Annotated in this window: 57 protein-coding genes, 1 other RNA gene, 1 pseudogene and 1 riboswitch (2 of these 60 only partly in view); of the genes and pseudogenes, 24 read left to right on the forward strand and 35 right to left on the reverse strand. The window is 64.8% G+C overall.

Translation table 11 applies throughout. The annotated features are described in order from the left end of the window. Window positions 1-155 carry the beginning of an SDR family NAD(P)-dependent oxidoreductase gene (locus tag BM374_RS24480; protein ID WP_092297803.1) on the reverse strand. 613 nt of this gene lie to the left of the window's left edge, so 155 of the gene's 768 nt are visible here — the first part of the coding sequence; the start codon lies at window positions 153-155; the stop codon falls past the left edge of the window. Window positions 156-266: 111 nt separating this feature from the next. Between BM374_RS24480 and BM374_RS24485 the strand changes: the two genes are divergently transcribed. Further along, window positions 267-752, forward strand: coding sequence for a molecular chaperone DnaJ (locus tag BM374_RS24485; RefSeq protein ID WP_092297806.1), 486 nt, complete (start codon window positions 267-269; stop codon window positions 750-752). Between the two features lie 6 nt (window positions 753-758). Here the strand turns inward: BM374_RS24485 and BM374_RS24490 are convergent, their stop codons facing one another. The 3 genes from BM374_RS24490 to BM374_RS24500 all read right to left on the reverse strand — a co-directional run bounded on the left by BM374_RS24490 (window position 759) and on the right by BM374_RS24500 (window position 2,200). After that, window positions 759-1,391: a hypothetical protein gene (locus BM374_RS24490; protein ID WP_092297809.1), complete on the reverse strand. Its 633-nt coding sequence runs from the start codon at window positions 1,389-1,391 to the stop codon at window positions 759-761. 93 nt (window positions 1,392-1,484) lie between these two features. Then, window positions 1,485-1,736 (reverse strand): hypothetical protein, encoded by a 252-nt coding sequence (locus BM374_RS24495; protein WP_092297812.1) that lies wholly within the window; start codon window positions 1,734-1,736, stop codon window positions 1,485-1,487. A gap of 203 nt (window positions 1,737-1,939) precedes the next feature. Then, a complete protein-coding gene (locus BM374_RS24500) occupies window positions 1,940-2,200 on the reverse strand; it encodes a hypothetical protein (RefSeq protein ID WP_092297816.1) in 261 nt (86 codons plus the stop codon). Window positions 2,201-2,813: 613 nt separating this feature from the next. Here BM374_RS24500 and BM374_RS24505 point away from each other — a divergent pair. Beyond that, window positions 2,814-3,248, forward strand: a complete 435-nt coding sequence (locus tag BM374_RS24505) for a hypothetical protein (RefSeq protein WP_092297819.1) — start codon at window positions 2,814-2,816, stop codon at window positions 3,246-3,248. A gap of 211 nt (window positions 3,249-3,459) precedes the next feature. Here BM374_RS24505 and BM374_RS24510 read toward each other — a convergent pair whose 3' ends face one another. Next, on the reverse strand, window positions 3,460-3,909 hold the full coding sequence (locus BM374_RS24510) for a hypothetical protein (RefSeq protein WP_244552684.1): 450 nt from the start codon (window positions 3,907-3,909) through the stop codon (window positions 3,460-3,462). A 125-nt stretch (window positions 3,910-4,034) separates the two neighbouring features. Between BM374_RS24510 and BM374_RS24515 the strand changes: the two genes are divergently transcribed. Beyond that, window positions 4,035-4,763, forward strand: a complete 729-nt coding sequence (locus tag BM374_RS24515; protein WP_092297822.1) for an SDR family oxidoreductase — start codon at window positions 4,035-4,037, stop codon at window positions 4,761-4,763. Window positions 4,764-4,876: 113 nt separating this feature from the next. On the opposite strand, the pseudogene BM374_RS24520 reads toward BM374_RS24515, so the two are convergent. Then, window positions 4,877-5,113 (reverse strand): annotated as a pseudogene (locus tag BM374_RS24520) (glutathione S-transferase N-terminal domain-containing protein); the annotation flags it as partial. A gap of 342 nt (window positions 5,114-5,455) precedes the next feature. On the opposite strand from BM374_RS24520, the gene BM374_RS24525 reads away from it, so the two are divergent. Both BM374_RS24525 and BM374_RS24530 read left to right on the forward strand, forming a co-directional pair. Next, on the forward strand, window positions 5,456-5,680 hold the full coding sequence (locus tag BM374_RS24525; protein ID WP_092297825.1) for a DUF6429 family protein: 225 nt from the start codon (window positions 5,456-5,458) through the stop codon (window positions 5,678-5,680). A 10-nt stretch (window positions 5,681-5,690) separates the two neighbouring features. Next, window positions 5,691-6,245: an HD domain-containing protein gene (locus BM374_RS24530; RefSeq protein ID WP_092297828.1), complete on the forward strand. Its 555-nt coding sequence runs from the start codon at window positions 5,691-5,693 to the stop codon at window positions 6,243-6,245. A gap of 141 nt (window positions 6,246-6,386) precedes the next feature. Here BM374_RS24530 and BM374_RS24535 read toward each other — a convergent pair whose 3' ends face one another. From BM374_RS24535 to BM374_RS24580, 9 genes are all read right to left on the reverse strand, one after another. Beyond that, entirely contained in the window at window positions 6,387-6,893 is a 507-nt protein-coding gene (locus BM374_RS24535; protein WP_092297831.1) for a mismatch-specific DNA-glycosylase, read from the reverse strand. After that, window positions 6,886-7,149 (reverse strand): type II toxin-antitoxin system RelE/ParE family toxin, encoded by a 264-nt coding sequence (locus BM374_RS39505; RefSeq protein ID WP_349509997.1) that lies wholly within the window; start codon window positions 7,147-7,149, stop codon window positions 6,886-6,888. Before BM374_RS39505 ends, BM374_RS24535 begins: the two co-directional genes overlap by 8 nt. Window positions 7,150-7,186: 37 nt before the next feature. Then, entirely contained in the window at window positions 7,187-7,474 is a 288-nt protein-coding gene (locus BM374_RS24545; RefSeq protein ID WP_092297834.1) for a hypothetical protein, read from the reverse strand. Between the two features lie 703 nt (window positions 7,475-8,177). Beyond that, window positions 8,178-10,076 (reverse strand): phosphomethylpyrimidine synthase ThiC, encoded by a 1,899-nt coding sequence (gene thiC / locus BM374_RS24555; RefSeq protein ID WP_092297841.1) that lies wholly within the window; start codon window positions 10,074-10,076, stop codon window positions 8,178-8,180. A 183-nt stretch (window positions 10,077-10,259) separates the two neighbouring features. Continuing rightward, complete coding sequence (locus BM374_RS24560; RefSeq protein ID WP_092297844.1) at window positions 10,260-10,886, reverse strand: thiamine phosphate synthase; 627 nt, start codon at window positions 10,884-10,886, stop codon at window positions 10,260-10,262. Further along, window positions 10,873-11,655, reverse strand: a complete 783-nt coding sequence (locus BM374_RS24565) for a thiazole synthase (protein WP_092297847.1) — start codon at window positions 11,653-11,655, stop codon at window positions 10,873-10,875. The genes BM374_RS24560 and BM374_RS24565 overlap by 14 nt, the downstream gene beginning before the upstream one ends. Before the next feature lie 166 nt (window positions 11,656-11,821). Continuing rightward, window positions 11,822-12,019 carry a sulfur carrier protein ThiS gene (gene thiS / locus BM374_RS24570; RefSeq protein WP_092297850.1) on the reverse strand — a complete coding sequence of 66 codons (198 nt, stop codon included), beginning with the start codon at window positions 12,017-12,019 and terminating at the stop codon, window positions 11,822-11,824. Next, window positions 12,010-13,035 (reverse strand): FAD-dependent oxidoreductase, encoded by a 1,026-nt coding sequence (locus tag BM374_RS24575; protein ID WP_092297853.1) that lies wholly within the window; start codon window positions 13,033-13,035, stop codon window positions 12,010-12,012. Before BM374_RS24575 ends, thiS begins: the two co-directional genes overlap by 10 nt. Further along, window positions 13,024-13,151, reverse strand: a riboswitch (TPP riboswitch). Its footprint overlaps the gene before it by 12 nt. A 194-nt stretch (window positions 13,152-13,345) precedes the next feature. After that, complete coding sequence (locus BM374_RS24580; protein WP_092297856.1) at window positions 13,346-13,876, reverse strand: lytic transglycosylase domain-containing protein; 531 nt, start codon at window positions 13,874-13,876, stop codon at window positions 13,346-13,348. Between the two features lie 224 nt (window positions 13,877-14,100). On the opposite strand from BM374_RS24580, the gene BM374_RS24585 reads away from it, so the two are divergent. After that, entirely contained in the window at window positions 14,101-14,301 is a 201-nt protein-coding gene (locus tag BM374_RS24585; protein WP_092297859.1) for a hypothetical protein, read from the forward strand. A gap of 2 nt (window positions 14,302-14,303) precedes the next feature. Here BM374_RS24585 and BM374_RS24590 read toward each other — a convergent pair whose 3' ends face one another. Next, window positions 14,304-15,620 carry an ATP-binding protein gene (locus tag BM374_RS24590; protein WP_092297862.1) on the reverse strand — a complete coding sequence of 439 codons (1,317 nt, stop codon included), beginning with the start codon at window positions 15,618-15,620 and terminating at the stop codon, window positions 14,304-14,306. 16 nt (window positions 15,621-15,636) lie between these two features. Then, window positions 15,637-16,377: a response regulator gene (locus BM374_RS24595; protein ID WP_092297865.1), complete on the reverse strand. Its 741-nt coding sequence runs from the start codon at window positions 16,375-16,377 to the stop codon at window positions 15,637-15,639. A gap of 443 nt (window positions 16,378-16,820) precedes the next feature. Between BM374_RS24595 and BM374_RS24605 the strand changes: the two genes are divergently transcribed. After that, window positions 16,821-17,354, forward strand: a complete 534-nt coding sequence (locus tag BM374_RS24605; protein ID WP_092297871.1) for a PRC-barrel domain-containing protein — start codon at window positions 16,821-16,823, stop codon at window positions 17,352-17,354. Window positions 17,355-17,481: 127 nt separating this feature from the next. Here the strand turns inward: BM374_RS24605 and BM374_RS24610 are convergent, their stop codons facing one another. From BM374_RS24610 to BM374_RS24645, 8 genes are all read right to left on the reverse strand, one after another. Then, window positions 17,482-18,690, reverse strand: coding sequence for an ABC transporter substrate-binding protein (locus BM374_RS24610; protein WP_092297874.1), 1,209 nt, complete (start codon window positions 18,688-18,690; stop codon window positions 17,482-17,484). 217 nt (window positions 18,691-18,907) lie between these two features. After that, the gene (locus BM374_RS24615) at window positions 18,908-19,738 is read right to left on the reverse strand and encodes an ABC transporter permease (RefSeq protein ID WP_177248503.1); all 831 of its coding nucleotides are present in this window, start codon (window positions 19,736-19,738) and stop codon (window positions 18,908-18,910) included. Next, window positions 19,735-20,997 (reverse strand): ABC transporter permease, encoded by a 1,263-nt coding sequence (locus BM374_RS24620; RefSeq protein WP_092297877.1) that lies wholly within the window; start codon window positions 20,995-20,997, stop codon window positions 19,735-19,737. The genes BM374_RS24615 and BM374_RS24620 overlap by 4 nt, the downstream gene beginning before the upstream one ends. Before the next feature lie 84 nt (window positions 20,998-21,081). Beyond that, a complete protein-coding gene (locus BM374_RS24625; RefSeq protein ID WP_092297880.1) occupies window positions 21,082-22,131 on the reverse strand; it encodes an ABC transporter substrate-binding protein in 1,050 nt (349 codons plus the stop codon). Between the two features lie 49 nt (window positions 22,132-22,180). Beyond that, window positions 22,181-23,290: an ABC transporter ATP-binding protein gene (locus BM374_RS24630; protein WP_092297883.1), complete on the reverse strand. Its 1,110-nt coding sequence runs from the start codon at window positions 23,288-23,290 to the stop codon at window positions 22,181-22,183. Between the two features lie 135 nt (window positions 23,291-23,425). After that, a complete protein-coding gene (locus tag BM374_RS24635) occupies window positions 23,426-24,991 on the reverse strand; it encodes a DUF4403 family protein (RefSeq protein ID WP_092297886.1) in 1,566 nt (521 codons plus the stop codon). A 110-nt stretch (window positions 24,992-25,101) separates the two neighbouring features. After that, entirely contained in the window at window positions 25,102-25,740 is a 639-nt protein-coding gene (locus tag BM374_RS24640; RefSeq protein ID WP_092297890.1) for a Vgb family protein, read from the reverse strand. A gap of 86 nt (window positions 25,741-25,826) precedes the next feature. Beyond that, on the reverse strand, window positions 25,827-27,047 hold the full coding sequence (locus BM374_RS24645; protein ID WP_092297893.1) for a winged helix-turn-helix domain-containing protein: 1,221 nt from the start codon (window positions 27,045-27,047) through the stop codon (window positions 25,827-25,829). A gap of 102 nt (window positions 27,048-27,149) precedes the next feature. On the opposite strand from BM374_RS24645, the gene BM374_RS24650 reads away from it, so the two are divergent. Continuing rightward, complete coding sequence (locus tag BM374_RS24650; protein ID WP_177248504.1) at window positions 27,150-27,932, forward strand: DUF899 domain-containing protein; 783 nt, start codon at window positions 27,150-27,152, stop codon at window positions 27,930-27,932. Further along, the gene (locus BM374_RS24655) at window positions 27,929-28,180 is read left to right on the forward strand and encodes a hypothetical protein (protein WP_092297896.1); all 252 of its coding nucleotides are present in this window, start codon (window positions 27,929-27,931) and stop codon (window positions 28,178-28,180) included. The genes BM374_RS24650 and BM374_RS24655 overlap by 4 nt, the downstream gene beginning before the upstream one ends. A gap of 36 nt (window positions 28,181-28,216) precedes the next feature. Here the strand turns inward: BM374_RS24655 and BM374_RS24660 are convergent, their stop codons facing one another. After that, window positions 28,217-28,750, reverse strand: a complete 534-nt coding sequence (locus BM374_RS24660) for a GNAT family N-acetyltransferase (RefSeq protein ID WP_092297899.1) — start codon at window positions 28,748-28,750, stop codon at window positions 28,217-28,219. 102 nt (window positions 28,751-28,852) lie between these two features. Here BM374_RS24660 and pcaB point away from each other — a divergent pair, with 102 nt between their 5' ends. Beyond that, a complete protein-coding gene (gene pcaB, locus BM374_RS24665) occupies window positions 28,853-30,193 on the forward strand; it encodes a 3-carboxy-cis,cis-muconate cycloisomerase (RefSeq protein ID WP_092298068.1) in 1,341 nt (446 codons plus the stop codon). Window positions 30,194-30,272: 79 nt separating this feature from the next. Here the strand turns inward: pcaB and BM374_RS24670 are convergent, their stop codons facing one another. Beyond that, entirely contained in the window at window positions 30,273-30,968 is a 696-nt protein-coding gene (locus tag BM374_RS24670) for a L,D-transpeptidase (RefSeq protein WP_092297902.1), read from the reverse strand. Between the two features lie 274 nt (window positions 30,969-31,242). Between BM374_RS24670 and BM374_RS24675 the strand changes: the two genes are divergently transcribed. The 3 genes from BM374_RS24675 (at window position 31,243) to BM374_RS24685 (ending at window position 33,828) form a co-directional block, all read left to right on the forward strand. Continuing rightward, entirely contained in the window at window positions 31,243-32,295 is a 1,053-nt protein-coding gene (locus BM374_RS24675) for a glycosyltransferase family 4 protein (RefSeq protein ID WP_092297905.1), read from the forward strand. Window positions 32,296-32,327: 32 nt separating this feature from the next. Continuing rightward, complete coding sequence (locus BM374_RS24680; protein WP_092297908.1) at window positions 32,328-33,017, forward strand: class I SAM-dependent methyltransferase; 690 nt, start codon at window positions 32,328-32,330, stop codon at window positions 33,015-33,017. Window positions 33,018-33,168: 151 nt separating this feature from the next. Continuing rightward, window positions 33,169-33,828, forward strand: coding sequence for a hypothetical protein (locus BM374_RS24685; RefSeq protein ID WP_092297911.1), 660 nt, complete (start codon window positions 33,169-33,171; stop codon window positions 33,826-33,828). Window positions 33,829-34,025: 197 nt separating this feature from the next. Here BM374_RS24685 and BM374_RS24690 read toward each other — a convergent pair whose 3' ends face one another. Continuing rightward, a complete protein-coding gene (locus BM374_RS24690) occupies window positions 34,026-35,690 on the reverse strand; it encodes an aminotransferase class III-fold pyridoxal phosphate-dependent enzyme (RefSeq protein ID WP_092297914.1) in 1,665 nt (554 codons plus the stop codon). A gap of 35 nt (window positions 35,691-35,725) precedes the next feature. On the opposite strand from BM374_RS24690, the gene asd reads away from it, so the two are divergent. Together asd and BM374_RS24700 are read left to right on the forward strand one after the other, a co-directional pair. Further along, window positions 35,726-36,589 (forward strand): archaetidylserine decarboxylase, encoded by an 864-nt coding sequence (gene asd, locus BM374_RS24695; RefSeq protein ID WP_092297916.1) that lies wholly within the window; start codon window positions 35,726-35,728, stop codon window positions 36,587-36,589. A gap of 68 nt (window positions 36,590-36,657) precedes the next feature. Further along, entirely contained in the window at window positions 36,658-37,227 is a 570-nt protein-coding gene (locus tag BM374_RS24700; RefSeq protein ID WP_092297920.1) for an NUDIX hydrolase, read from the forward strand. A 235-nt stretch (window positions 37,228-37,462) separates the two neighbouring features. Here BM374_RS24700 and BM374_RS24705 read toward each other — a convergent pair whose 3' ends face one another. Together BM374_RS24705 and BM374_RS24710 are read right to left on the reverse strand one after the other, a co-directional pair. After that, complete coding sequence (locus tag BM374_RS24705; protein ID WP_177248517.1) at window positions 37,463-38,929, reverse strand: FecR family protein; 1,467 nt, start codon at window positions 38,927-38,929, stop codon at window positions 37,463-37,465. Between the two features lie 275 nt (window positions 38,930-39,204). Further along, window positions 39,205-39,987, reverse strand: a complete 783-nt coding sequence (locus BM374_RS24710) for a DUF2147 domain-containing protein (protein ID WP_092297926.1) — start codon at window positions 39,985-39,987, stop codon at window positions 39,205-39,207. Between the two features lie 195 nt (window positions 39,988-40,182). Here BM374_RS24710 and BM374_RS24715 point away from each other — a divergent pair, with 195 nt between their 5' ends. Beyond that, window positions 40,183-41,388 carry an extensin family protein gene (locus BM374_RS24715; RefSeq protein ID WP_092297929.1) on the forward strand — a complete coding sequence of 402 codons (1,206 nt, stop codon included), beginning with the start codon at window positions 40,183-40,185 and terminating at the stop codon, window positions 41,386-41,388. A 31-nt stretch (window positions 41,389-41,419) separates the two neighbouring features. On the opposite strand, the gene BM374_RS24720 is transcribed toward BM374_RS24715, so the two are convergent. Next, window positions 41,420-41,761 carry a DUF6665 family protein gene (locus BM374_RS24720; protein ID WP_092298071.1) on the reverse strand — a complete coding sequence of 114 codons (342 nt, stop codon included), beginning with the start codon at window positions 41,759-41,761 and terminating at the stop codon, window positions 41,420-41,422. A 53-nt stretch (window positions 41,762-41,814) separates the two neighbouring features. Further along, on the reverse strand, window positions 41,815-42,450 hold the full coding sequence (locus BM374_RS24725) for a TetR/AcrR family transcriptional regulator (protein WP_092297933.1): 636 nt from the start codon (window positions 42,448-42,450) through the stop codon (window positions 41,815-41,817). Between the two features lie 196 nt (window positions 42,451-42,646). Here BM374_RS24725 and BM374_RS24730 point away from each other — a divergent pair, with 196 nt between their 5' ends. The 4 genes from BM374_RS24730 to BM374_RS24745 all read left to right on the forward strand — a co-directional run bounded on the left by BM374_RS24730 (window position 42,647) and on the right by BM374_RS24745 (window position 49,344). After that, entirely contained in the window at window positions 42,647-43,957 is a 1,311-nt protein-coding gene (locus tag BM374_RS24730; protein WP_092297936.1) for an HlyD family secretion protein, read from the forward strand. A 28-nt stretch (window positions 43,958-43,985) separates the two neighbouring features. Beyond that, window positions 43,986-45,572 (forward strand): DHA2 family efflux MFS transporter permease subunit, encoded by a 1,587-nt coding sequence (locus tag BM374_RS24735; protein WP_092297940.1) that lies wholly within the window; start codon window positions 43,986-43,988, stop codon window positions 45,570-45,572. A gap of 504 nt (window positions 45,573-46,076) precedes the next feature. Next, complete coding sequence (locus BM374_RS24740; protein ID WP_177248505.1) at window positions 46,077-47,876, forward strand: ABC transporter ATP-binding protein; 1,800 nt, start codon at window positions 46,077-46,079, stop codon at window positions 47,874-47,876. 61 nt (window positions 47,877-47,937) lie between these two features. Next, window positions 47,938-49,344, forward strand: coding sequence for an MATE family efflux transporter (locus BM374_RS24745; RefSeq protein WP_092297946.1), 1,407 nt, complete (start codon window positions 47,938-47,940; stop codon window positions 49,342-49,344). Window positions 49,345-49,412: 68 nt separating this feature from the next. Here the strand turns inward: BM374_RS24745 and BM374_RS24750 are convergent, their stop codons facing one another. Then, the gene (locus BM374_RS24750; protein ID WP_092297949.1) at window positions 49,413-50,156 is read right to left on the reverse strand and encodes a sulfite exporter TauE/SafE family protein; all 744 of its coding nucleotides are present in this window, start codon (window positions 50,154-50,156) and stop codon (window positions 49,413-49,415) included. Window positions 50,157-50,249: 93 nt separating this feature from the next. Further along, entirely contained in the window at window positions 50,250-51,620 is a 1,371-nt protein-coding gene (locus tag BM374_RS24755) for an aminotransferase-like domain-containing protein (RefSeq protein WP_092297953.1), read from the reverse strand. A 48-nt stretch (window positions 51,621-51,668) separates the two neighbouring features. Between BM374_RS24755 and BM374_RS24760 the strand changes: the two genes are divergently transcribed. Together BM374_RS24760 and BM374_RS24765 are read left to right on the forward strand one after the other, a co-directional pair. Further along, complete coding sequence (locus BM374_RS24760) at window positions 51,669-52,130, forward strand: DUF983 domain-containing protein (RefSeq protein WP_177248506.1); 462 nt, start codon at window positions 51,669-51,671, stop codon at window positions 52,128-52,130. Window positions 52,131-52,206: 76 nt separating this feature from the next. Beyond that, window positions 52,207-52,920, forward strand: a complete 714-nt coding sequence (locus BM374_RS24765; protein ID WP_177248507.1) for an alpha/beta fold hydrolase — start codon at window positions 52,207-52,209, stop codon at window positions 52,918-52,920. Window positions 52,921-53,082: 162 nt separating this feature from the next. Here BM374_RS24765 and rnpB read toward each other — a convergent pair. Next, window positions 53,083-53,500, reverse strand: an RNA gene (rnpB, locus tag BM374_RS24770) — RNase P RNA component class A. A gap of 149 nt (window positions 53,501-53,649) precedes the next feature. Between rnpB and BM374_RS24775 the strand changes: the two genes are divergently transcribed. Both BM374_RS24775 and BM374_RS24780 read left to right on the forward strand, forming a co-directional pair. After that, window positions 53,650-54,003 carry a YciI family protein gene (locus BM374_RS24775; protein WP_092298074.1) on the forward strand — a complete coding sequence of 118 codons (354 nt, stop codon included), beginning with the start codon at window positions 53,650-53,652 and terminating at the stop codon, window positions 54,001-54,003. Between the two features lie 22 nt (window positions 54,004-54,025). After that, window positions 54,026-54,567, forward strand: the beginning of a protein-coding gene (locus BM374_RS24780; protein WP_092297962.1) for an RNA polymerase sigma factor. 694 nt of this gene lie beyond the right edge of the window; only the first 542 of its 1,236 coding nucleotides appear in the window; the start codon lies at window positions 54,026-54,028; the stop codon falls past the right edge of the window.

Below are 54,567 nucleotides of genomic sequence, written 5' to 3' on the forward strand. Positions count from 1 at the left end.
TTTCGGATCTCCTGGGCGGCTTCCGCGACCGTGTCGGCGTTGACGTCGAGCAGCACGATTTGCGCGCCCTCGCGGGCGTAGCCGGCGGCGATCGCCCGGCCGATGCCGGAGCCTGCGCCCGTGACGACGGCGATGTGGTTTGCGAGCAATGCCATGACAGTTTCCTCCCGGATTCGTTTCTAAGTTTCATGAAAGGCTAACCCGAAATTAAGGGGTCGGAAACGGCGGCCTTGGCATACTCATCTTCATTGCTAAACGTTGCGCGCATGATGGAACGACTTGAATCCTGGAAACTGGCGCTGGAGCGCCTGCGGTCGGCGGACGAGGCCGATTGGGCCGAGGCCGGCCGGATCGTGGCCGAGATCATCAGGATGAGCACGGATGCCACGTTGCGGCAGGCTGCCGAGCAGGCGCTGCCCGTGCTGCGCCAGGCCGCGGGGAATGACGATCACGGCGTTACGCTGGCCGCCCGGCGTCGTGTCGGTGTGATCCTCGATGTCGTCCATGATCTGACCGCGCCGCGCTTCGGCCGCCGCAACGCCGCGCCGAAGAAGCTGTCCAGCGAGGATCGCGCCCGCAAGATGCTGGGTCTGCCGCTCGCGGTGCAGCTCACCTGCGAGGACATCAACCAAGCCTATCGCCGCGCCGCCAAGGGCATGCATCCCGACCAGGGCGGCAGCGCGCAGGCCTTCATCGACCTCTCCGCCGCGCGCGACGTGTTGATTCATCCCGGCGCGCACAAGGACGCCTGAGGGCGCTCAGCTCTTGTCGACGCAGCTCGGATAGGGCGCATCTTCGCCCGCGACGATCGGACAGAGATCGATCGGGCCGAGATAGCGCAGGCGCGCGTTCCAGCGTTCATCGTGGATGGGGGGCTCGTCGCTTTCAGGGCCGCGCTCGGCCCATTGGATGGTGTAATAGTCGGTGGTGCCCTTGAGCGTGATCAAGAGCGCGGTCTCGCTGTGCCGCGTCGGGCCGCTGTCGACGCGGCCGCAACCGATCACCGCGACGAAGCCCTCGAAGCGGCCGAATGTCGTCTCGCCCAAAGCCCTCGCCGCAAAACTGTCGGGGCAGGCCGACTTGAATCCGCCGGCGATCGTGCTCGCAAAAATCTGCGGCGAACTGCCTGGCGTCAGGGTCATGCCCTTTTCGCCGGTGACCGTGATCATCTGCGTCCAGCGCTCGGGCGTCTCGCCGTTCAGCACCGCTTCGCGGATGTAATGACCGCCCTTGGTGTTCTCGAACACCACAGTGAAATTCGACGGCATCGCGAAAGAGACGAGCTGGCTGAAGATCGGCGAAATCACGCGGAAGGATTGCGGGGCCTGCGCCTGCGCCGCCATCGCGAGAAGGAGCGAAGCCGCGAGGGCTGAGGCTGTGATCACGCGCATCGACCGGCTCCAATCCGCGAGGTGAAAAAAACGACCGGGCAAGGATGCTAGCACCGCATCCTTGCCCGGCCCTGTCGTCCGCCGATCGAATTCCTACCAGCTGCAGTGACCGGCCTTCAGCGCGTGATCCTTGAGCGCGAGCGCGTCGAGGAAGGTCGGCACCGAGGTGCTGGCGCGATGATAGCCGGCCGGCCACGGCGTGGTCGGGATGCTCTCGTCCCAGATCTGACACACGCCGCTGTCGTGCCAGCGGATCAAATGATAGCCGGCTTCGGCCGGGCTCGCTGCGACGAAGGCGGCAGCGGCAAGACCGGCGGCAGCGCAGAGCATGGAAATACGACGCATGGATCAGCTCCTCAAAATTGAAAGATGTGATGCACCTCCCGGCAATGCGGGGAGGAGTGCGGGACGCTTTGGCCTTGCGCCCCGGACAAGGGTGAGTAGTTCCGTGCGTCGATCAGGTTCAAAGCGCGCCTGCGGGCAGGTGCAAAGAAAAAGGCGGGCTGCTCGCGCAGGCCCGCCCTCAGACATTGGATCGAATTGACAGCTCAGAGCGTGCAGCGGTGCTCGGAGCGCATCTTGATCTGGAGGTCGGAGGCCTGGGTGAAAGTCGGTAATGGCTTGCTGACGACCTTGTAGGTCGATACGCCCCACTGGAACGGCTTGTACTTCAGGTCCTCGTTCCAGACCTGGCAGATCCCGGTGTTGTCCCAGCGGATCACGTAATAGCCGACCTTCGCGGACGCGGGCACGGCGAAAACGGAACTGGCGATGCCGGCAATGGCACAAAGGGCGAGAACGCGACGCATGAAATATCTCCTTGTGGGGACGGGTGAGGCGAAAATTCGTGCGGTAAAAAAAGCTCCTTTGCAAGCCGGCGAGCCGGCTTTCACGGACATGTCAGCCCGATGCGGCCACTTGGTTCGGCTGCGTGCCCCGCAGGACACACATGCTCACGTCGCCAACGACCCGGGTGCCGCGATGTCGATCGGCGACAGGAATCGCGAAAACAACCCCATGCACAGTAGAAATGATTGGAGAAATTGGAATTCGGGAAGACAGAAGTTCTGATTGACGCGTCGGGCAAAACAGGAGCAGGATGGCATGGTGGGTAAGGCTGGGTGCACTCGTGGATGTGCGCAGCTTGTTGCGCCACACTCCGCCGTCATGCCCCGGCTTGACCGGGCATCCAGTACGCCGCTCCGATTGTGGTGAGAGCGAGTGCTCAAGTGTTGGTCTCTGGGATCTGGATCGCCCGGTCCTGGCGCGCAATTGCGCACTGGCCGGGCGATGACAGTTGAATGCCGAGCTGCATCTTGCCCGCGTACCGGTACCCCATCATGTTGCCGCCGCGTTCGATCGGATAAATTGCGGCGTCTGATTCGTTTTCCTCCCTTGAAAAATAGCCCCCGGAGACGCCCCATGAAGATTGCTTCCACCTTGCGTGCCGCGCTCGTCGCCATTGCCGCGCTGGCCGGCCTTTCGACCGCAGCGCGGGCCGACGACGGCTCCGTGGTGCTGACGATCTACAAGGCGGGCTGGATCATCGGTGGCTCCGGCGGCTCGGGCGTCCTGAACTTTCATGGCCGCTCCTATGCGCTCTCGACCGGCGGGCTCGACTACGGCCTCGTCTTCGGCGGCTCCAAGACCGTGCTGCGCGGCCGCGTCTCAAACATCGTCAGACCCTCTGATGTCGCCGGCGTCTATGGCGCCGCCGGTGCGGGCCTCGCCGTCGGCCGCGGCGCCCGCGCCATCGTGCTGACCAACCAGAAGGGCGCGGTGCTGGAGTTGTCGGGCTACCAGACCGGCCTGATGGCGAATGCGGATCTCAGCGGGCTTGCCATCACGATGCGCTAACAGACGGTGCCGTAGGGTGGGTTAGCGTTGCGACTGCGCGAAGTGCGGTCGCAATGCGTAACCCACCTCTTTGGCTTCCGAAGTCATGGAAGTGGTGGGTTACGCCCAGCGCTCTGCGCTTCGCGCAGCCGCAGGGCTAACCCACCCTACGAAATCCCAACCGTGTCTACGCTCCCTTCGCCATCGCATGCCCCGGCCGCGAGGCGCGCGCTCAGCGTGTTGGCTGCTTGGCCCTGTCTTCCGTCGTGCTCGCCTGCGCACGCTTGCCCGAGCGGATCATCAGGAACGATCCTGACGTACCCGGCAGCCGCCAGCGCCCGTCGATTTCGGTGGCCTCTCCATTCATGATCCCGTCGTACTGCACGGTGTCGAAGCCGTAGCCCGGCGGCTCGTAGCGTTTGACGAACGACACGACGCTGCCGGCGCGGTGTCCCGATATCGAGGCGCTGTGGGTTCGCACCGGACAGCGCGGATTGCAGCACGGCTCGGTCACGCTGCCGCTCAGCGAGCCGCCGGCCTCGATCAGCGTCGCGGTGAACGTGACCATTCCCGTGCCAGGTTGGATGTAAGTGCCGTCCCAGACACCGGAGAGATCGTCGCTCACAATGGCGGCTTCCTCGACATGATGGGAGCCGGTTGAGGTCCGGCTATATCGTCTCACGTTCTTCCGCTCCAAGTCGTATCGCCGCCGTGACGCGCTGGCAACAGTCTCGCGGGGGCAGCGATCGACTTCGCGACCTCGCTTTCGATCGCTATACTGCCTGACATCAGCGAAATGGTGATCTCATGGGAAACGAACTGGAAGGCAAGGTTGCGGCCGTGACCGGGGCCGCGTCGGGCATCGGCTTGGCGAGCACTGAGGCGTTGCTGGCTGCGGGCGCGCGCGTGGTGATGGTCGACCGCGACGAGGCCGCGCTGCAGGCGCTCCGCAACAAGCATGGCGAGGCGACGATCCCGCTGGTCATTGATCTCCTGGATCCCAAAGATTGCGCAACGTTGCTGCCGCGCGTTCTGGAGAAGGCAGGGCAGCTCGACATCTTCCACGCAAACGCAGGCACCTATGTCGGTGGCGATCTGGTCGATGCCGACACGACAGCCATCGACCGGATGCTGAACCTGAATGTCAACGTCGTGATGAAGAACGTGCACGACGTGCTGCCGCACATGATCGCGCGTGGGAGCGGCGACATCATCGTCACGAGCTCGCTGGCGGCGCATTTTCCGACGCCATGGGAGCCGGTCTATGCCTCGTCCAAATGGGCGATCAACTGCTTCGTCCAGACCGTGCGGCGCCAGGTCTTCAAGCACGGCATTCGCGTCGGCTCGATCTCGCCCGGCCCTGTCGTCACTGCGCTGCTCGCCGACTGGCCGCCTGAGAAGCTGCAGGAGGCGAGGAGTTCGGGAAGCCTGCTGGAGGCCAGCGAAGTCGCCGAAGTCGTGATGTTCATGCTGACCCGCCCGCGCGGCATGACCATCCGCGACGTGGTGATGATGCCGACGAATTTCGATCTGTAGGACGCGATCTCGTAGGGTGGGGTTAGCCGAAGGCGTAACCCACCGCTCCTATAGCCGCGGTGAGGAAAGAGGCGGGTTACGCAGCGCTAACCCGCCCTACGAAGCTGCACTATCAGCCGGAGCACGATCGCGCCGGATTCGAACAGCGCGAGATCGCCGTCCTCATACGTCGGGCTCTGCCCGAACGGATGCAGCGCGAGATGCGGCGGCTGCTTCATCGCCTCGAACGAGACGAGGCGAACGTCATAGGGCACGCCTACCTCCTCCAGCGCCCAGCGAACGCGCATGTCGCGGGCATGTCCCTTGCCGCGATCGGGCGAGTTTTCGAAGGCGGTGATGGTGGGGGACATGGGAGGAACTCCGACGGCTTGGCCAGCGTATCCCGAGGACGAACAAGGGATGCGGTTTTCCGACAGCATGTGTGAAATAAGTTGATTGCATGCCCCGGACGCAGTGCAGCGCGCCGCACCTTGCGGCGTGATGCGCTGCAGAGCCGGGGCCCATGACGAACGCGCGCCGGAGCTTCTGGGTCCCGGGTCGGCGCTACGCTTGCCCGGGACACGAGAGCAGTCGCGTGGGACGGCAAAGGTGCGCTCTTCGTGCGCTGTGCCCACCATACCCAGCCGTTGATATCGCATTGCAGATTGCCTGCCACCGAATAGGATGGCCGCACCGCTCTGGAGGAGGTCGACATGGCCATCAACACGGACAAGATCGACGACGCGGCGCTCGCCTTGCTCTATCTGACCCTGCACGACGGCTATCGGGCCTGGAAGGGTTTTGATTGGGATGTGCTCGGCCGCCTGCATGACAAGGGTATGATTGACGATCCCGTCGGCAAGGTGAAGTCGGTAGCGTTCACTGACGAGGGACTCGCGCGCGCGAAGGCGCTGTTCAAGGAATTGTTCGAGGAGTGATGCCTTGCCGATGACCCGCGAGGAATTGGCCGCGGCCTATGCGGCGCCCGGCCGCCACTATCACAATCTCTCGCATATCAGGGATTGTCTGGCCGCGCTCGCGCGCGTCGACAGTCTTTCGGCCGCCGAGCGCGAGACGCTGACGGAAGCGATCTGGTGGCACGACGCCGTCTACGACCCGACCCGGCGGGACAACGAGGAGCGTAGCGCAGAGCTTGCCGAGCAGCACGTCCGCACTGAACTGCGCGAGGAGGTCGGTCGCCTGATCCGCCTGACCATGACGCACGACGTTTCCGCCGGCGATCGCCTCGGGGCGATCCTGATCTCGATCGACCTCAGCATTCTCGGCAGCGATCCCGCGCGATACGATGCGTATGCGGCTGCGATCCGGCGGGAGTTCAGCCATGTCAACGAGGACGATTATCGCATCGGCCGCGCAAGGGTGCTCAGCCGCTTCGCGGCCCGCGAGGTGATCTTTCCCGACCCTGATTTCGCTGCGATGTATGACCAGCAAGCCCGTGCCAACCTCGCGCGCGAGCTGGCCGCGCTGGGCGGCGGTGCGTAGGGCGGGTTGGCCGCCCACGAGCGCGGTCCCTCAACACGGAATGGCGCAAGGCGTAACCCACCTCGTCAGTCTCCGCGGCGACAGAAGTGGTGGGTTACGCCGTTCGGCCTGCGCTTCGCGTAGCCGCACCGCTAACCCACCCTACGCAGCAATCCACGCGGCAAGCTCGCGCCACGGCTCGATCGTCCAATGGCCCGACGCAGCTCCCGACGGCGACGGCAGCACGAAGATCTCTGGCAAGTCCCGATCGCGCATCTGGCGCCCCAGCGCAATCGCAGCTGACGGCCGGCCATAAAACAAGCTCGCCGCCTTCTTGCTCGTGAATGCAATCGTCCGCGGCCGATACTTCTCCATCTTCGCCCTGAAGCCGGGCACGTCGATCGTCTCCGCCGCGATCTGGTGATCCATCCCCGCGCCCGACTTGGAGAGATCGGTGAAGCCGATCCCGAGCTCGATCAGCGCGGCGAACTCGCTTGGCTGATAGCGCCGCGGCGTGATGCCGGCTTCATGGATCGCGCGCCAGAAGCGGTTGCCTGGGTGGGCATAGTAATGCCCGAGCTCGGCCGACCGCGTCGAGGCGGCGGTGCCGACGAAGACGAGGCGGAGGTTTTCGCCGAGCTGGTCGGGGAGGCGGTGGGTTTCAAGCAAGTCCGTCGTCGTCCGTCTTGCGAGCTTCGCGGCCGTGCCAGATCCGCGTAATCAGGATGTCCCGCGCTTCCGCCAACACGGCATACCGGACGATGTAGCCGGAGGCGCCAAAGCGAACCACGATCTGGCGAAGCTCGGCATCTTCGGTCTGCATGCCTAGATTGGGAAACTCCTCTAACCGTTCGATCGCCCGCCAGATCGATGCGAGCGCGCGTTGCGCCGCGGCCGGCTGTGTTGGTCCAGAAACAGGCGCAATCGCTCGACGTCCTCGACGGCGTCGGGCGAAAGCAGGATCATCCGATTTTGCGCGGCGCCGGTGGTGGCAGCTCCATCGCTGACCCCCAGCTCGCGACCCAGTCCTTCACCTCATTGAGCGGCACGGCGGCGCGGCTCATTCGGAACTCGTCCAGCCGCCGGCGATCTTCGGCGATGTCGGGGCCGGCGATATCGACCACCGAATCGAGCAACGCCACGGCCTCCGCGAGCACGGCGGCGACATCCTGTCCGCGCTCACTGGCCATCTCGCGCAAACGCGCATCGGTGTCGGCGTCGATATCCAGTGTGCGGCGAATGACGTTCATACCATCAGAATAAGCGCGGACGAGGATTTTGTCGAGGCGCAGAGAGAGTGGTGAATTCGATTTCGAACCCGAGCTGGAGGTCTCGTAGGTGGTCTAGCGAAGCGTAACCCACCTCGTCCATCTCCGCGGCAGCGCAAGTGGTGGGTTATGCCCTGCGGACAGCGCTTCGCGCATCCGCAAGGCTAACCCACCCTACAAGCTACGGGCTGCGCGCTGCCAGCCTCTTGATCCATTCGCCGTTTAGTCCATGGAGCGCACCTTCAATTGGCCACCCAGGAGACGTCTCAATCAAGTGAAGCAACGACCAAGCAAGGCCAAAACAGTCATCTGGCCCAAACAGTCGCACTAAAGCCCTTGCCTCATCATCCGTAATCGGTGTTTGCACTTCGCCGAGCAAAGCCTCCAGCTCCCGCAATACCGACGCGCTGGCAGCGCTCGAACTCGGCAACGGGCCGATTTGAGTAAGACGCTTAACGGCTGACTGCACTATTGCGTTCTCCCATCATCGTCTCATCGAGCTAGTAACGGCTCAGCGATGGTGCTCAACAAGAGATCAAAGCTTCGTTGCGATGGTGACGTTGGTCTTCACCCAAACTCGTAAGCTGTATAGGTGGATACTACTCATAGAGAAGCCGAGCTTTCGCCCGGCTTCACGTTTCTTATGGATGCTCGAGTAAGCCCGCGCATAATGAGCGGAGATGCCTCACAGAACCTTATTACTCTCCTTCACCTTCTCCGCATCCAGATAAACGCTTGAGCCCATCTCCTTGAACTTCGCGCTCATCTTGGCCATGCCGTCTTCGGCCGTGCCGGCCATCGACATGCCCACGCTGTTCGGATCGTTCAGCGTCGCCGCGTAATCCCGCACGTCCTGCGTGATCTTCATCGAGCAGAACTTCGGACCGCACATCGAGCAGAAATGGGCGACCTTGTGGGCTTCCTTCGGAAGGGTCTCGTCGTGGAAGCTCTTGGCGGTGTCCGGATCGAGGCCGAGGTTGAACTGGTCGGTCCAGCGGAATTCGAACCTCGCACGGGAGAGGGCGTCGTCGCGCAGTTGCGCGGCGGGGTGGCCCTTGGCGAGGTCGGCGGCGTGGGCGGCGATCTTGTAGGTGATGACGCCGGTCTTGACGTCGTTACGGTCGGGCAGGCCGAGATGCTCTTTAGGGGTGACGTAGCAGAGCATGGCGCAGCCGAACCAGCCGATCATGGCCGCACCGATGCCCGAGGTGATGTGGTCGTAGCCCGGCGCGATGTCGGTGGTCAGCGGTCCCAAGGTGTAGAACGGGGCTTCGCCGCATTCCTTGAGCTGCTTGTCCATGTTGATCTTGATCTTGTGCATCGGCACGTGGCCGGGGCCCTCGATCATCACCTGGCAGCCCTTGTCCCACGCGATCTTGGTGAGCTCGCCGAGCGTCTCCAGCTCCGCGAACTGCGCGCGGTCGTTGGCGTCCGCGATCGAGCCGGGGCGCAGGCCGTCGCCGAGCGAGAACGAGACGTCATACTTGCGCATGAGGTCGCAGATCTCGTCGAAATGGGTGTAGAGGAAGCTCTCCTTGTGATGCGCCAGGCACCACTTCGCCATGATCGAGCCGCCGCGCGAGACGATGCCGGTGACGCGGTTCGCGGTGAGGTGGATATATTGCAGGCGCACGCCGGCATGGATGGTGAAATAGTCGACGCCCTGCTCGCACTGTTCGATCAAGGTGTCCTTATAGAGCTCCCAGGTCAGCTTGACGGGATCGCCGTTGCACTTCTCCAGCGCCTGATAGATCGGCACCGTGCCGATCGGCACCGGCGCGTTGCGCAGAATCCATTCGCGCGTGGTGTGGATGTTGCGGCCCGTCGAGAGGTCCATCACGGTGTCGGCGCCCCAGCGGATCGCCCACACCATCTTCTCGACCTCTTCCTCGACCGACGAGGTCACCGCCGAGTTGCCGATATTGGCGTTGATCTTGGTGAGGAAGTTGCGGCCGATGATCATCGGCTCCAGTTCCGAGTGGTTGATGTTGGAGGGGATGATGGCGCGGCCGCGAGCGATCTCGTCGCGGACGAACTCCGGGGTGATGAAGGCGGGGACTGATGCGCCGAAGCTCTCGCCGTCGGCAAGCGCGGCTTCCGCGCGCTCGAGCTGCTGCTTGCGCCCAAGATTTTCGCGGGCGGCGACGTAGATCATCTCCTTGGTGATGATGCCGGCGCGGGCGAATTCGAGCTGCGTGATCTTGTGGCCGTCGAGGCCGCGCAGCGGCTTGTGATAGGCCGAGAAGGCGCGTGCGGCGTTGTCGGTGGAGACGCTGCCATTGTCCTCCGGCTTGATCTGCCGGCCCTCATATTCCTCGACGCCGCCGCGCTCCAGCACCCATTGCTTGCGGTTGCGCGGAAGGCCGGCGTTGACGTCGATGGTGACGCTGGGGTCGGTATAGGGGCCCGAAGTGTCGTAGACCGGCAGGTTCGGCTCGCCAGCGCCTTCGGACAGGATGATCTCGCGCAGCGGCACGCGCAGATCGGGCGCAGCATCGGGCGAAGCAAAGATTTTCCGCGAAGAGGGCAGCGGGCCGGTGGTGACGGCGGGGATGGTCTTGTCGGGATTGGAGCGGATGTTCATGGGATCCTCCGGTTTAATTCATGTTCGCTTGTGTTGCTCTCGTCATCCTGAGGTGCGAGGCCGGCGGCGCGAACGCGCCGCTGGGCGAGCCTCGAAGGATGAACGAGCCGGGCCGTCGCCCTTCGAGGGCCGCTGAAGAAGCGGCCACCTCAGGGTGACGGAATAAACAGGGGCGGACATGCATCACGCAGCCTCCGTCGTCTGACCCAGCCACTGCCGCACGCGGGCGTCGGGATCGGGGTTTTGTGTGACGTCGGACACGACCGCGATCGAATCCGCACCCGCCGCAAAAATCTCCGCGGCGTGCTCGAACTTGATGCCGCCGATCGCGACCAGCGGGATCTTGCCGATGCGCGTCTTCCACTCGGTGATCTTCGGAATGCCCTGCGGCTCGAAGCGCATCGATTTCAGCGTGGTGAAGAAGATCGGACCGAGCGCGACGTAATCGGGCTTCGCTGCGAGCGCGGTTTCAAGCTCCGCGTCGTCATGGGTGGAGATGCCGAGCGACAGTCCCGCCTCGCGGATCGATTTCAGGTCGGCCTCGGCCAGATCCTCCTGGCCGAGATGCAGATGCTTCGCGCCGGCGACGATCGCGGCGCGCCAATAATCGTTCACGACCAGCTTGGCTGGCGTGTCCCTGGTGATGGCCAGCGCGTCGGTGACGATCTGGAGCGCCTCGGCATCGTCCAGATCCTTGGCGCGCAGCTGGATGGTGCCGACGCCGAGTTTTGTGAGGCGTTCGACCCAGGCCAGGCTGTCGACGACGGGATAGAAGCGATCAGGATACGCGTTGCGATCAGGATACGGCATGCCAGAACGGGGTCCCAACGACAGGGGTGGAGGGGGAGGCGAAGTCGCGGGCGTTCATCAGCCCGGCCTCGTATGCGGTGCGGCCGGCCTCACAGCCGAGGCGGAAGGCCTTCGCCATCGCGACGGGATCGGCGGCCTTGGCGATCGCCGTGTTGAGCAGCACGGCGTCATAGCCGAGCTCGAGCGCCTCGGCCGCATGGCTCGGCGCGCCCAGGCCGGCGTCGACCACCAGCGTGATATCGGGCAGCCGCTCGCGCAGCAGCTTCAGCGCGTCGCGGTTGATGATGCCTTTGGCGCTGCCGATCGGGGCTGCCCACGGCATCACCACCTTGCAGCCGGCATCGACCAGACGATTCGCGACCGAGAGATCCTCGGTGCAATAGGGGAACACCTCAAAGCCGTCCTTGATCAGGATGGTGGCGGCTTCGACCAGGCCGACGACGTCGGGCTGCAGCGTATCGTTGTCGGCGATGACCTCGAGCTTGATCCAGGAGGTGCCGAACAGCTCGCGCGCGAGCTTCGCCGTCGTCACGGCCTCGCGCACGCTGCGGCAGCCGGCGGTGTTCGGTAGCACTGATACGTCGAGCTCGCGGATCAGCTTCCAGAACGCATCGCCCGTCTTGCCGCCGGCGGATTCGCGCCGCAGCGACACCGTGACGATGTTCGCGCCGGAGGCGCGGATCGCGTCCTGCATGATCGCGGGCGAGGGATAGAGCGCGCTGCCGATCAGCAGGCGGGAGGCGAAGGTCTTGCCGTAGAAGGTCACCATGAAGGTGTCTCCTCAAGTTCAACTGTCGTCCCCGCGAAGGCGGGGACCCATACCGCGTGAGTTCTCTTGGGGCACGCGGGGAGAGACCGCGCGCCATAACCGCTTCCTGGGGTTATGGGTCCCCGCCTTCGCGGGGACGACAAGTAGATAGAGCGTGCCATCACCCTCACCCTCCCTGCCGCGGCGTGATGATCTCGATCTCGTCGCCGGCCTTGAGGTGGGTCTCGGCCCAGCGGCTCTTCGGCACGACGTCGTAATTGAGCGCGATGGCGAAATGGGTGCCCTCGTAGTCGAGCTCGGCGAGCAGCGCATCGACGCTGACTGAACTGATCTCGCGTTGCTCGCCGTTGACGATCACGCGCATTGCATCACCTCATTGTCGATCTGGCCACGCTCGACGTAAGCGAGCGTCAGCTCGGCGAGCGCCGGCGCGATCAGGAAGCCGTGGCGATACAGCCCGTTGACGCTGATCTGGCCGCCGCGAATGCCGATGCGCGGCAGATTGTCCGGAAAGGCGGGGCGCAGGCCCGAGCCGAACTCGACGATGCGCGCTTCGCCGAACGCTGGATGCACCGTGTAGGCCGCGCCCAAGAGCTCCAGCGCGGAGCGGACGCTGACGCCGGTGTCCTCGGCCTCGATCGAGGTCGCACCCAGCATGAACAGATTGTCCTCGCGCGGGATCACGTAGAGCGGCCAGCGCGGATGGATCAGCCGCACCGGGCGTGCGAGCTGCACCTCGCTGGTTTCGATCAGGATCATCTCGCCCTTGACGCCGCGCAGTTCCGGCTGCTCGTCGCGCGCGGCGAGGCCGCGGCAGTCGATCACGATGCCTTCAGGATCAAGCTTTGCGAGATCCTCCTTGGCGACGTCGCTGTTGAACTTGATGGTGCCGCCGGCCGCTTTGATGCGCTCATGCAGCTTCGGCAGCACGCGGCGCGGCTCGACATGACCCTCGTTCGGGAAGAACAGCGCATCGCGGAAGCGACCTTCCAGCGAGGGCTCGAGCTCGGCGAGGCCGGCGGCGTCGAGCCGGCGGTGCTCCTCGGTCATGCGCGCAAAGCGCTCGAAGTCGTTGCGCTCGCGCGGATGGGCGACGACGAGCGAGCCGTTGAAGGGCGTATCGGGCAGCTCGCGCCGCCAGAGATCGAGCGAGCGCAGGCCGAGCCGGGAGATGATGGGTTCGGCGACCTCGGCCTCGCAATACGGCGCCAGCATGCCGCCGGCCCAGTGGCTGGTGGCATCGGTCATGGTGGCGTCACCGCGCTCGTGTAATGTCACGGCATGGCCGGCCTGCGCGAACAACAGCGCCTGCCAGGCGCCTGCAATGCCTGCGCCGATGATGGATACCGGTGAATCCGGTCGTTTGGTCGTCTGTGACATCCCTGTCCCTTCGCCGGCATGACCCGGATCAGGTTCAAAGGGTCACCGCGGTCCTGGGCGTTATTGCCCATTTAGCGGTATCTCAGCTCCTCCTCGGAGCACCCCTCGGAACGGCGCTAATGTAGGCGAGTAGGATGGGGTGGTCAACGCGTTTGGCTGGAACCCCGCCGTGCGTGCCCCGCACGCGATGCAGCGCGCCGCGCTTGCGGCGTGGTGCGTCGCAGAGCCGGGGCCCGTTTTGCGGGGCTGGCGTGGGTCCCGGTTCAGCACTGCGGCATTGCGCGCCGCAGCGCGCCCGGGACAAGAGATGCTATTGCGGCGCCTGCGCCCGCGCGTTGCGGACGCGCTGGGCGAGCTTCCTGTGCGGCGCCGCGCCGAACATCGGCTGCGGATTGCCGTTCGGCTCGAGCTGAGGCTCGAAGCTCGCCTGCTGCACCATCTGTTGGCGCTGCCGCTTTGCAGCGTAGTAATAGCCGCCCGCGAAATAACGCACGGCTCGGTCGTGGTCGCCATTGGCGGCGTGATAGGCGCCGGCGAGGTATTTGACCGCGTAGGTGAGATTGGTGTTGGGATCGCGCAGGCCACTCGCATCGCCGGTGTAGCCGAGGCCGCGGGCGGTCGCGAGCTTGATCTGCATCAGGCCGATGGTGCCGCCACGGCCGACCAGGCCCGGCTGATAGCGGCTCTCGCGCATGATGACGCGATGCACCAACGCCTCCGGCACGCCGTTGGCGCGCGCATGCGTGGCGACCATCTCGGCATATTCGGCCTGGCCCGCGAATGCGGCCTGCGGCGACACCAGTCCGGCCGCAATGAGCGCGGCAACGCGTAAAATTTTCATTGTAATATTCCTCGGCAGAACGGACCTGCACCCATGCGCGTTAGGCCGTGGGAACACGGCGATGATGTGGCGAAACGCCGCCGCCGGCGATTTTCGCCGAGCCGTCGTTTTTACGACTCAAACCTGGGTTAAGTTCGTAGCTGGCGGAGTGCCTTACGCGACAGCAGGTCTGTCCAGTCGTGCACTCGCCCAAAAATCCCTAAGCAGCATTCGGGAGGACGTCCATGACCCGAGCAGATATCAGCGACATCCCCACGCAGAACCCGTGTGCACAATGCGGAACACCGATCCCGTTCCCTGACTGGATCGAGCCGGGCGAGGGGCGCATTTCCTATCTCTGGAAGTGCCGGGCTTGCGGCTACCACTTCGAGGCCATCGCGATCTTCGACGAGGTTGCCGTCGAGCACCCGCCGCTGGCGGCCTGAGGTTACGCAGCCAGCCGCGGCTGCTGCTGCACCGGCAATTGCATCCGCACGATCAATCCGTTTGGCTGGCGGTCGTGCAGCGACAGCTCGCCGCCATGGGCGAGGGCGATCGCGTGTGCGATCGACAGGCCGAGGCCGAAGCCGGTGGACTCGTCCATGGTGCGCGCGTCGTCGCCGCGCACGAACGGCTCCAGCATCTCCTGCTTGCGCGCATCCGAAATGCCGGGTCCGTCGTCCTCGACGTCGATGACGAGTTTCGTGCCTGATACGCCGAGGCGGATCGTCACCTCGGCGCCGAAGCGCACGGCGTTCTCGACCAGGTTGGTGACGCCGCGATGCAGATCGTCGGGACGCGCGGCGGCGGTCGCAGATGGCGGGCCGTCATAGTGCACGACATGGCCCATGTCGCCGAACTGATCGGCGATGAGCTGCAGCGTAGAGGCGATGTCGACCAGCGTCACCGCTTCGACCTTGCGGTCGTTGCGCAAGAGCGACAGCACGCTTTCGAGCATCGAGTGCATCTGGTCGAGGTCGGTCAGCATGCGCTTGCGATTGCCGTCGTCCTCGATGAACTCGGCGCGCAGGCGCAGCCGGGTGATCGGGGTGCGCAGATCGTGGCTGATCGCCGCCAGCATCTTGGTGCGATCCGACATCAGCCGCGCGATCCGCTCGTGCATGCGGTTGAGCGCGCGGGCCGCTGCGCGGATCTCCTCCGGGCCGCGCTCGGGCAGCGGCTCTGCTTCGCCATCCAGGCTGAAATTCTCGGCCGCCTCGGCAAAGGACGACAAGGGCGCGGCCAGCGCGCGCGCCGCCCACAGTCCGAGCACGGTGATGGAGATGAAGGCGGTCATCAGCGTGATCAGCCACGGCGCGCCCCAGAACCACGGCCGCGGGCCGTTCTCGACATGCCCTGCGATCACGGTGCCGTCGGGCAATTCCACGCCGATGCGATGGGCGCCGCCACCCTCGCTCGCGAGCTGCACGACCTTGTAGCCGTGGCCGAGATGGCGGAGCCCGCGCAGGTGCTGGCTTTCGTTGCCCGCGGCCACCGTCGCCGTGCCGGGCGCCGATATCTCGATGTTGAGCTTCGGGAAGGCGCGCGCGAGATCCGCAATGAGGCGCGGCCGGTCGTCCGGCCTGGCCGAGCCGAGCAGCAGCGCTGCGTCGGTCAGTTGATGGACGCCATCTGGCGGCGCATCGGGGCGGCTGATCAGAAAGGCGATCGTGACGACGAGATGCAGCGCGACGGTCGAGGCCAGCACCAGCGCGGCGATCTGCCCACCGATGCCCTTGAGGTGGAAGAACCCGAACGGCCTCATCGTCCCGAAAGCCCCGTCAGTTGCCGACCGGCGTCGTAACCGCTTCCGTTCTGGGCGTAAACAGGTAACCGCCGGAGCGCACCGTCTTGATCATGCTAGGATCGGCCGGATTAGGCTCGATCTTGCGGCGGATGCGGCTGACCAAGACGTCGATGGAGCGTTCGAACGAGCCGGTGCTGCGTCCTTGCGTGAGATCGAGCAGGCTGTCGCGCGACAGCACGCGGCCGGGGCGTTCGCAGAAGGTCCTGAGCAGGTCGAACTCGGCGCTGGTCACGGCGACGCGGGCGCCTTCGGGATTGCGCAGCTCGCGCAGGCGCAAATCAATGTGCCAGCCTTCGAATGCCAAGGTCGAGGCGCCCTCGATCGAGCTCGCCGCCTGTGCCGAGGCCTGGCGCCGCAGCACTGCATTGATGCGGGCGAGCAGCTCGCGCGGATTGAACGGTTTGGGCAGATAATCGTCCGCGCCCATCTCGAGGCCGAGGATGCGGTCGACGTCCTCGCCGCGCGCGGTCAGCATGATGATCGGCGTCTGCGCCTCCGAGCGCACCTTGCGACACAGGCTGAGACCGTCCTCGCCGGGCAGCATGACGTCGAGAATGATCAGATCAACGCGGTGGTCGGCCATGGCGCGCGACATCTCGCGGCCGTCGCTCACGGCGATCACATTGCAGGAGTTGTTGCGCAAATATTTCGCAATCAATGTGCGGGTTTCGCGGTCGTCCTCGACGACCAGGATGTTGGGAGAGGGGATGGCCATGAGCCTTGTTTGTCCAAAATTCGGGCCAAAAGGCGAAGAGTTTTGTTTCGGTTTGTTTCCGAATGCCGGTCCGCAACACCCCGCAATGACCCGGTGCTCCTACAGCAAGATGTCGTTAAGCCCGTTAACCATACCTTGGCGCGCTCTTCCCGCGGCGCCAATGGCAGCGACGGGCCCGTCGAGCAGCTCGGATTTGTCTGCGCTGCTGAGCGACCACAAGAGCTGACCTGAGGCGACGCCAGGTCGGCGTTCCTTGCCGCGATCGGGCTTCATCCCAGGACGCATGGTCGGGGCGAGGAACTGTGCATCCCGCACGTTCCTGACAGGAACCTTCCTCTCACCGCAGCGCCGCAATGGTGCAGCGAAATTGCCGCATGCAAGGAACTGCAGCTGTTCGTAACGGTTCTCTCCGCACGAGTTTTCTGCTGAAGGAGAGGACAAAAATGCTGATGAAATCGATCGCCGCCGGCCTCGCCGGCACGGCTCTGCTTGCGACCGTTGCGTTCGCGCAAAATCCGACCACCACCACCGACAAGTCGGCCCCTGCGGCCACCGCGACGACGACCAGCGCGTCGGGCGAATGGCGCGCCTCGAAGATGGCAGGCGTGAAGGTCTATAACGAGGCCAACGAGAATATCGGCTCGATCAACGATCTGCTCATGGACAAGAGCGGCAACGTCAAGCTTGCCGTGATCGGCGTCGGCGGCTTCCTCGGCATGGGCGAGCATCTCGTCGCCGTGCCGTATGAGAAGCTGAAATTCGTCAACGAAGCCGTGGCCTACACCAACACCAGTACGAACCCGGCAAATCCGAACGCCAAGCCTGCCGCGACCACGACGACTGGCGCTGCGACCGGCACCGACAAGACAGCGACCACGACCAGTTCGTCCTCGTCGAAATGGTATCCGGACCACGCCGTGTTCAACGCGACCAAGGACCAGCTGAAGAGCATGCCCGAATTCAAGTACTCGGAGTAATGCGAATCGTGTGAGTGCCTAAGCGAAGCGCGCCCGGTTTTCACCGGGCGCGCTGTCGTGTCTGTTGTCATTGCGAAGGAGCCTGGATTGCTTCGCTGCGCTCGCAACCACGGAGGAAAAGCGAGCCTTACTTCACCAGCGGGCAGCCGCCCTTGTCGAGCGGGCGGAAGGCTTCGTCGCCGGGCACGGTGGCGATCAGCTTGTAGAGGTCCCATTCGCCCTTGGACTCTTCCGGCTTCTTCACTTCGAACAGATACATGTCATGGACCATGCGGCCGTCGATGCGGATCTTGCCGTTCTTGGCGAAGAAGTCGTTGACCGGCGTCTTCCGCATTTGTTCCATCACCTTCGGCGCCTCGTCGGTCTTGATGGCCTCGATCGCCTTCAGATAGTGCATGGTCGCCGAATAGAGGCCGGCCTGGATCATGGTCGGCATGTGGCCGACCTTGTCGTTGAAACGCTTGGAGAAGGCACGCGTCTCGTCGTTCGTGTCCCAGTAGAACGCGTCGGTGATGATCAGACCTTGCGTCGCCTTGATGCCGAGCGAATGAACGTCGGTGATTTCCATGAGCAGCGCGATCATCTTCTGGCCGCCTTGCGTGATTCCGAACTCGGCGGCCTGCTTCAGCGCATTGGTGGTGTCGCCGCCGGCGTTCGCCAGTGCGACGACCTTGGCCTTGGAGGCCTGGGCCTGCAGCAGGAAGGACGAGAAGTCCGATGAATTGAGCGGATGGCGGACGTCGCCGAGCACCTTGCCGCCGCTCTCCTTGACGACGTTGGCGGCGTCGCGCTCGAGCGCCATGCCGAAGGCGTAGTCCGCCGTGACGAAGAACCAGGTGTCCTCGCCGCGCTTCACCATGGCCTTGCCGGCGACGTTGGACAGCGCGTAGGTATCGTAGGTCCAGTGGACCGTGTTGGGCGAGCAGGCGACGCCGGTGATGTCGGAGGAGCCGCCGCCGGAATTGATGTTGATCTTGTTCTTCTCGCGCGTCAGCGCCGACACCGGCAGTGCGACCGAGGAGGTGGGCACGTCGAGAACCGCGTCCACCTTCTCGTTGTCGTACCAGTTGCGGGCGATATTGACGCCGACATCGGGCTTGTTCTGGTGGTCGGCGGAGACGACCTGGATCGGTACACCGGCAACCTTTCCGCCATAGTCGGCGACCGCCATCTCGACGGCGGCGAGCGACCCCTTGCCGGTCGCGTCGGCATACAGGCTCGACATGTCCGTCAGCACGCCGAGCTTGACGACATTGTCGGAAATCTGCGCCTGCGCGGCGCCTGACGTGGCGGCAAGAGCGAGACTGGTCGCGACAGCGGCGATGAGTTTTTGCATGGTTGTTGTTCTCCCTGTGTGTTGTTGTTTGGGTTTTGTTGCGGGGCTGTTCTAGCGAGAAAAAGCTCCCATCGCAAAGCAGAGGAGGCATGCTGTTATCATCGTCATTCCGGGGCGCGCCCCCTGGGCGCGAACCCGGAATTCATCCATCCACCGTCACTGCGAACCGATGGATTCCGGGTTCGCGCTACGCGCGCCCCGGAATGACCTGGGATCATCAGCCTCCGCCGCCCTTGAGCCGCTCGTTGCGTCGGCGCAGGGCTTCCAGGGTGGCGAGGAGGACGACCGAGACCGTCGTCAGGATCACTGCCGCTGCCGTGATTGTCGGGCTGATGTTCTCGCGGATGCCGCTGAACATCTCGCGCGGCAAGGTGCGCTGCTCGGGACCGGCCATGAACAGCACGATCACCACCTCGTCGAAGCTGGTCGCAAAGGCGAACAGCGCACCGGATGCCAGCCCCGGCAGGATCAGTGGCAGGATCACGCGGCGGAACGCTTCAAGCGGCGAGGCGCCGAGCGAGGCGGCGGCGCGGGCGAGATTGGTGTCGAAGCTTTGCAGCGTCGCGCCCACCGTGATGACGACAAAGGGCGTCGCGAGCGCAGTGTGAGCCAGGATCAGGCCGAGATAGCTGCCGGTCAGTCCGATCGGTGCGAAGAAGAAATAGAGGCCCACCGCGGTGATGACGCCGGGCACGACGACCGGCGACAGCACGAAAGCCAGCACGAGCGGTTTGAGCCGGCTCTTCCATTGCGCCAGCCCAAGAGCTGCCAGCGTGCCAAGCACCATGGACAGCGTCGTGGAGGCGACGCCGATGACCATGCTGTTCTTCAGCGAGTTCATCCAGCGCGGCGAATTGATGAAATCGTTGTACCAGCGCAAGGAGAGGCCCGGCAGCGGATAGGTGAGGTAGGAGCCCGAGCTGAAGGACAGCGGCATGATCGCAAGGATCGGCGCGATCAGGAAGATGAACACCAGCGTGGAGACAACGATGGTCGTAGCCCAGGCGATGCGCTGGCTCGGCGTGCGAAGGGAAGGAGCGTCGCTCAATTCTTCATCCCTCCCGTGACCTGCTGGCCCTGCACCAGCTTGCCGTAGACCAGTGCGAGCAGGACGGTCGCCAGCAGCAGCAGCGCACCCAACGCCGAAGCGAGGCCCCAATTGGCGGTCTCGGTGGTGTAGAGCGCGATGAAGTAGCTGATCATCTGGTCGGCGGCGCCGCCGACCAGGGCCGGCGTGATGTAGTAGCCGAGTGCCAGGATGAAGACGAGCAGGCTTCCCGCGCCGATGCCGGGCAGGGTTTGCGGCAAATAGATGCGCAGGAAAGCGGTGAGAGGCGGCGCACCGAGCGATGCGGCGGCCCGCATGTAGGCCGGCGAGATCGCCTTCATGCTGCTGTACAGCGGCAGGATCATGAACGGCAGCAGCACGTGGGTCATGGCTACGCAGACGCCGAAGCGGTTGTAGATCAGCCGCAACGGCGCGTCGATGATGCCGAGCCAGTGCAGGCTTTCATTCACCACGCCATTGCTCTGCAGCAGCACGATCCAGGCGCAGGTGCGGACCAGAAGCGAGGTCCAGAACGGCAGCAGCACAAAGATCATCAACAGGTTCGACCGGCCGGGCGGCAGTGCCGCGAGCAGATAAGCGACTGGAAAACCCAGGATCAGGCACAGTGCCGTGACACCGAGGCTGATGAGGAAGGTGCGGGCGAAAATCTCGCGGTAGATGGCCTGATCCGGCGAAGCTGCGACGATCGCGCCGTCCGCGTTCCTCACGAGATCGAGCGCCGCCAGCAGGTAGAAGCTGGTCACGGGACCTCCGGCATCCCTGATCGTCGTCCAGGTGGTGCGGTTACGCCAGGCCGGGTTGATCTTGCCCAATGCCTCCTTGGCCGTGCCGGGTTCCGGCTGGATCTTCAGATTGCGTGCCGTGCTGGTGAGGATCGTGCGAAAACCGTTCAGGGCGTAGTTGAGCCGCTTGGCTGCAATGGCGATGGTGCCGGCGGCGCGCGCGGCCTGGATGTCGTTTGCCAGCGCCGCGTAAGCCTTCTCGTCCGGCAAATCCTTGCCGTCCCAATTGGCGAGCGCGACGATGGTTTGAGGCAGAACCTGCCGTACCTCCTGGTCATCAACCGCGCGCCAGAGCATCCCGGCAATGGGCCCGGCAAAGGTGAACAGCAGAAACAGCAAAAGCGGCAGAACCAGCGCCAGGGCCTTGATCTGCCGCGCACGCTCCGCCTGCTTCAGCCGCCGCTTGAGCGGCACCTTGGTCTCGGCATCCGCGCCGGTCAGGGACGCTGCTGTCATGGGGCGGCTACTTCGCGTATGAGACGGGGCACAGGCGAAGGGCTCTCGACCGTCCGCCTGCGCCATAGACGATTTGATCGCGCGTTACTTCGCGGCCCATTTGTTGAAGCGCTCGGTGAGGCGATCGATGTTCTCGAGCCAGAAGGCCACGTTGATCTCGATCGCGTTCCTGATGTTGTCAGGCGCCGTCGGCAGATCCTTGAGAACGGCGGGCTGCAACAGGGCTGCTGCACCGTTGTTCGAGGTGCCATAGGCAATGTTCTCCGACAGCTTCGACTGGTTCTCAGCCTTGCCTGCGAAGTCCAGGAACTTGTAAGCCGCGTCCTTGTTCGGGCTGCCCTTCAGGATGACCCAGCTGTCGAGCGTGAAGAGCGCGCCGTCCCAGACCATGCCGAAATTCTTCTTCTCGTTCTTGTTTGCGGTGTCGATGCGGCCGTTGTAGACCGAGGTCATCGCCACCTCGCCGGAGGCGAGCAGTTGCGGCGGCTGCGCGCCGGCCTTCCACCAGACGAGGTCGCCCTTGATGGTGTCGAGTTTCTTGAAGGCGCGATCGACGCCTTCGTCGGTCGCCAGCACCTTGTAGACGTCCTTCGGCGCAACGCCGTCCGCCATGAGAGCGATTTCGAGCGTGGTCTTCGGACCCTGACGCAAGGCGCGTTTGCCGGGAATCTTTTTGGTGTCGAAGAAGTCCGCCCAGCCCTTTGGCGCGTCCTTCAGCTTGTCCTTGTCATAGCCGAGGACGAAATCGTAGAGGATGGCGCCGACGCCGCAAGGGTTGACCGCCGGCGGGATATAAGCGGCTTCGCCGCCTATCTTGGAATAGTCAAGCTTCTCGTACAGGCCTTCTTCGCAGCCAACCGCCAGCTCGTCACTCTCGACCTGGACGACGTCCCAGGTGGCCGCGCCTCCTTGCACCTTCGCGCGCAACACCCCGATGCCGCCGTCCCAGGATTCGTCGTTCATGGCAATGCCGGATGCCTTCTTGAACGGCTCGAAATAGACCTTTTTTTGAGCATCCTGATACGCGCCGCCCCACGAAACAACGGTGAGGTCACGCGCCTGAGCTGAGGTCGCCAGCGCAGCGCTGGCGCTGAACGCCGCGGCGAAACCCAGAGCAATCTTGCGCTTCAGCATGGTGCTTGTTCCTTCTTCATGTGCGTTGCGTTGAGGTTGATCGATTGGATCAGACGGGATCGAGGGCCAGACAGTCCTCGGGGCGGAAGGTGATGAAAACGCTCTCTCCATGTGTCAGGCTGTCATGCGCTCCCGGCTGGAGCTTGACCATGAATTCGGCATTGCCTGCGACATCGAGCACGGCCAGCGCGTGATCGCCGAGATAGATCGTGCTCTGCACCTTGGCCGGCAACCGATTCGCACCGTCGCTGGAGGTGCCATTCGGGACGATGGCGATCCGCTCCGGCCGGACCGACAGCGACGTCGCCGCACCCGCGCCTGATATGTTGACCGCACGAGCCGTGACGGTGCCGCCGCCGGCAAGCGCGACGCGGCAAAAATTCCTTTCAAATGCATCCACGGTGCCGGAGAGCACGTTGTTCTCGCCGACGAAATTGGCGACGAAGCTGTTCACCGGATGCTCGTACAGCGCATCGGGCCTGTCGATCTGCTGCACGATGCCGTCGTTGAATACGGCGATGCGATCCGACATGGTGAGCGCTTCGCTCTGGTCGTGGGTGACGTAGACGATCGTGATGCCCATGCTCTCGTGCAGCTGCTTGATCTCGAGCTGCATCTGCTCGCGCAGGCGCTTGTCGAGAGCGCCGAGCGGCTCGTCCATCAGCACGAGCTGCGGGTTGAAGACCAGCGCGCGGGCGAGCGCCACACGCTGCTGCTGGCCGCCTGACAGCTGCCCGGGCCGCCGCTGCGCCAGGGTTTCCATCTTGATCATGCGCAGCGCGGCTCTGACGCGCTCCTGGGTGTCCGCCTTGCTCGTCTTGCGAACGGAGAGCGGGAAGGCGACGTTCTCCTCGATCGTCAGGTGCGGAAACAGGGCGTAGTTCTGGAATACCATGCCGATATCACGCTTGTGCGGCGGCATGTTCTTGATCGGTCGATCCGCGAGGTAGATCTCGCCATGGGTCGGAACCTCGAAGCCGGCCAGCATCATCAGCGTGGTCGTCTTGCCGGAGCCCGACGGACCGAGCAGAGTGATGAACTCGCCCTTCTTGATGTCGAGATCGAGGTTTTTCACCACGAGGTGCTCGCCATCATAGGTCTTCTGAATGCCGGAAAAGCGCACCAATGCCGGCGCAGGCCTGAGCATGCCGGCTTCCATGTTATCCTCGCTGTGTCCCCTACAATGCCGTCGGCACCTCGTTGGAGGTTGCGACGATCAGCTTAGCAGCCTGCAACGATAATGCCAGCGGCGCAAGCCATAAGAGGCTGCGCGGATTCCGTGCATGAAAGCGCGCTACATCCCCGGCAGCTTGGTGACATATACGTTCAATGTGCCGCCGGCTTCCGCCACGACGCGCAGCGTCTTGGAATCGAAGGCGATGTCGGCCAGCGTCAGGCTGCTGATATTGGCCTCGACCTTGAGGCCATCCTCGCTCTTCTGGTAGTCGGCGATCGCAGCCGCGATTTTCTCGCGCGCGTTGGCGGCGATCGGCTTCAAATCGAGCGTGGCCTTCCGCACCAGCGCCTGCTGCATCTGCGGCACCACCGCGCGGGCTGCGGCGCCGAGCAAACCGAAGGCCGCCTCGGATTCCACCGCAAGCTGGATGTCGGCGAGCCGCAGCGTCTGCTGCTCCTGGTCGAGCATCGGCCGGCCCCAGATGTGCACGGTGGCCTCGGCGCCGAGCCCGAGCCAGCTCTTCTTTTCCTTGGCGCGCACCAAGAGCGAGATCAGCAAACGTTCACCCGAGGGGACGACGTTGACGCTCTTCACGGTGACCGCGACCGGGCCAGAGCCGTCCTCGGGATAGGTGTGCCCGACCATTTGCGCCGCGATCAGCTTGTTGATCTCGGTGAAGGGCACGTCGATGGGAACGCCGATGTTCACGCCGGTGCCGGTCGGTGGCACGATCGAGATCTTGTCGGGGAACGGGCAGTCCGGCTTCGTCGGCGTCGAGGTCACCCGCGTCTCGGCCTCGAGGCCGAGCAGCAGCGTCACGGCCTGGGCGTCGACGCGTGGCTGTGCCGCGATGGCGCGGGTCGGCTTCATCTCGAGCCAGAGCGGGGGCAGCGCCGCCGACGAACCGCCTTGCAGCGGGATCGAGCGGCAGGCCTTGGCCCATTGCAGCTTCGCGTTCTCGCGCAGGCTGGGATCGTTGCGGATGCGCTCGGCGACGACGTTGAGCTGATCGCCGACCGTCTTGTCGATCAGCGGCTTCACCTGCGCGGGAACGTTGACCTTGGCGCCGGCTACGTTGACGTTGGTGTCGCCGAGATTGACCTGCGCGCCGAGATTGGGCTCGAGATGCCAGGCAGCCGCCAGCTTCGGGCGCGAGGTGACGACGACGTTGCCCTTGATCTCGGCACTGGCATTCAGGTTCTTGATGTTGACAGCGCCGATCCGCTTCGCCGCGTCGCCGCCGAGCACGCTGCTCAGCGCATCGCCGAGCGCGCCAGTGGCTTTCGCCGAGAGCGAGCCCGTCACGTTCAGCTTGCCGGTGATCGGCGTCGACAGCGTCAGCACGTCCTTGTCGCCGGTCGCCGACATCGGTCCACGGGCAGCCGTCCAGCCGATATCGGCATTTTCCAGGATTTGCGAGATCGGGTTCTCGGCCTTGCCGGCAAAATTGCGCGGTGCGGCCTTCTCGGCCTGCTCCCGGATCGCCGACACCGCGATCGCCACCGGCGCCACCACGATCGAGCTTTTCGAGGCCGGCGGCAGCGGTGGCAGCTCCGCGACCGGCGGCGCCGAATTGGTCGCGCGCGGCGACAGCAGGTCCATGACCTTCAGGCTGATGAAAAACGAGCCCGCGAGCACCGCAACGGCGATCAGGACAGTCTTCAAGTTCAACGTCAGTCGCATCAATCCCCCAAGCCGCCCCGAGCAGGATTTTACAGGGCAGGCGAGCAGGGCGCTAGAGCGCATCGGTGGGGTGGAATTGCGGCAAACGGGTTAACGGCAGCGGCCTCTGCCTAGCTGCGCTTTGGGCGCCGCACCGCTCTCACCTTGCCGCTAGAGCCGCCGCCGCAAAACAGGCGATCGCCGCCGTCGGATTCCAGACCCGAGACCATCGTGCCCTCGGGCATATCGAGCTGCTCGAGCACCTTGCCGGTATCAGGATCGATCCGTCTGACGTCGCTGTCCTCGCCTTCCCAGGTGCCGTGCCAGAGCTCGCCGTCGACCCAGGTCACCCCGGTCACGAAGCGCTTGCTCTCGATGGTGCGGAGAATCTTGCCGGTATCGGGGTCGATTTGATGGATCTTGCGGTCGCGATATTGCCCGACCCAGAGCGAGCCTTCGGCCCAGGCCAATCCGGAATCGCCGCCGCCGCCGGGGGCGGGAATCGTGCTGACGACCGCGCCGCTCGCCGCGTCGATCTTCTGGATGCGATCCTCGGCGATCTGGAACAGGTGCCGGCCGTCGAACGCCGTGCCCGCATGCGCGGCGACATCGAGCGAGCGCGCGATCTTGCCGTTCGCGGGGTTGACGGCGTTCAGCCTGTCGCCCGATGCGAACCAGAGATGGGTGCCGTCATAGCTGACGCCATGCACGGCCTCGACGCCCGGAAAGGGGCCGTATTCGGTGACGATCTCTGCCGTGGAGCGCTTCATGTGCTCGATCCCTGTGATGCGGCTTTATTGTTTACGCATGATCTCCTCGGAAAACCGCTGCACACTTTTCCGGATCATGCTTTAGCCTACGCCTTAAACAGCGGGGTTGGGAGTAACAAGCCTGTCGGGAAACCCGGGACGGGCGGGATCATCCAGCGCCGCGCCCTTCCGTGTCCGAACGACTGCACCTTGTTCGATCGTGCCAACTCTTCGAGCGCCCGCTGCACCGAACGCGCGCTCATTTGCAGCGCGAGCGCGAGCGCCGAGCTCGACCACGGCTCGCCGTCGGCGAGAATGGCGAGCACCGCGGCGTGCTTCTCCTCGACCGGGCGGGCCAGCACCAGGACGTCGTTTGTCTTGCGCGGCGCGAGCTCGAACCCCTGCTTGGTCGCGCTGATCTCGGCGAGCGGCTTGAGCTGGGTGCGAAGCCGTCCGATCTCGACGCGCAGGCGCGCGCGGTGGGATTCGTCGACGTGCCTGGCCTGAAACGCACCCGCTATCAATGCCTCGCGCGAGACATCGGCGGGCCAGGCCTGTGCCAGCAGGCGGGCGAGCGCGAACAGCACGGGCCGCGTGCCCAGCGATACCGCAACGCCTTGCCTGCGCACGACATGATGGAAGGTGTCGACGACGAGCGCGGTCGAGGTCGCCAGCCGCTCGACCTCGCCGAGCAGCAGCGGATGCTCACCGCCGCGCGCGATCAGGCGCGCGGCCGGTGTATTCAGGATCAGGTTCGCGCTGTCGACCTCGGCGACGAGTGCCGCGATGCCGGCCTGCCGCGCGGCCTTGCCTGCGCGGTCGAGCGCGCCGTGCGCTTCCTGCGTCTTCAGCCGCCTGATGGCGATGCCCGCGAGGACCAGCTCGCGAATGACGACAGACGCCGGCGGCAGCGCCGAGGCGCCGATCTCGGCCAGCGTGCGCTCGGCCTCGTCGATCCGCCCGAGCAGGAGCAGCCGGCGGGCTTCGATATGGCCCGCATGGGCGGCGTTGGCGAGATCGCCATGACTTGCGAGCGTCGCCCGCGCGGCCGCGAGCGCCCTGGGCGGCCAGTTCAGCTCGCGCGAGACCAGCGCGATTTCGGCCTCGGCGACGACGCATCTGGCGCGTGCGACGGCTTCGCGCGGACTGAAGGCGCGCGCCGCGCTCCGCAGCAGCGTCTTGGCTTTGGCGAGATCGCCGAGCTGCGCCATCGCGATGCCGCGTAGCGCCAGCGAGGGCGCATCGTTGCGCAAGGCGATACGGTTGAGCGCGCCGAGCGGATCGCCGGCCTCCAGCGCACGCGCGGCGGCGATGATCAGCGACTCCATGAAAATCCCGCCACAATTGTTACTCCCACCGTGCAACCGCTTGGTGCCAGAACTCGCCAGCGGCCGACGATGTGCGGTGAGCAAGAGGTTTGGAGAGCTATCATGACATCAGCAGACAAGGCAGGAACTAACGGACAGGTTGCCATGCAAACACCGCCGGTGGTGTCGCCGCAGGAGTGGGAAGCTGCCCGCCAGCAACTGCTCGTGAAGGAAAAGGCGCATACCCGCGCCCGCGACGCACTCGCCGCCGAACGCCGGCGCATGCCGTGGATGGAAGTGGACAAAACCTACGCATTCGACACGCCCTCGGGCAAGGCCAGTCTGCTCGATCTGTTCCAGGGCCGGCGCCAGTTGATCGTCTACCGGGCCTTCTTCGAGCCCGGCGTGTTCGGTTGGCCCGACCATGCCTGCCGCGGTTGCTCCATGGTGGCCGATCAGGTCGCCCATGTCTCGCACCTGAACGCCCGCGACACCACGCTGGTGTTCGCCTCGCGCGCGCCGCAAGCCGATATCAGCAGGCTGAAGGCGCGGATGGGCTGGACCATGCCGTGGGTCACCATCACCGACAGTTTCGATGCCGATTTCGGCGTCGGCGAGTGGCATGGGACCAACGTGTTCTATCGCGACGGGACGCGCATCTTCCGCACCTATCTGATCAAGAGCCGCGGCGACGAGCAGATGGGCGGCACCTGGAACTATCTCGACATCACCCCGCTCGGCCGGCAGGAGGTCTGGGAGGACTCGCCGTCCGGCTATCCGCAGACGCCGACCTACAAATGGTGGAACTGGCACGACAGCTACGAGGAGGGCGCGGCGCCCGACAAGAAGTGGGTCGAGGTGTCGGACGCCGGCGAGATCGCGCTCCGCACGCCGGGCGCGCAGTGAGCGACGTCCATCCCGTGGGCGCCAACCGCGAGGCCGCAACCCACCTCGCCCGCTGGCTGGGTCTTGCGGCCACGCCGACCTTCGCGGTCATGGCCGTGCTGACGGCCGTCTTCAGTGGCGGCCCGGCGGACATGGTCTGCAACGCCGGACACGGGTTGTCGATGGGCGGGATGGTGCCGATGTATCTCTTGATGAGCGCGTTTCACTCGGCGGCGTGGCTGCGGCTGATCTCGGGCCGGCGGGTGTAGGCAGTTCATCGGCGCAACTCGAAGACGGCCCCGGTTTCACCCGGGCCGTCCTTGCTGTTTGTCGCTTGCGTCGACGAACATTTCCATCAGGACTTCATCGAAATATCGGCCGTTCTGCTTCAGCGCCTTCACCTCGTGGCCGTATTCGATGAAGCCGGCGGCTTTGTAGAGGCGCAACGCCGGCTCGTTCTGGCTCGCAACGGAGAGTTGGAGCTTTTCGACGTGTTTTGCGGCATGGGCAATGACCGTGTCGACGAGACGCCGGCCGACGCCTGATCTCCCCGCCGATGATCGTACATACATGCCCCAGAGATCGGCCTTGTGCATGGTCTGGGGACCATCCTGCCGCCAGAAGCCGGCGACGCCGACGAGTTCACCGGCGATGAAGGCGCCGAAGACGTCCGAGATGGTGAGGCGCTCCTCGAACCATGGGAGAGGCTTTTCCTGTTCACGCGCGAAGGTGCTGGCGAAGGCCTCGGGATGCGCGGCGAGCGCTTCCAGCCTGATCTGCCGGTAAATCGCCGCGTCTGCGCGGGTGAGCAGCCTGATCTCGAGAGTGGCGTGCGGCACTGGTCTCAAACCTGTTGTCCCGGAACGAACTGACCATGCAGGTTGCGCCGAGGCAAGCTTTGTTCGTACATGGATCGCAACAGACACATCAAGGGAAACGCCATGGCGAGCACCGTTTTCGATTCCGTCCTGTTCCGCGACATGTTCGGCACGGCCGAGATGCGCGCGGTGTTTTCGGACGAAGCGCTGGTCGGCCGTTATCTGGAAACGGAGGCGGCGCTTGCGCGGGCGCAAGGCCGCGCCGGCGTGGTGCCGAAGGATGCGGCGGCCGCCATCGATGCCGCCTCGCGCGCCATCAAGCTCGATTTCGACAAGCTGCGCCACGAGACCGAGATCGTCGGCTATCCGATCCTGCCGCTGGTGCATCAATTGTCCGAGGCCGCCGGCGAGGCCGGCCGCTACGTGCATTGGGGCGCGACCACGCAGGACATCATGGACACCGCCAACGTGCTGCAGATCCGCGCCGCGCTCGACATCGTCGCGCGCGACCTTGGGGAGTTGCGCACCATCCTCGCCGATCTCGCTCGCAAGCATCGCGACACGCCGATGGCCGGCCGCACCCATCTGCAGCAGGCGCTGCCGGTCACCTTCGGCTACAAGGTCGCGATCTGGCTGTCCTCGATCGACCGGCATATCGAACGTGTCGAGCAGGCGCGGCCGCGCATCCTGCTCGGCGAGTTCTCCGGCGCCGCCGGCACGCTCGCTTCAGTCGGCGAGGGCGGGCTGGAGATGCAGCGCCTGTTCTGCGAGGAGCTCGGCCTCAATCAGCCGCCGATCACCTGGCATGTCGCGCGTGACGGCATTGCCGAGGCGGTGGCGCTGCTCGGCCTCATCACGGGGACGCTCGGCAAGATCGCAACCGACGTGATGCTGATGTGCGCGACCGAGTTCGGCGAGCTGTCCGAGCCCTTCGTCCATGGCCGCGGCGCGTCCTCCACCATGCCGCAGAAGCGCAATCCGATCTCGAGCGAGCTGATGCTCGCCGCCGCCAAGGCCGTGCGCCAGCACGTCGCCACCATGCTCGACGGCATGATCCACGATTTCGAGCGCGCCACCGGTCCCTGGCATCTGGAATGGGTATCGCTGCCGGAGAGCTTTCTGCTCACCGCGTCCTCGCTTGCGAACGCCAGGTTCATGCTGGCCGGCCTCGTCGTGCATGAGAGCCGCATGCGCGCCAATCTCGGCCTGACCCACGGCCTCATCGTCGCCGAAGCCGTGATGATGGCGGCGGCGCCGAAGCTCGGGCGGCAACACGCGCATGACGTCGTTTACGATGCCTGCCGCAGGGCGATCGAGCAGGGCGGCGATCTCGCCGACATCCTGTCCGGCGTCCCCGAGATCGTCACCGCGGTCGGCGGCATCGACGCCATCCGCCGCCATTGCGACCCCGCCAATTATCTCGGCCTCTCCGGCCAGATGGTCGATCGCGTGCTGGGCGGCTGACCCTATCGCCTTTCCCAATACGAAAAAGGCTCCGGCGTGACCGGGGCCTTTTGCGTTCAAATCGAGCTTACAGCGTCGCCTACCGAAGCTCGGCGCGGCGCTCGGTCATCGGCAGCACGATCACCTTGGTGCCGACGCTGACGCGGGAGTAGAGGTCGGAGACGTCGTCATTGGTCAGGCGGATGCAGCCGGAGGAGACGTGCTTGCCGATCGTGTCGGGGGCGTTGGTGCCGTGGATCCGGTAGACGGTGCCGCCGAGATACATGGCGCGGGCCCCTAACGGGTTGCCGGGGCCGCCGGCCATATGGCGCGGCAGATAGGGCTGGCGCTGGATCATTTCCGGTGGCGGGGTCCAATCCGGCCACTCGGCCTTCTTGGTCACCGACTGGGTGCCGGACCAGGTGAAGCCGTCGCGGCCGACGCCGATGCCGTAGCGGATGGCCTGGCCGCCTCCGAGCACATAATAGAGATAGGTGTTGGGCGTATCGATGATGATGGTGCCCGGCGCCTCGCGCGTTGCATAGGAGACGGTCTGGCGGCGGAAGCGCGCCGGCGTCTCGGCGACGTCCTGGTCTTCAGAGGGCGCGGCCTGGTAGGTCGGCGCCTGATAGGGCTGATAAGGCTGCGGCGCGGTCATCACTGGTAGCGGCGGAAAGAACGGGAAGAGCTGCACGGGTGCGGCCTTGGCCGGGCCGGTGAGCGCGATTGCGGAGATCGCGGCTGCGCCAAAAGCAACGGCGCGCGAATACGTTTTGAACGTGTCCAGACTGAACATGTGATCGCCCCTGTTTGCTCGGTGTTTCTTGGTCACCTGGCACCGTTTCGGTGCTCCGTTGCCTAAACTCCTAGCGGCAAAAGGTTTCGGGACGTTTCCGCGGAAAACCGAAAACGGTTTCGTCGCGGAAAGGATTGTTTCATGACAGTTTCGTGGCCGCAGGGGGCCGTTAACGAACAAAACAATGGGCCGACACTTCTGTGACGTCACACGCCTGAAATATCCTTCGTTGATGGTCGGTGCCTGAGAATCATCAAACTCTCGGGATTTCCCCATGCGGGTATTGATCGCGACCGACGCCTGGCATCCGCAGGTCAATGGCGTGGTGCGGACGCTGACCTCGCTGGCGAACGCGGCCAAGGCCCTCGATGTCGAGATCGAGTTCCTGACGCCGGATGGCTTCCGATCTTGGCCGCTGCCGACCTATCCGGGCCTGCGCATCGCGCTGCCCTCGGCCCGGGAGATCGCGCGACGGATCGAGAAGTGCGCGCCGGACGCGCTGCATATCGCCACCGAAGGCCCGATCGGTTGGGCAGTCCGGGCCTATTGCCGCCGCAACCGGCTTGCCTTCACCAGCTCCTACACCACGCGCTTTCCCGAATACGTCTCGGTACGGACCGGCATTCCGGCTGCCGTCGGTTACGCCGTGCTGCGGCACTTCCACGATGCAGCCGCCATGACCATGGTGGCGACGCCGTCGCTGCGGCAGGAGCTTGCAGGCCGCGGCTTCAAGCGGCTCGGCTTCTGGGGGCGCGGCGTCGACACCGAGCTGTTCCATCCAGATAGTCCGGCAAAGCTCGACCTGCCGGGTCCGATTTTCATGACCATGGGCCGCGTCGCCGTGGAGAAGAATCTCGAGGCGTTCCTCGCGCTCGATCTGCCCGGCACCAAGGTCGTCGTCGGCGACGGTCCGCAGAAGGCGGCGCTCGAGAAGAAATATCCCGATGTCGTCTTCCTCGGCGAAAAGAAGGGCGCGGATCTCACCGCGCATCTAGCAGCCGCTGACGTTTTCGTGTTTCCGAGTCTCACCGATACCTTTGGCGTCGTGCAGCTCGAGGCGCTCGCCTGCGGCACGCCCGTTGCGGCGTTTCCAGTGACGGGTCCGAAGGACGTCATCGCCGACCATCCGATCGGCGCGATCGACAATGATCTGCGCGCCGCATGCCTGCGCGCGCTCACCATGTCGCGCGAGACCTGCCGAAACTTTGCGCTGGAGCGCTCCTGGGAGAACAGCGCGCGCCAGTTCGTCGGAAACCTCACCTCACTTCAGCCCAGCCGTGCCTTGCGCGCCTCGCCTCGCATGGCGCGGCGGCCGGTGCGCGGCTGATCCATATTTGACCCACAGCGAGAACCTCATCGATGGCTAAGATCATGAACCTTGACGGCACCCAGCAGCTCGACCTCACCCGCGGCACGGTCGAGCAGGCCTATGACCGCTGGGCGCCGGTCTACGATCTCGTGTTCGGCGGTGTGTTCGCCAAGGGCCGGCAGGCGGCGATCGCGGCGACCAACAAGATCGGCGGGCGCGTGCTCGAGGTCGGCGTCGGCACCGGCATCTCGCTGCCGCTTTATGCGCCGAACCTGCGCATCTTCGGCACCGACATCTCGGAAGCGATGCTCGACAAGGCGCGCCGTCGCGTCAAGGAGGGCAATTTGAAGAATGTGGAAGGCCTCGCGGTGATGGACGCCGAGAAGCTCGAATTCCCCGACAATTCCTTCGACGTCGTAATGGCGCAATATGTCGTCACGGCCGTGCCGAATCCGGAGAAGGCGCTCGACGAATTCGCTCGCGTGCTGCGTCCCGGCGGCGAGCTGATCATCCTCACCCGCGTCAGCGCCGACACCGGCATGCGCCGGTTCATCGAGCAGAAGCTGCAGCCGGTGGTGCGTCCGCTCGGCTTCCGCACCGCCGAGTTCGCCTGGTCGCGCTATGCCAAATGGCTCGCCGGCGCCAAGGGCGTCGAGCTCGCCGAACGCCGTCTGATACCGCCGCTCGGCCATTTCTCGCTGGTGCGCTTCCGCAAGGTCGATATCGCCAAGGCGGCCTGAACAACGCTGGGGAGCGGCGGCGCACTCCGTCGTTCACGCGTTCGCGTGCGTCACCGCGTCGCTGCGCGTCGTCACATGACAAAATGATGATGTCACACCGCGTACATCGAATCTCTGTAAATCCCGAACCCGAAGCATTTTGGGGGAGAGCATGATCAAGAATTATCTCGAGCAGCTGCGGATCCAGCGCTGGGACGACCATCGCTACTATCACCACAGCCGCATCAATCAGAGCCTGCACTTCATCAGCGCGCTGAGCTTTCTCTTCGCCTATGTCTGGCTGTTCGTCGATCCCGTGATCTCGGCGCTGGTCGGCTGGCTGATCTCGATGACCTCGCGCCAGGCCGGTCACTTCTTCTTCGAGCCGCACGATTACGACCACATCAACCAGGCGACGCACGAATACAAGGAAGAGATCAAGGTCGGCTACAACCTTCAGCGCAAGGTCGTGCTGATGGCGATCTGGGCGGCCTCGCCGCTGGTGCTGTTCGCAGATCCGACGCTGTTCGGCCTGTTCACGCCCTGGGCGAGCGCGACCGACTTCATGCGGCAGGTTGCCAAGATCTGGCTGGTGGTCGGGGGCGGCGGTCTTTTGTTCCGCACCGTGCACCTGTTCTTCATCCGCGACGTCGAGACCGGCCTCGTCTGGATGACCAAGATCCTGACCGATCCGTTCCACGACCTCATGCTCTATCGCGGCGCTCCACTCGCCCTGATGCGTGGCGAACTGATGGACCCCGGCCTGCATCTCAACCCCGAGCATACGCTGGGCCTGATTGCTGAGCCCGCGCTGGAAGAGCAGCACGCCTGAGCACGCTGCCCCGAGCAAACACTCCGATGCCTGATGGTTACGTCATGCCCGGCTTTGTGCCGGGCATCCACGTCTTGGAGGTTGCTGCAAGCGCCGTCATTCCGGGGCGGCTCGAAGAGCCGAACCCGGAATCTCGAGATTCCGGGTTCGATGCCTTGCATCGCCCCGGAATGACGGTTGTGGTGTGGGGAAGAGCCTCAGCGCCCAAATCGCTTGGTCAGCATCTCTTTCAAGATCTGCCGCTTGATATTCTTGTTGGTGAGCGCGCCGTCGTGCCACCAGAAGCCATCGGCCTTCATCTTCTCGGCGGCGCGGACGAAGCGGTCGGCGACCTCAGTGAAGTCGGCGTCGGTGTAGTTGAGGCTGAAGATCAGCCGGCCGGTGCCGACCCAGCTCAGCGCCAGCCCCTCGGCGCGCAGGTAATATTGCAGCATCCAGTTGTAGCGGGACGGAATGGTGTATTTCACCGTCCAGATCGACGAGAAATTGGCGAACCGCACCGGGAGGTCGGCATCGCTCATCATCTGGTTGAGCTTCTGCACGCGACCGTTCCAGGTCGCGTCGAGATCGTCATAAATGGCGCGGAAATTCGGGCTGGCGAGCCGGCTCAAAAACTCGTCCATCGCCGTCATGACGTAAGGGTGCGAGTTGAAGGTGCCGCGCGCGAAGCAGATGTCGGCGGGGCGATCGTCGCGGAAGCGGCGCATCAATTCGCGCTTGCCGCAGACCACGCCGACCGGCAGACCACCGGCGAGGCTCTTGCCGTAAGTCACCATGTCGGCCTTGACGCCGAAATATTCCTGGGCGCCGCCGACGGCGAGACGGAAGCCGACGAACACCTCGTCGAAGATCAGCACGATGCCGCGCCGGTCACAGACTTCGCGCAGCTTCTTCAGCCACGCCGTGTAAGCCGCGCGATCAAAATTGCCGCCGCGGGAGGAATCGACCAGCGAGGAATCGCCGGGCGCGTTGACGTTCGGATGCAGGCCTTGCAGCGGATTGACCAGCACGCAGGCGATGTCCTTGCGCGTGCCCAGCACATGCAACGTCTTCTCCGACATCTCGGAGAGCGTATAGGTCTCGTGTGCGGGAATTGGATTGCCGACGCCGGGCTGCACGTCGCCCCACCAGCCGTGATAGGCGCCGGCGAAACGGACGAGATGCGTGCGCTTGGTGTGGTAGCGCGCCAGCCGCACCGCCTGCATCACGGCTTCAGTGCCGGACATGTGAAACGAGACCTCGTCGAGACCAGAGATCTTGCAGAGCCGCTGGACGTTCTCGAGGATGACGGGGTGATAGGGGCCGAGCACGGGACCGAGCGCATGCGCACGTTTCTCGGAGCCCTCGATGCACTCCTTGTAGAAGTCGTTGCCGAAGATGTTGACGCCGTAGGACCCCGTGAGGTCATACGAAATGTTGCCGTCGACATCGGTCACGGTGACGCCGCTCGACGAATCCATGAAGGTCGAGGTGCCCAGATGTTCGCGGACGAGCCGCGAGAACTGGAACGGCACGCGATAGCTTTCGGTGAAGTTGAGGTCCGAGATGGACTCGGCCGCTTGCTGCGTCATCGCACGGCCCTTGGGGTAGCGCTCGGCGTAGAGAGCAGCGAGCCGGAAGAAAGCGTCCTTGCGCTGCTTCACCACGTCATCAGGTGCACCATCGCAGCCGAAATATTTGTCGCCATCGAACTCGTAGAAGGGCAGCAGCTTTGCCACCCGACGCGACATCTTGGAGTGGCCGGCGAGCGAGCGGTGCTTGGCGCGGGACAGTTCGACCCGCGCCTTGATCTTCGGGAGGACGGCGGCAGCGGATGCTGCGGCGGCCACGGACATCGAGAGAATCGGGAGTGTCGTTTCCATGACAACCAGCGCTAAACCTGTGAGCTGACAGATTCATGACAGTCAAAGCCCTCATCGCCTCTTTCACCCAGCAGGAAGACCTCAACTTCCTGTTGACCAACCGCATCCCTCGCGCGGGCCTCACCCGCTTCATGGGCTGGTTCTCCAAGATCAGGAATCCGCTGGTGCGGGATTTTTCCATCGCGCTGTGGAAGCTGTTCTCCGACCTCGACCTGTCGGAGGCGCGCAAGACCCATTTCACGAGCTTGCACGATTGCTTCACGCGCGAGCTGAAGCCGGGACTTCGGCCTTTTGATCCGGATCCGTCAGTGGTTGCGAGTCCCTCCGACGGCATTGTTGGTGCCCACGGCCGGATCGCGGATACCGAGCTGTTCCAGGTCAAGGGCGCTCCCTATTCGCTGCTCGATCTGCTCGGCGATCCCGCACTCGTCGACCAGCACCGCGACGGCAGCTTTGTCACGCTGCGGCTGACCTCGAGCATGTATCACCGTTTCCACGCGCCCTATGACGCGCATATCGAGCGCGTCACGCTGATCCACGGCGATGTCTGGAACGTCAACCCGATCGCCTTGAAGAGAGTCGAGCGCCTGTTCTGCAAGAATGAGCGCGCGGTGATCCGCACGCGTTTGTCCACCGGCGAAGCGGTGACACTGGTGCCGGTCGCCGCGATCCTGGTTGCCAGCATCCGGCTGCATTTCCTCGACATGGTGCTGAACGCGCAGACCAAGGGACCGGTCAACTTTCCTTGCGACGTCAACGTGGCCAAGGGCGAGGAGCTCGGCTGGTTCGAGCACGGCTCGACCATCATCATCCTCGCGCCCGGCGACTTTTCGTTCTGCGACGGGATCACCGAAGGAACGCGTATTCGCGCAGGTCAGGCGCTGCTTCGGCGGAGCTAGTCTTCATTCCGCCGTGTCGGGCGCCTATATCGCCTGCGGAGACGGTCAGACGATACGACAGGATTGTGATGGCGCGAGCGCCGGTGATGGCGGCAGGTGGGATTGTGCTGCGGAGTGGCGAGGCGCCGCTGATTGCCGTCGTGCGGCAGCGCAAGCGCAATGAATGGGTGCTGCCCAAGGGCAAGCTCGACGACGGCGAGACGCCGAAAGAGGCCGCGCACCGCGAGGTGCTGGAGGAGACCGGCCATGACGTCGCCATTCACGAATTCCTGGGTACGCTGGTCTACCAGTCGGGCGGGCGCTCGAAAGTCGTGCATTTCTGGCGGATGGAGGCCGAGGGCGGCCCGGTCCGCAAGCTGATGAGCGACATCAAGGCGGTCGACTGGCTGACGTTGGACGACGCGCTTGCGCGTCTGTCGCGCGAATATGAGCGTGCGTTCCTCACCCAGGTCGGTCCGATCGCAATCGCGGCGGCGGGGCTCATGCCTGCGACGGCGACGGAGCCGACGCCCACGCTGGTGGCCGATGATATCGATGCCGCCTTGCAGACGTTGACGCCCGCCGAAGCCGCCTCGGTCGACGAACTCAGGCATGGCCTGTTGCAGAAGGTGCGAGCCTGGTTGCGCGGCGAGGCGTGAGGTTTTCCGCTCGTCTCTCTCCACGCCGTCATTGCGAGCGCAGCGAAGAGGCACGCTGACGCTGCACCTCTTCCCCTGTGGGCCCCTTGTGCGAGAGGGTGGCTCGCCGCGTAAGGCGAGACGGGTGAGGGGTGTCTCTCCGCGCTGGAATCTCTTCATCAGAGCTTGCTGAAGCAACCCCTCATCCGGCGCTTCGCGCCACCTTCTCCCACAAGGGGAGAAGGAAGAAAGCGAACTACCGCTGCTTCTTGTCCTTCGGAGCCGGCGCTGGTCTGCGCGGCACGGCGGGGCGTTGGACGCCGGGCAGGCGCTGCTGCACGCCGCCTTGTTGCGGCCGGACGACCGGCTGCGGGCCGGGCTGCAATCCGGTGCGCGGCGCTTGCGGCTGTGGCGTCGTGCCTGGTTGGGGCGTGACCGCGCCTGGCCGCTGCGGAGGTTGTCCGCTGCGCGGTGGCTGCGTCCGCGGCGTGGCGCCGGGTTGCGTGCCTTGTCCGGTGCGTGGCTGGGCAGCCGGCTGTCCTTGACCCTGCCGCTGGCCGGGTTGCTGCGGACCATTTTGCTGGGGAGCTTGTTGCTGCGGAGCTTGGCCCGCGCGCGGGGTGCCCGGTTGAGCGGCGCCGCCTTGCCGGCCCGGCGTCTGCGCGCCAGGCGGCTGCTGGCCCGGACGGTTGTTCTGGCCCGGCTGGCCGTTCGGCCGCTGCGGCTGCTGGTTCGGCGGCGTTGCCGGATGCAATTGCTGTTGCTGCGGCGGCTGCGCCGGGCGTGGAATGCGGCTGAGCGCACCTGGATTGTTACGGCGGAAGTCGCGCTGCTCGGTGACGATCTGGCGGCCGGTGGTCTGCGCCGCATGCACCTGACTGACGAAGCCGCGGTCGCGCGCAATCTGCTGCGGTGGAATCGTGATCGGCACGGCCGCAAAGCGCATGCCGCCTGGGCCGGCCGCGCCCGGCCGGATCGCAAACCCGCTCGCGGCCTGCGTGAGTGAACCGAGCCGCGAGCCGCTGGTGCGATCGTTGACCTCGATATGGCCGACCCGGCCGTCGGCGTCGGGATAGAGCTTGATGTTGACGTTGTTGGCGCCGGTCGCGGCCGCGTTCTCGGGCACGTCGACGACGCCGGTGGTGCCGCGAATGCCGAGCGTCGCGGTCGGTGTTGCGATCTTCATGTCGCCGGTCTTCGCCACGGCTGCGGCAACGAAGGCGACGGTGCCCTTGCCGATGTCGAAGATCGCAGAATTCTGCTTGCCGCCGTCCTCGTAGACGTAGTTGTCGATCGTGATCTTGGAGCTGGCGGAGAGATTGAACGTGGTGGCGTCGTTGAAGGTGATGCCGAGCGAGGAGTTCGAGGACGTCTGTACGACGTCGTTGAGGTAGATGTCGTCGCGCACCTTCAGCGGATAGGAATTCTTGTCGCGGATCACGGTCGCGATTCCCGTCACGGTCGCGACGTTGCCGATCGGCTCCACAGCGGCGGGTTGGGCATCGGTGGCCGGCGCGGGCGAGGCCGATGGCGCCGGGGAGGGCGCCGGCGTCGGCTGCGCTTGCGGCTGAGCTTGTATTTGGGCTTGTCCTTGGGCTTGGACTTGGGCTTGTATTTGGGCTTGCGCGAGCTCGACTGTATCGGATGCGCACGCGCTGTTCGCGCCCGCCAGCGGCAGCGCCAGCAGCGGCAAAGCGAACACGATGCGGCGCCAAGCCACCATCAAATCCACGAATGAGGTCCCGGTGAGAAACGCGAGGCGAGGTCGGCCGATATCAGCCTGAGATGGCTGAATGGCGGATGAACATCTGTCGCACGGGACGGGCGGACGTTCACGGAGGACGTTTCCAGCGACTTCGAGCCAGATATCTCCAGAGCGTCGTGGCCGGGCTTGACCCGGCCATCCACGCCTTTGCTTTGTTGCACCAAGAACGTGGATGCCCGGGACAAGCCCGGGCATGACGAAAAGTTGTGTGTGCCGTTGCAACCGCGTCGGCGTCAGCTCACCCGCTTCCAGGTCTGGCCGCCGCAGAACAGGCCACCGAAGGCGCAGCCCTGCACGCGCATCGCGTTCGGACCTTTCATGGCGATGGTCGAATCGTAGTTGCGGCCGGAGTTGGGGTCGTGGATGCGACCGCTCCACTTGGCGCCGTCGGGCTTCATGTTGATCAGGATCCGCTCATTGGTCTTCTCGGCATAGCCGCAGAGATTGGGGCCGCACTGTTCGACGCGAACATTGCCTTTGTTCTCCTCAGTCGCCCAGACGCCGATCGGCGTGTTCGCGACCTGCACAGGCGCGACAGGCGCCGGAGCGGGCGGCGTATAGGCGGCCGCTGCGCCATCAGGCGCGGGCGGGACAACAGGAGCAGGAGCTGCAACCGGCGCCGGCGGCACGGTCGTGTCCACGGGCGGTGCGGCAGCAACGACATTTGCCGGAGCGGGGGCGGCGGTCGGCGCTGCCGGAGCAGGGGCGGGCACCGGCGCCTGCGCCACGGGCTGCTGCTGTACCGGAGCCGGCGCGGGCTGTGCCGTCGTCGCAGGTGGCGTGGTGTCGTCGTTCTTGGATCCGCCAAGGCCGTTGAGATTGATGTTGTTCAGCTTGATCGGCTTGTCCGACAGGCCGGGCGCCACGATGGTGACGCAATCGAGCGAGGCGCAATGGCGTGGCGTCTCGATGCGGATGCGCTGGCCCTCGATCTGGAACGAGAGCGCATTGCCGGCATGTGCGGCGGCGGTTGAGGCCAGGAAGAGCGCGGTGGCGGCGATGCTGAGCTTGTTCATGACAATCTCCGAAATGGCGTGGGGTCCCGAGCTGGACTGAAGTCGGTCGCGGACCGGATGTGGCTCGACCTTATGCCGAAGCTATCGGGCCTTCTGTGATGGACCTCACAGCGGCTGCCCGGGTGTGGCATGGTTAAAGAACGCTGAAATCCACGTGTTGAAGAGTTTTTAAGTAAATTCACCGAACGTGCGTGCATGACGCGCGGAGTTCGTTTGTATCTCGTCGGCTCCATCGTCCTTGTTTCGCTTGCGGGTTGCGGACGCGGCTGGTTCCAGGCCGAACGTGAACCGTGGCGGGCCGAGGCCGAAGCGGCGTGCCTGAAATCGGGCGCCGTGAAAGAGAGCGCCGACATCGTCCGGATCGACCCGATCTCCGGCCCCGGCATGTGCGGCGCGGAGTTTCCGCTGAAGGTCGCTGCCCTCGGTGAAGCCTCGAGCAGCTATGGCTTTGCCGACGAGGAGCTGCGCCCGCCCGGCAATGTTGGCAATCAGCCGCGCTGGCCGGTGAGCCAGCCGCAATCGAACTATCCGGCACCCGGCTATCCGCAGCGGTCGAACTACCCTGAAAGCGCGGTGCGCCAGCCCGCCGGCTACGGCGCCTCGTCAGGCCCGGTGTCGCTCAATGCGCCCGGCGTGGCGCCGCAGGAAGACGAGATCGACCTGCCGCCCGAAGGCACGGATGCCGCGGGTGCGGCGCGTTACATGAACGCGCCGAGCTATCCGGCGCGGCCGGCGCCGTATTCGCAGGCTCCGTCTTCGCAGGCGCCTGCGCAACAGCCGCTGCCGCGGCTGGGCCCCGCGCAGGGCAATCCCGTCACCGCCGTTGGTCCCGTCGCGATCAAGCCGACTGCGACGCTTGCTTGTCCAATCGTCTCAGAACTCGACCGCTGGCTGGCCGATAGCGTGCAGCCATCGGCGATGCGCTGGTTCGGCGCCCGCGTGGTCGAGATCAAGCAGATCTCCGCCTATTCCTGCCGCGGCATGAACGGCAATCCGCACGCCCATATCTCCGAGCACGCCTTCGGCAACGCGCTCGACGTCGCCGCCTTCACGCTCGCCGACGGGCGTCGCATCACCGTGAAGGATGGCTGGCACGGCATGCCGGAAGAGCAGGGATTCCTGCGCGACGTCCAGTCGGGCGCCTGCGCGCATTTCACCACCGTGCTCGCGCCGGGCTCGAACGTCTATCACTACGATCACATCCACGTCGACCTGATGCGCCGCGCCAGCCGTCGGCTGATCTGCCAGCCGGCTGCAGTTTCGGGCGAAGAGGTTGCCGCACGCGCCCAGCGGCGCAATCCCTATGCGAGCTCGCGCGATCCCTACGTGACCGGCTCGCTCGGTACGCACAAGAGCAAGCGCGACAAGATCAACGAGGAAGACGAGTTCTCGGACGACTAGGTCGCGATCGGGAGCCCTGCGAGTTACAGCATCATTTCGCGGCCGACTTCGACGACGGCGGCGCGAGCCCCATGCAGCGCTGCACCTCGGCCGGGACGTTGTAGGTCCGCATGATATGGCGGCTGTCGCGCAGGCCCGTCGCCTCGCGTTGGACCACGAACATCCAGAGCGCCTGGCCGGCTTCCATCACCAGCTTGCGCCTTGCCGATTGCAACGAGGCCGGCGTTTCCGACAATGCGTGGGCGGCGTCGAATTCGCGCAATTGCGCCAGCGCCTGTTCGAGCGTGCGGCCCATGCGTCCAAGCGCTGAGGCCTGTTCCTGGACGATCTCGTAGTGGAGGATATCGACCGGCGGGCGAAGATCACGGGGCATGGCGCTCATATAATGGTGCGCATCCCGCCGGTGCAACGCGCGCCAGTCCGCCGTTACTTTGCCTGGTAGGCGGCGAGGAACATCCGGGTCGCGCTGTCGACGACTTCCGTCATGCGCTGTTCCGACGGCGGCGGTGCTGCCTGGAAGACGAACGGCAGGAACAGCGAGGCCTTGCACAGTTCCATGAACTGCGAGGCGGCGAGGTCGCAATCGTCGATCTCGAGATCGCCCGAGGCGACATGGACTTTGAGATATTCGGACAGCCGGTTGATGGTCTTGTCCAGCACGCGCAGATAATAGCGGCGGCCGACATCGGGCATGCGCTCGGCGATGGCCATCACCGTGCGGATCGCCGATCCGCCGCCGGGCCGGCAGAGCAGGTGAATGTAGGCCTGGCCAAAGTCCTTCAGCGTGGTCTCGGCGTCGCGCGCGGGGTCGAAATTGAACACGACCTGGCCATGAAAGAGCGCTTCCTCCTCGAGGATGGCTTCGAACAGTGCACTCTTGTCGGCGAAGTAGACGTAGAGCGTGCCCTTGGAAACGCCGGCCGCGCGCGCGATCTCGCCCATGCTGGCGCCGTCAAAACCCAGATCCATGAACACCTTACGGGCGCCGGCCAGAATCTGGCGGCGTTTGGAGCTGTCCTCCTCCTGGAGGATTTGCAGATGTTCGCGACCGGCTACAACCATTGGTTCAGCGTCTCGGAAGGTTTTCAGATCGGGCTCGCAGCATGAAACCCAAATAAAGGATTCGGACCAGTAGGGTTCGCCCGGGAACATTAGGTATATTGACCGAACCGTTCGGTCAATGGTATTTGGGATGGCGAGCGGGAAAGCGGCTGTGTGACGGCTGCCCCGGATCGCGTTTTTTTGTTGGGGGGCCTTTATGGCCGTATCGAGAGACCAGGCAGCGCGCGTCCTTCGCCAGGAAGCTGCAGAGACGTCGGCGGATCGCGAAGCTGCGACGGGGACACAAGCCGTCCTCGCCGAACAGCTGCGTTCTCATGTGGCCGAAGAGACCAAGCGACGCACCAGCGAGGCGCCGGAGAAGCGGGTGACCGACCAGCCGGCCCCAACTGCAGCCGCGCCCGCCGCCGCCGCGCCAAAATCCGGCAAGCGCAAATTCGTCATGATGGGCATCGGCCTCGTGCTGGCGCTCGCGGCGGCAGGCTATGCCGGCTATTACACCCTGGTCGGCCGCTTCTTCGTCTCCACCGACGATGCCTATGTCCGCGCCAACAACACCATGCTAGGCGCGCGCGTGGCTGGCCACATCTCGTCGATCCTCGCTCGAGACAATACGCCGGTGCACGCCGGCGACATCATCCTGCGCATCGACGACGGCGACTACAAGATCGCGGTCGACGCGGCCGCGACCCGGATCGGGACCCAGCAGGCCACCATCGATCGGATCGGCCGCCAGATCGCGGCGCTCGACAGCCAGGTCGCGCAGGCCAAGGCGCAGCTCGTCTCGGCCGAAGCCGGCCTCAAGCGCGCCGATCTCGATTATGAGCGCCAGCAGGAGCTGAGCAGCAAGGGCTTTGCCTCGCGCGCCACGTTCGAAACGTCGGAGGCCGGGCGTGACCAGGGCGCAGCCGCGGTCAAGGCCGCGCAGGCGGCCTACGACGTCGCCGTCAGCAATGTCGACGTTGCCAAGGCGCAGCAGGCCGAAGCGCAGGCGCAGCTCGCCGAGCTCAAGACCACGCTCGCCAAGGCCGAGCGCGATCTCTCCTTCACCGCCGTGCGCGCGCCGGTCGACGGCATCTTCTCCAACCGCCTTGTCAACTCCGGCGACTTCGTCGCGGTCGGTCAGCGGCTTGGCAATGTCGTGCCGCTCGATGAGGTCTATATCGACGCCAATTTCAAGGAAACCCAGCTCAAGCGCATCCGCCCCGGCCAGCCGGTGACGATCAAGGTCGATGCCTACGGCATGCGCAAGTTCTCCGGCGTGGTCGACAGCATCGCGGCAGGCGCAGGCTCGGTGTTCACGCTGCTGCCGCCCGACAACGCCACCGGCAATTTCACCAAGATCGTGCAGCGCGTGCCGGTGCGCATCCGCGTGCCGAAGGCGGTTGCGAAGCAGAACCTGCTCCGCGCCGGCATGTCGGTCTACGCCACCGTCGACACCAACAAGGGCGCCGCCGACGCCGACAGCGAGATCGATCTCGACGATCCCACCATGATCCATCCGCAGTAGGCGCCACCGAGCGCTGCGAGGTCAGACCATGGCCACCGCCACCACCGCTTCACCTGCCATGATGGCATCAGCCGCCTCGGAGCGCATCGCGCCGAAGCGGCTGTTCGCCTTCATCATCATGGTGTTCGGGATGTTCATGTCGATCCTGGACATCCAGATCGTCTCGGCCTCCTTGAGCGAAATCCAGGCCGGCCTGTCGGCGAGCTCGAGCGAGGTTTCCTGGGTCCAGACCGCCTATCTGATCGCCGAAGTGATCGCGATCCCGCTGTCCGGCTTCCTGTCACGTGCTTTCGGCACGCGACTGCTGTTCGCGATCTCGGCGGCCGGCTTCACCGCCTCGAGCCTGCTCTGCGGCTTCGCCACCACCATCGAGGAGATGATCCTCTGGCGCGCACTGCAGGGCTTTCTCGGCGCCGGCATGATCCCGACCGTGTTCGCCTCGGCCTATACCGTGTTCCCGCGCTCCAAATTCCACATCGTCGGTCCCATCATCGGACTTGTTGCGACCTTAGCTCCCACGATCGGTCCGACGGTCGGCGGCTACATCACCGATTTGATGTCGTGGAACTGGCTGTTCTTCATCAACGTCGTGCCCGGCATCGGCATCACCCTGGGCGTGCTGGCGCTGGTCGATTTCGACGAGCCGCATTTCGAACTGCTCGACCGCTTCGACTGGTGGGGCCTCATCTTCATGGCGGGCTTCCTCGGCACGCTCGAATACGTGCTGGAGGAAGGTCCGCAATATGAATGGCTGCAGGACACCTCCGTGGCGATCTGCGCCTGGGTCTGCGCCGTCTCGGCGATCTCGTTCTTCGTGCGCGTGTTCACGGCCGCCGAGCCGATCGTCAATCTGCGCACGTTCACCAACCGCAATTTCGCCGTCGGCTCCACGCTGCAGTTCTGCATCGGTATCGGTCTCTATGGACTGACCTACATCTATCCGCGCTATCTCGCCGAGGTGCGCGGCTACAGCGCGCTGATGATCGGCGAGACCATGTTCGTCTCCGGGATCACCATGTTCCTGGTCGCGCCGCTGGTCGGCCGGCTGATGGCGAGCCTCGACATGCGCTACATGATCGCGTTCGGCCTCGTCGTGTTCGCGATCGGCTCCTACCAGATGACCTGGATCACGCGCGACTACGATTTCTACGAGCTGCTCGTGCCTCAGATCCTGCGCGGCATCGGCATGATGTTCGCGATGGTGCCGACCAACAACATCGCCCTCGGCACGCTGCCGCCCGAGAGGGTGAAGAATGCCTCGGGTCTGTTCAACCTGATGCGCAATCTCGGCGGCGCGGTCGGTCTTGCCGTCATCAACACCGTGCTCAACGACCGCACCGATCTGCACATCACGCGCCTGCAGGAGCGCGTGACCTGGGGCAACGCGACCGCGACCGAAACCCTGACCATGTTGGCCCAGAAGTTCCAGGGGCTCGGCGACTCCACGCTGATGGCAATGAAGCAGCTCAGCCAGATCGTGCACCGCCAGGCCGTGGTGATGAGCTTCGGCGATGCCTTCTTCGTGCTGACGCTGTTCTATCTCGGCCTCAGCCTGCTGGTCACGCTGCTCAACAGACCGGCGTCGCCATTCGGCGGCGGCGGCGACGCGCATTGACGCTACCTACCCCACACGCGGTGTCATCGCTCGGCTTGACCGGGCGATCCAGTACTCCGAGACGGTTGTTGTTGATCCGATAAGCCGCGGCGTACTGGATGGCCTGGTCGAGCAGGGGCATGACAGCGGAGATTGAGGCGACGGCGAGGCATATGAACCCGCACTAAAATGCAACACTCGTGCGTGATCTCGCGCGAGGCCCGTTGCAAATCGCAGGCGATACATCTATAAGGCGCACCTCATTCAACCGAACCGGGGAGGGATTTGCATGATTTCGTCGCATTCGCAGATCGCACGCCCGCGCTCGGTTTTCTGGCTCGGTATGTGCTCGGCCCTTTAGAGGCCATTTCCGCCAGCTTCGATTGGGCCAGGCTTTCGACCAAACGCCCCGATCGCTCCGCTTCCCAAGTCAACCTCAGTTCTAAGTGACGCCGTCTCGGCCCTTGTGGCCGGCTTGCGTCCATCGATGGAGCCGGCTCGCGCCGTCAGCGGCCGGATGATGTCATGACCGCCCTGTCAAAAAAACCCGCGGCGATCCGCGTGGTCCTGCCCTTCGTGTTCCGGCACTGGCTGAAGCAGCCAGCGCGGACGCTCGCTATTGCTCTCGGTCTACTGGGTGCAACCGCCGCCGACCTGTTCATGCCGGTGTTCTCAGGACATCTGGTCGACGCGCTGACGCAGGGCCCATCCAGCATCGAGGCGCGCCACGCCGCGCTGGTGGCGCTCGGCGGCATCGTCGTGCTGGGCGCGGCCTCGATGGTGCTGCGCCTGACCGGGCTGCAGGTGATCGTGCCGTTCACGCTGAAGATCATGTCCGACGTGGCGCAGGACGCGTTCCTGCGCGTGCAGCGCTTCTCGACCGACTGGCACGCCAACTCCTTCGCCGGCTCGACCGTGCGCAAGATCACGCGGGGCATGTGGGCGCTCGATCTGCTCAACGACACGCTTCTGCTGGCGCTATTGCCATCGCTGGTCGTGCTGATCGGATCGATGATCCTGCTCGGCGTGCACTGGGCCTCGCTCGGCGCGGTGATCGCGCTCGGCGCGCTTGTCTATGTCACGATGACGGTGCTGTTCTCGACGCGCTATATCGCGCCGGCCGCGCGTGTCTCCAATGCATGGGACACCAAGGTGGGCGGCACGCTGGCGGATGCGCTGACCTGCAATGCGGTGGTGAAGTCGTTCGGCGCGGAAGCGCGGGAAGATGCGCGGTTGGCTCGTGTCATCAAGCGCTGGCGTGTGCGGGTGCGGCGGACCTGGTTTCGCTACAACTACACGGCCATGGCGCAGCTCTCGCTGCTGCTGTGCCTGCGGGGGTCCGTGATCGGCGGCTCGGTGCTGCTGTGGATGTACGGGCATGCCTCGCCCGGCGACGTCACCTACGTGTTGACGAGCTATTACGTGATCCACGCTTACTTGCGCGACGTTGGCATGCACATCAACAACCTCCAGCGCTCGGTCAACGACATGGAGGAGCTTGTGGCGATCCATGACGAGCCGATCGGCATTGCCGATGCCGCTGACGCGCGGCCGATCACAATCGAGGGCGGCGAGATCGTGTTCGACGACGTCACGTTCCACTATGGCGGTCATCGCGCGCCGCTGTATGACGGGTTGTCGATCAGGATCCGCGCGGGCGAACGCGTCGGTCTCGTCGGCCGCTCCGGCTCCGGCAAGACGACTTTCGTCAAGCTGGTGCAGCGGCTCTACGACGTCACCGGCGGTCGCGTGCTGATCGACGGGCAGGATATCTCGAAGGCCACGCAGCAATCGCTGCGCAGCCAGATCGCGATCGTGCAGCAGGAGCCGATCCTGTTTCACCGCTCGCTTGCCGAGAACATCGCCTATGGCCGGCCCGGCGCCAGCCTGGAGGCGATCGAGCAGGCCGCGCGGCTGGCGAATGCGCACGACTTCATCCTGCGCCTGCCGAAGGGCTATGGCACCCTGGTCGGCGAGCGCGGCGTGAAGCTGTCGGGCGGCGAGCGGCAGCGCGTGGCGCTGGCGCGCGCCTTCCTGGCGGATGCGCCGGTGCTGATCCTGGACGAGGCGACCTCGAGCCTGGACTCGGAGTCGGAAGCCCTGATCCAGCAGGCGATGGAACGGCTGATGAAAGGCCGCACCTCGATCGTGATCGCGCACCGGCTGTCGACGGTGCGCAGCCTCGATCGCATCCTGGTGTTCGACCGCGGCGAGATCGTCGAGCAGGGCACGCATGCCGTGCTCGCGGGCAAGCCAGGCGGCACCTATCGCAGCCTGTTCGAGCGCCAGGTGGTGGAGCTTGGGCAGATCGCAGCGGCGGAATGAGCGTGGAATGGCGCGTGGCTGACGGCGATCGTCGGCCAGGACCGCCGGAGGATGGAATGAGATGAAAGACCTCACGCACGGCTCCGTCGTGAGCCATATTCTGAGCATGGCGCCACCGATCGTGGTCGGCATGATCACGATCATGATCTGCCAGCTGGTCGACTTGTACTTCGTCTCGGGCCTGGGCGAGGCGGCGATCGCGGGTGTTGCTGCGGCCGGCAATGCGGGCTTTCTCGTCAATGCGCTGATGCAGGTGCTCGGCGTCGGCACGGTGGCGCTGATGTCACACGCGGTCGGCCGTAAGGATCGCGACGATGCCAATCTCGTCTTCAACCAGTCGGTCGTGCTGTCCGTGCTGTTCGGCTTGCTGACATTGGCCGCGGGTCTTGCGCTTTCGCGCCCCTATATGCGCGCGATTGCGGCGGACCAAGCCACGATCGAGGCCGGCACGACCTATTTGCTTTGGTTCATGCCGGCGCTCGCGTTGCAATTCGCGACGCAGGTGATGGCGTCCGCATTGCGGGCCACCGGCATCGTGCGGCCGAGCATGCTGGTGCAGGCGCTCGCCGTGACCATCAACATCGCGCTGGCACCGGTGCTGATCACGGGGTGGGGCACCGGACATGCGCTTGGTGTCGCCGGAGCGGGCCTTGCAAGCTCCATCGCGGTTGGCGTCGGCGTGCTGATGCTGCTGGTCTATTTCCTCAGGCTGGAGCGTTACGTCGCGTTTCATCCGGCGCAATGGCGTCCGCAGCTTCGGCAGTGGAAGAGAATCCTCAATGTCGGGCTTCCCGCCGGCGGCGAGTTCGTGATGGTCTTCGTCGTCATGGCGGTGGGCTATTACGTGCTGAGCGTATTCGGCCCGGCGGCGCAGGCGGGATTCGGCATCGGGACGCGGCTGCTGGGTCTGATCCAGATGCCGGCACTCGCCATCGCGCTTGCCGCAGGGCCAATCGCCGGCCAGAATTTCGGCGCCGGCAATGGCGCGCGTGTGCGGGAGACTTTTGTCAAGGCATCGCTCATGGCGACAGCCGTGATGACGGCTTTTCTGATCGTCGCGCAGTTCGCGCCTGGTCTGCTGCTTGCAGGGTTCTCGAGCGATCGGGAGACGATGGCGGTTGCGTCACTTTTTCTGCGTATCGTCTCATTCAACATGGTGGCGCAGGGGCTGATCTTTGTCTGCTCCAGCATGTTCCAGGGACTGGGCAATACCAAGCCGGTGTTGTGGACCTCGGCAATGCGGGTCTTGACCTATTCCTTGCCGTCGATCTGGCTCTCGACGTGGCCGGGCTTCCGGATGGAGCACGTCTGGTACTTGTCGATCGTCACCAACGCGCTGCAGGGCGCCCTGAGCGTGTCGCTGTTGCTGCGCGAATTCGGGAAGCGGCTTGCGCCGTCAGCCCACCAGAAAATAAGGGAGCCGACAGATCCTGAGCCTGTCGCATCGCCGCTGCGCGAGCCCGCGTAGCGAGGCTCCCTTGGCTTGGTTCTCCACCCACGGCTCCGGCACGTCTGCCGCGCCGTGGGAAAGCAAGACTAGTGCGCGCCGAGACTGTTCCAGACCAGGGTAGCGCCAGACAGGAATAGCAAGCCGAGCACGACGTCGCCAAAGTGCTTGTCGCTGAGTGCGTGATAGACCCGCGCGCCGGCCCATGCGCCGATCAAGGTACCCGGGAATGCGACCATCGCGAGCCAGACCACCTTGAAGGCGACCAGGCCCGAGACCGTCTGCAACACCAGCGCGGTGGCGAGCACCGTGAAATTGAACAGCTGGAAGATGCCGCGCCGCTCGTGCTTGTTCCAGCCGCGGATGTTGGCCCAGAGGATCGGCAGCGGGCCCGACAACCCGGCGAGGCCGCCCAGAATGCCGCCGGCAAACCCGATCGCGCCGTCGGCGATGCGGCCGCCGAACTTGATGGCGAGGGGCCTCTTGTTGAGGTACAGCGCGGTCGGGAAGATCAGCAGCAGCACGCCGACGCTGAGCTTGAACACTTTGGGATCGGCGGAGGCGACCAGCATGGTCCCGAGCGGCACGCCGATCAGTCCGCCGATCAGGAACGGCCATACCAGCGAGAGGTCAAAGCTCTTCCACATCGACGGCAGCGTGGAGGTCTGTGCGATCACCGAGCAGATCAGCACCAGGGGCACCGCGAGCGAGGGCGGCAGCACGTAGAGCCAGATGCCGAGCGCCATCAGCGCCGTGCCGAACCCTGCGAGCCCCGAGACGAATCCGCCGGCCAGTGCGCCGAACAGAATCAGGGCATAGGAGGACGTTTCCACCAGTGAATTCCCGTCGTGACCTGCGATTCCGAAGCCGTGATCGCCTCACGGCGCATAGCACAAATGCGGCATGAAACGTCAATTTCAAAATTGCTAGACGATCTGCCTGGTATCAGCAGGCCTGTGGAGCGCGCCGACGAGGATGCGCAACGCTTCGCTCAATTCGGAGCGGTTGCGCGCTGCGCCGAGCGAGACGCGCGCCGCGTGCGGCGGTTGCCCGTCGACCGCGAAGGCGTCGCCGGCAACGATCGCGAGCCCGTTGCGCAAGAGGTCCGCCGCGAGATCCGGCCGCCCCGCGGGCAAGTGCAGCCACAAATGATGCGCCGCCGGCTTCGCCTGAAATTGAAATGCCGTCAATGCACGTTGCGCCAATTGCTGGCGGCCGATCGCCTCGTTACGGATCGCGGTGATGATGCGATCGGCGACGCCGCTCTCGAGCCAATGCGTCACCAGCGCGACCATCAGCGGCGCCGGCATCTGCACGGTCGCCTGCAACAAGCTCCTCATCTCCTGTTGTGTTGCGCTGTCGGGCGTCAGCAGATAGGCGACGCGCAGCGCCGGCGCGATGCATTTTGACAGCGTGGTCGCCAGATATGTCCGCTCCGGGATGAGGTTGGCGATCGGCGAGGCCGAGCGGTCGAGCAGCCCGTAGGCATCGTCCTCGATCAGAACAGTATCGGTATCGCGGATGATCTTGGCGATTGCGTTGCGCCGCTCGGGGGCAAGCGTCGCCGTGGTCGGATTGTGCAGCGTCGGAATGAGATAGACGGCCCTGGGCTTGTGCGTGCGACAGGCTTTCGCCAGCGCATCGGGCAGGATGCCGCCGTCATCCATCGACACACCGACAAGCTTGATACCGAGCTGCGCCGCCGCGGCCTTGATACCTGGGAAAGTGACGACTTCCGTCAGCACCGCGTCTCCCGGCCGCGCAAGGTGCGCGAGCAGGTTGAACAGGATCGTCTGCGCGCCGGGAAAGACCACAAGCTTGTCGGCCTGCGCGTGCGGAACACGTGCCCGCATCCAGTGCGCGGCGACCTCGCGCTCATGCGCGCTGCCGCCGGGCGGCTGGTAATTGAGAAATGCGGTCAGGCCGGATTGCGCGCGTATGGCTTCGAGGCCGGCGACGATGCGCTCCTCGAGCCGCGCTTCGAGCGGATGCGGCGGCACGTTCATCGACAGGTCGATCGCAATGGGATGCGGCAGGTCGACCGCGCGGCGCGCGCTGGTCTCCGACACGAACGATCCCTGGCCGACGCGGGCTTCCATGATGCCGCGACGCCGCGCCTCGGTGTAGGCCCGTGTCACCGTGGTGAGGTCAATGCCGAGCGCCTTGGCGAGCGCGCGCTGCGTCGGCAATTGCTGTCCTCGCACCAGCCGGCCGGCAGCGATGTCGGCCTCCATGGCGTCGACGATGCGCTGGTAGCGCGGCCCTGACAGCTCCGAGATTGTAGGGGTCCACTCCATGCAATTAGACCCTTATCCTTTGAATGTATGGAAGCAAAATATTATTGTATGGACCATCAAAACGGAAGAGGTGTGGTCATGGCGACCGGTTCAGTCTCTCTGGCAAGGGCGATGTGGCGCGGCTTTCGCGGCAAGTGCCCGAACTGTGGCGAAGGCCATCTGTTCGGCCGCTTCCTGAAAGTGGCGGCCGCTTGCGATCGTTGCGGCGAGGAGCTGTTTCACCAGCGCGCCGATGACTTCCCGGCCTATCTCGTGATGGTCGTGGTCGGCCATCTCGTGGTGCCGGCGATCCTCGCGGTCGAGACCGCTTATGCACCGCCGGTGTGGCTGCAACTCGCGGTGTGGCTGCCGGTGACGCTGTTTGCCTCGCTCGCGCTGCTGCAACCGACCAAGGGCGCCATCGTTGGCCTGCAATGGCAGATCGGCATGCATGGGTTCGAGGCCAGCAAGCTGCGGCGCGAAGCCGGTCAGCTTGCGCCAGTGCTGGTGAAGACACCGCGCGCTGCCTGAGGCAGCTGGCGGCGTTTACATCGCGCAGGCCATCGCTACACTCCATCGCATCAAAACAAGAACGATGGAAACGCCGATGGCCACTCGCGCAAAAACCTTCCTGCTTTGTCATGGCGCGTGGTCCGGCGGATGGGCCTGGAAGAAGATGCATCCGCTGATGGTCCAGGCCGGCCACCGGCTGATCGCGCCGACCTACACCGGGCTCGGCGAGCGATCGCATCTCGCAAGTCCGGCGATTGAGCTCGAAACGCATATCCAGGACATCCTCAACGTCATCCGGTTCGAGGATCTCAGCGACGTCGTGCTGCTCGGCCACAGTTACGGCGGCATGGTCGCGACAGGCGTTACCGATCGCGCGCGTGAGCGCATCACGCAGCTAATCTATCTCGACGCCTTCGTGCCGCACGACGGCCAGTCGCTGTTTGATCTCAACGAAGGTGGCCGTGAGCCGATGCGCAAGGCAGCTGCCGCAGGTGACGGCTATCGCATTCCGCCGAACCCGCCGCCGCCGGATACGCCGCAGGCCGATCTCGCCTGGCTCGATGCGCGTCGCATCAACATGCCGCTCAAGTGTTTTGAAACGAAGCTGAAGCTTCAGCACGGCGAACCGGCGATCCCGCGGAGCTACATCTACTGCAAACGCATTCCGCCCGGCGATGTGTTCGGCCAGTTTGCACGACGCGCGAAGAGCGAGGAGGGCTGGCGCTATTTCGAGCTCGACGCGAGTCACGCGCCGAACGTGACGGCGCCGGAGGCTTTGATGGGCGTGTTGCAGGAGATCGTCGGTTAAGTCTCGCCGTCATTCCGGGGCGTGCGCAGCACGAGCCCGGAGTTCATTCATCCACAAACTCTGCGGGCCGATGGATTCCGGGCTCTCGCTTCGCGAGCCCCGGAATGACGGTCCAAATTGGTGAGGGGTCCGATGCGGTTGGCATCGAACCCCTCGTCGCAAGGCATCAGCCGGCCTGTAAGCCGGGTTCTGTAGGGCACCGCCCGCTTGCGCAAGCGATACGTGACGGCCATTCCTCTGGGACCATGTTCGCACATGGCCTCGAGCAACCTACCCGGACGGCGGGCCTGACATCGCCCCGCGGCGTTATCGCTTTCGCGAACAGCCCGCTTAAGCCGTCCCTATTCGGTTTTGCTCCCGGTGGGGTTTACCATGCCGGCTCCGTTGCCGGAGCCGCGGTGCGCTCTTACCGCACCTTTTCACCCTTACTTCCTCCGAGGAGGGAGCGGTTCGTTCTCTGTGGCACTTTCCCTGGGGTCGCCCCCGCCGGACGTTATCCGGCACCGCATGTCAAGGGAGCCCGGACTTTCCTCCCCGGCGGCCTTTCGACACTTGCAGGGGCGGCCGTCCGGCCGACTGACGGCCTAGGCAATGAGCATTTGTGACGGTTTCGTCAAGGCAATATCCCGCGCTACCCGGCCTCGAAATAATTTATCCTGAAGATGTCGTTTGGCGGGTGACCCGTTCGACTGGATGTCGGTGATCCCACCGAACAACAGGAGCCAGGCAATGCAATATCTGCTGATGATCTACCAGAACGAGGCCGAGTACGCGAAGATCGACACGGGAACCAGCCAGAAAATGTCGGCAGAGTATGAGGCCTTCACGCAATCCATCGTCCGGAATGGCAATTTCAAGGCCGGCGACCGGCTGCGGCCGACCACGACCGCGACGACGGTGCGCGTGCGCGATGGCAAGACGCTGACGACCGACGGTCCATTTGCGGAGACGCGCGAACAACTCGGCGGCTACTATCTCATTGAGGCCAAGGATCTCAATGCGGCGATCGAGATCGCGGCCCGCATTCCCAGCGCGCGCATCGGGTCGATCGAGGTGCGGCCGATCTGGGTCTACGACAAGTGACGGCTGAGCCGCGCATCGACGCATGACGCCGACCGACATCGACAAGGTCTTTCGCGACGAGGCGGGGCGGGCGCTGGCCACCCTGATCCGCCTCGTCGGCGATTTCGATCTCGCCGAGGACGCGCTCCAGGACGCGTTCGCGGTTGCGCTGGAGCGCTGGTCGGTTTGCGAACTGCCCGGCAATCCGCGCGCCTGGCTGGTCAATGTTGCGCGCAACAAGGCGATCGATCGTGTCCGCCGCCAGGCCGCCTTCCGCGGCAAGCAGCAGGCGCTGCTGCACGAGCTCGAGCTCAACGCCCAAGCGCCGGCCGAGCCGCCGGCGATGCTCGACGACGACATGCTGCGGTTGATCTTCACCTGCTGCCATCCGGCGTTCGCGTCCGAAGTCCAGGTCGCGCTGACGCTGCGCACGGTCTGCGGCCTCTCCACGGCCCAGGTCGCGCGCGCGTTCCTGGTCAGTGAAGACGCGATGGGACAGCGCCTCGTTCGCGCCAAGCAGAAGATCAGGCTTGCCGGCATTCCCTATGAAGTGCCCGAGCCCGACGCGCTGGCGCCGCGGCTCGA

Source organism: Bradyrhizobium sp. Ghvi (assembly GCF_900115265.1).
Lineage (GTDB): Bacteria > Pseudomonadota > Alphaproteobacteria > Rhizobiales > Xanthobacteraceae > Bradyrhizobium.

What these genes read in the sequence shown, in the direction of transcription:
- BM374_RS24575 (WP_092297853.1), bottom strand. Translation starts at nt 13,035, where the DNA reads ATGTCACAGACGACCAAACGACCGGATTCACCGGTATCCATCATCGGC.
- BM374_RS24585 (WP_092297859.1), top strand. Translation starts at nt 14,101, where the DNA reads ATGACCCGAGCAGATATCAGCGACATCCCCACGCAGAACCCGTGTGCA.
- BM374_RS24715 (WP_092297929.1), top strand. Translation starts at nt 40,183, where the DNA reads ATGACGCGCGGAGTTCGTTTGTATCTCGTCGGCTCCATCGTCCTTGTT.
- asd (WP_092297916.1), top strand. Translation starts at nt 35,726, where the DNA reads ATGACAGTCAAAGCCCTCATCGCCTCTTTCACCCAGCAGGAAGACCTC.
- BM374_RS24755 (WP_092297953.1), bottom strand. Translation starts at nt 51,620, where the DNA reads ATGGAGTGGACCCCTACAATCTCGGAGCTGTCAGGGCCGCGCTACCAG.
- BM374_RS24580 (WP_092297856.1), bottom strand. Translation starts at nt 13,876, where the DNA reads ATGAAAATTTTACGCGTTGCCGCGCTCATTGCGGCCGGACTGGTGTCG.
- BM374_RS24705 (WP_177248517.1), bottom strand. Translation starts at nt 38,929, where the DNA reads ATGGTGGCTTGGCGCCGCATCGTGTTCGCTTTGCCGCTGCTGGCGCTG.
- BM374_RS24530 (WP_092297828.1), top strand. Translation starts at nt 5,691, where the DNA reads ATGACCCGCGAGGAATTGGCCGCGGCCTATGCGGCGCCCGGCCGCCAC.
- BM374_RS24730 (WP_092297936.1), top strand. Translation starts at nt 42,647, where the DNA reads ATGGCCGTATCGAGAGACCAGGCAGCGCGCGTCCTTCGCCAGGAAGCT.
- BM374_RS24560 (WP_092297844.1), bottom strand. Translation starts at nt 10,886, where the DNA reads ATGCCGTATCCTGATCGCAACGCGTATCCTGATCGCTTCTATCCCGTC.
- BM374_RS24605 (WP_092297871.1), top strand. Translation starts at nt 16,821, where the DNA reads ATGCTGATGAAATCGATCGCCGCCGGCCTCGCCGGCACGGCTCTGCTT.
- BM374_RS24635 (WP_092297886.1), bottom strand. Translation starts at nt 24,991, where the DNA reads ATGCGACTGACGTTGAACTTGAAGACTGTCCTGATCGCCGTTGCGGTG.
- BM374_RS24515 (WP_092297822.1), top strand. Translation starts at nt 4,035, where the DNA reads ATGGGAAACGAACTGGAAGGCAAGGTTGCGGCCGTGACCGGGGCCGCG.
- BM374_RS24765 (WP_177248507.1), top strand. Translation starts at nt 52,207, where the DNA reads ATGGCCACTCGCGCAAAAACCTTCCTGCTTTGTCATGGCGCGTGGTCC.
- BM374_RS24630 (WP_092297883.1), bottom strand. Translation starts at nt 23,290, where the DNA reads ATGGAAGCCGGCATGCTCAGGCCTGCGCCGGCATTGGTGCGCTTTTCC.
- BM374_RS24775 (WP_092298074.1), top strand. Translation starts at nt 53,650, where the DNA reads ATGCAATATCTGCTGATGATCTACCAGAACGAGGCCGAGTACGCGAAG.
- BM374_RS24505 (WP_092297819.1), top strand. Translation starts at nt 2,814, where the DNA reads ATGAAGATTGCTTCCACCTTGCGTGCCGCGCTCGTCGCCATTGCCGCG.
- BM374_RS24690 (WP_092297914.1), bottom strand. Translation starts at nt 35,690, where the DNA reads ATGGAAACGACACTCCCGATTCTCTCGATGTCCGTGGCCGCCGCAGCA.
- BM374_RS24625 (WP_092297880.1), bottom strand. Translation starts at nt 22,131, where the DNA reads ATGCTGAAGCGCAAGATTGCTCTGGGTTTCGCCGCGGCGTTCAGCGCC.
- BM374_RS24670 (WP_092297902.1), bottom strand. Translation starts at nt 30,968, where the DNA reads ATGTTCAGTCTGGACACGTTCAAAACGTATTCGCGCGCCGTTGCTTTT.
- BM374_RS24610 (WP_092297874.1), bottom strand. Translation starts at nt 18,690, where the DNA reads ATGCAAAAACTCATCGCCGCTGTCGCGACCAGTCTCGCTCTTGCCGCC.
- BM374_RS24640 (WP_092297890.1), bottom strand. Translation starts at nt 25,740, where the DNA reads ATGAAGCGCTCCACGGCAGAGATCGTCACCGAATACGGCCCCTTTCCG.
- thiC (WP_092297841.1), bottom strand. Translation starts at nt 10,076, where the DNA reads ATGAACATCCGCTCCAATCCCGACAAGACCATCCCCGCCGTCACCACC.
- BM374_RS24620 (WP_092297877.1), bottom strand. Translation starts at nt 20,997, where the DNA reads ATGACAGCAGCGTCCCTGACCGGCGCGGATGCCGAGACCAAGGTGCCG.
- BM374_RS24700 (WP_092297920.1), top strand. Translation starts at nt 36,658, where the DNA reads ATGGCGCGAGCGCCGGTGATGGCGGCAGGTGGGATTGTGCTGCGGAGT.
- BM374_RS24590 (WP_092297862.1), bottom strand. Translation starts at nt 15,620, where the DNA reads ATGAGGCCGTTCGGGTTCTTCCACCTCAAGGGCATCGGTGGGCAGATC.
- BM374_RS24495 (WP_092297812.1), bottom strand. Translation starts at nt 1,736, where the DNA reads ATGCGTCGTATTTCCATGCTCTGCGCTGCCGCCGGTCTTGCCGCTGCC.
- BM374_RS24680 (WP_092297908.1), top strand. Translation starts at nt 32,328, where the DNA reads ATGGCTAAGATCATGAACCTTGACGGCACCCAGCAGCTCGACCTCACC.
- BM374_RS24735 (WP_092297940.1), top strand. Translation starts at nt 43,986, where the DNA reads ATGGCCACCGCCACCACCGCTTCACCTGCCATGATGGCATCAGCCGCC.
- thiS (WP_092297850.1), bottom strand. Translation starts at nt 12,019, where the DNA reads ATGCGCGTGATCGTCAACGGCGAGCAACGCGAGATCAGTTCAGTCAGC.
- BM374_RS24645 (WP_092297893.1), bottom strand. Translation starts at nt 27,047, where the DNA reads ATGGAGTCGCTGATCATCGCCGCCGCGCGTGCGCTGGAGGCCGGCGAT.
- BM374_RS24650 (WP_177248504.1), top strand. Translation starts at nt 27,150, where the DNA reads ATGACATCAGCAGACAAGGCAGGAACTAACGGACAGGTTGCCATGCAA.
- BM374_RS24595 (WP_092297865.1), bottom strand. Translation starts at nt 16,377, where the DNA reads ATGGCCATCCCCTCTCCCAACATCCTGGTCGTCGAGGACGACCGCGAA.
- BM374_RS24760 (WP_177248506.1), top strand. Translation starts at nt 51,669, where the DNA reads ATGGACCATCAAAACGGAAGAGGTGTGGTCATGGCGACCGGTTCAGTC.
- BM374_RS24710 (WP_092297926.1), bottom strand. Translation starts at nt 39,987, where the DNA reads ATGAACAAGCTCAGCATCGCCGCCACCGCGCTCTTCCTGGCCTCAACC.
- BM374_RS24565 (WP_092297847.1), bottom strand. Translation starts at nt 11,655, where the DNA reads ATGGTGACCTTCTACGGCAAGACCTTCGCCTCCCGCCTGCTGATCGGC.
- pcaB (WP_092298068.1), top strand. Translation starts at nt 28,853, where the DNA reads ATGGCGAGCACCGTTTTCGATTCCGTCCTGTTCCGCGACATGTTCGGC.
- BM374_RS24725 (WP_092297933.1), bottom strand. Translation starts at nt 42,450, where the DNA reads ATGGTTGTAGCCGGTCGCGAACATCTGCAAATCCTCCAGGAGGAGGAC.
- BM374_RS24485 (WP_092297806.1), top strand. Translation starts at nt 267, where the DNA reads ATGATGGAACGACTTGAATCCTGGAAACTGGCGCTGGAGCGCCTGCGG.
- BM374_RS24490 (WP_092297809.1), bottom strand. Translation starts at nt 1,391, where the DNA reads ATGCGCGTGATCACAGCCTCAGCCCTCGCGGCTTCGCTCCTTCTCGCG.
- BM374_RS24685 (WP_092297911.1), top strand. Translation starts at nt 33,169, where the DNA reads ATGATCAAGAATTATCTCGAGCAGCTGCGGATCCAGCGCTGGGACGAC.
- BM374_RS24525 (WP_092297825.1), top strand. Translation starts at nt 5,456, where the DNA reads ATGGCCATCAACACGGACAAGATCGACGACGCGGCGCTCGCCTTGCTC.
- BM374_RS24545 (WP_092297834.1), bottom strand. Translation starts at nt 7,474, where the DNA reads ATGAACGTCATTCGCCGCACACTGGATATCGACGCCGACACCGATGCG.
- BM374_RS24740 (WP_177248505.1), top strand. Translation starts at nt 46,077, where the DNA reads ATGACCGCCCTGTCAAAAAAACCCGCGGCGATCCGCGTGGTCCTGCCC.
- BM374_RS24500 (WP_092297816.1), bottom strand. Translation starts at nt 2,200, where the DNA reads ATGCGTCGCGTTCTCGCCCTTTGTGCCATTGCCGGCATCGCCAGTTCC.
- BM374_RS24675 (WP_092297905.1), top strand. Translation starts at nt 31,243, where the DNA reads ATGCGGGTATTGATCGCGACCGACGCCTGGCATCCGCAGGTCAATGGC.
- BM374_RS24720 (WP_092298071.1), bottom strand. Translation starts at nt 41,761, where the DNA reads ATGCCCCGTGATCTTCGCCCGCCGGTCGATATCCTCCACTACGAGATC.
- BM374_RS24745 (WP_092297946.1), top strand. Translation starts at nt 47,938, where the DNA reads ATGAAAGACCTCACGCACGGCTCCGTCGTGAGCCATATTCTGAGCATG.